At 44.6% G+C, this 57,671-nt stretch carries 53 protein-coding genes and 1 riboswitch (2 of these 54 cut by a window edge); of the genes, 33 read left to right on the top strand and 20 right to left on the bottom strand.

Annotation, left to right across the window (positions count from 1 at the left end; all coding sequences use genetic code 11):
- The 3 genes in view from AC5WJX_RS03700 to AC5WJX_RS03710 are tightly spaced (at most 28 nt apart) and all read left to right on the top strand, a layout consistent with a single transcriptional unit that may run on beyond the window.
- Window positions 1-581, top strand: the 3' portion of a protein-coding gene (locus tag AC5WJX_RS03700) for a phosphoribosylaminoimidazolesuccinocarboxamide synthase (RefSeq protein WP_494483402.1). 367 nt of this gene lie to the left of the window's left edge; the window shows 581 of its 948 coding nt (coding positions 368-948); its start codon lies off the left edge, out of view; its stop codon occupies window positions 579-581.
- A gap of 28 nt (window positions 582-609) precedes the next feature.
- Window positions 610-1,032 carry an STAS domain-containing protein gene (locus tag AC5WJX_RS03705; RefSeq protein WP_494483403.1) on the top strand — a complete coding sequence of 141 codons (423 nt, stop codon included), beginning with the start codon at window positions 610-612 and terminating at the stop codon, window positions 1,030-1,032.
- Window positions 1,033-1,035: 3 nt separating this feature from the next.
- Window positions 1,036-1,947 (top strand): ribonuclease Z, encoded by a 912-nt coding sequence (locus AC5WJX_RS03710; protein ID WP_494483404.1) that lies wholly within the window; start codon window positions 1,036-1,038, stop codon window positions 1,945-1,947.
- Window positions 1,948-1,953: 6 nt separating this feature from the next.
- Here AC5WJX_RS03710 and AC5WJX_RS03715 read toward each other — a convergent pair whose 3' ends face one another.
- From AC5WJX_RS03715 to AC5WJX_RS03725, 3 genes are read right to left on the bottom strand one after another with little or no spacing between them, the layout of a single operon-like run.
- The gene (locus AC5WJX_RS03715; protein ID WP_440429310.1) at window positions 1,954-2,904 is read right to left on the bottom strand and encodes an MlaD family protein; all 951 of its coding nucleotides are present in this window, start codon (window positions 2,902-2,904) and stop codon (window positions 1,954-1,956) included.
- Window positions 2,905-2,921: 17 nt separating this feature from the next.
- Window positions 2,922-3,722, bottom strand: a complete 801-nt coding sequence (locus AC5WJX_RS03720) for an N-acetylmuramoyl-L-alanine amidase family protein (RefSeq protein WP_494483405.1) — start codon at window positions 3,720-3,722, stop codon at window positions 2,922-2,924.
- Window positions 3,722-4,567: an N-acetylmuramoyl-L-alanine amidase family protein gene (locus AC5WJX_RS03725; protein WP_440429312.1), complete on the bottom strand. Its 846-nt coding sequence runs from the start codon at window positions 4,565-4,567 to the stop codon at window positions 3,722-3,724. Before AC5WJX_RS03725 ends, AC5WJX_RS03720 begins: the two co-directional genes overlap by 1 nt.
- Before the next feature lie 92 nt (window positions 4,568-4,659).
- Between AC5WJX_RS03725 and AC5WJX_RS03730 the strand changes: the two genes are divergently transcribed.
- The 3 genes from AC5WJX_RS03730 to AC5WJX_RS03740 are packed head-to-tail and all read left to right on the top strand — an operon-like array spanning window position 4,660 to window position 9,939.
- Window positions 4,660-7,302, top strand: coding sequence for a putative LPS assembly protein LptD (locus AC5WJX_RS03730; RefSeq protein ID WP_494483406.1), 2,643 nt, complete (start codon window positions 4,660-4,662; stop codon window positions 7,300-7,302).
- A 3-nt stretch (window positions 7,303-7,305) separates the two neighbouring features.
- Window positions 7,306-8,550 carry a competence/damage-inducible protein A gene (locus AC5WJX_RS03735; RefSeq protein WP_494483407.1) on the top strand — a complete coding sequence of 415 codons (1,245 nt, stop codon included), beginning with the start codon at window positions 7,306-7,308 and terminating at the stop codon, window positions 8,548-8,550.
- A 60-nt stretch (window positions 8,551-8,610) separates the two neighbouring features.
- The gene (locus AC5WJX_RS03740) at window positions 8,611-9,939 is read left to right on the top strand and encodes a dihydrolipoamide acetyltransferase family protein (protein ID WP_494483408.1); all 1,329 of its coding nucleotides are present in this window, start codon (window positions 8,611-8,613) and stop codon (window positions 9,937-9,939) included.
- 58 nt (window positions 9,940-9,997) lie between these two features.
- On the opposite strand, the gene AC5WJX_RS03745 is transcribed toward AC5WJX_RS03740, so the two are convergent.
- The 4 genes from AC5WJX_RS03745 to AC5WJX_RS03760 form a co-directional block, all read right to left on the bottom strand.
- A complete protein-coding gene (locus tag AC5WJX_RS03745) occupies window positions 9,998-11,242 on the bottom strand; it encodes a homoserine dehydrogenase (protein WP_494483409.1) in 1,245 nt (414 codons plus the stop codon).
- Window positions 11,242-12,300: a homoserine O-acetyltransferase family protein gene (locus AC5WJX_RS03750; RefSeq protein ID WP_494483410.1), complete on the bottom strand. Its 1,059-nt coding sequence runs from the start codon at window positions 12,298-12,300 to the stop codon at window positions 11,242-11,244. Before AC5WJX_RS03750 ends, AC5WJX_RS03745 begins: the two co-directional genes overlap by 1 nt.
- A gap of 6 nt (window positions 12,301-12,306) precedes the next feature.
- Window positions 12,307-13,626, bottom strand: a complete 1,320-nt coding sequence (locus tag AC5WJX_RS03755) for an O-acetylhomoserine aminocarboxypropyltransferase/cysteine synthase family protein (protein ID WP_494483411.1) — start codon at window positions 13,624-13,626, stop codon at window positions 12,307-12,309.
- Window positions 13,627-13,866: 240 nt separating this feature from the next.
- Window positions 13,867-13,978: riboswitch (SAM riboswitch) on the bottom strand.
- 154 nt (window positions 13,979-14,132) lie between these two features.
- Window positions 14,133-15,248 (bottom strand): trans-sulfuration enzyme family protein, encoded by a 1,116-nt coding sequence (locus AC5WJX_RS03760; RefSeq protein WP_494483412.1) that lies wholly within the window; start codon window positions 15,246-15,248, stop codon window positions 14,133-14,135.
- Between the two features lie 108 nt (window positions 15,249-15,356).
- Between AC5WJX_RS03760 and AC5WJX_RS03765 the strand changes: the two genes are divergently transcribed.
- The 11 genes from AC5WJX_RS03765 to AC5WJX_RS03815 all read left to right on the top strand — a co-directional run bounded on the left by AC5WJX_RS03765 (window position 15,357) and on the right by AC5WJX_RS03815 (window position 25,469).
- Complete coding sequence (locus AC5WJX_RS03765; RefSeq protein WP_494483413.1) at window positions 15,357-15,845, top strand: hypothetical protein; 489 nt, start codon at window positions 15,357-15,359, stop codon at window positions 15,843-15,845.
- A gap of 350 nt (window positions 15,846-16,195) precedes the next feature.
- The gene (gene crtID, locus AC5WJX_RS03770) at window positions 16,196-17,692 is read left to right on the top strand and encodes a bifunctional phytoene desaturase/3,4-desaturase (protein WP_494483414.1); all 1,497 of its coding nucleotides are present in this window, start codon (window positions 16,196-16,198) and stop codon (window positions 17,690-17,692) included.
- Window positions 17,676-18,512, top strand: coding sequence for a phytoene/squalene synthase family protein (locus tag AC5WJX_RS03775; RefSeq protein ID WP_494483415.1), 837 nt, complete (start codon window positions 17,676-17,678; stop codon window positions 18,510-18,512). The genes crtID and AC5WJX_RS03775 overlap by 17 nt, the downstream gene beginning before the upstream one ends.
- 8 nt (window positions 18,513-18,520) lie before the next feature.
- Entirely contained in the window at window positions 18,521-19,024 is a 504-nt protein-coding gene (locus AC5WJX_RS03780; protein ID WP_494483416.1) for a hypothetical protein, read from the top strand.
- Entirely contained in the window at window positions 19,024-19,494 is a 471-nt protein-coding gene (locus tag AC5WJX_RS03785; RefSeq protein WP_440429330.1) for a sterol desaturase family protein, read from the top strand. Before AC5WJX_RS03780 ends, AC5WJX_RS03785 begins: the two co-directional genes overlap by 1 nt.
- A gap of 101 nt (window positions 19,495-19,595) precedes the next feature.
- Window positions 19,596-20,789, top strand: a complete 1,194-nt coding sequence (mqnE, locus tag AC5WJX_RS03790) for an aminofutalosine synthase MqnE (RefSeq protein WP_494483417.1) — start codon at window positions 19,596-19,598, stop codon at window positions 20,787-20,789.
- Window positions 20,789-21,400 (top strand): histidine phosphatase family protein, encoded by a 612-nt coding sequence (locus AC5WJX_RS03795; RefSeq protein ID WP_494483418.1) that lies wholly within the window; start codon window positions 20,789-20,791, stop codon window positions 21,398-21,400. The genes mqnE and AC5WJX_RS03795 overlap by 1 nt, the downstream gene beginning before the upstream one ends.
- Window positions 21,401-21,405: 5 nt before the next feature.
- Window positions 21,406-22,131 (top strand): menaquinone biosynthetic enzyme MqnA/MqnD family protein, encoded by a 726-nt coding sequence (locus tag AC5WJX_RS03800; protein ID WP_440429336.1) that lies wholly within the window; start codon window positions 21,406-21,408, stop codon window positions 22,129-22,131.
- Window positions 22,132-22,229: 98 nt separating this feature from the next.
- Complete coding sequence (gene mutS, locus AC5WJX_RS03805; protein WP_494483419.1) at window positions 22,230-24,839, top strand: DNA mismatch repair protein MutS; 2,610 nt, start codon at window positions 22,230-22,232, stop codon at window positions 24,837-24,839.
- Between the two features lie 2 nt (window positions 24,840-24,841).
- Window positions 24,842-25,342, top strand: coding sequence for a C40 family peptidase (locus AC5WJX_RS03810; RefSeq protein ID WP_494483420.1), 501 nt, complete (start codon window positions 24,842-24,844; stop codon window positions 25,340-25,342).
- Between the two features lies 1 nt (window position 25,343).
- Entirely contained in the window at window positions 25,344-25,469 is a 126-nt protein-coding gene (locus tag AC5WJX_RS03815) for a hypothetical protein (protein WP_440429340.1), read from the top strand.
- On the opposite strand, the gene AC5WJX_RS03820 is transcribed toward AC5WJX_RS03815, so the two are convergent.
- The gene (locus AC5WJX_RS03820) at window positions 25,466-27,370 is read right to left on the bottom strand and encodes a DUF3858 domain-containing protein (RefSeq protein WP_494483421.1); all 1,905 of its coding nucleotides are present in this window, start codon (window positions 27,368-27,370) and stop codon (window positions 25,466-25,468) included. The two genes, AC5WJX_RS03815 and AC5WJX_RS03820, sit on opposite strands and share 4 nt — an antisense overlap.
- Window positions 27,370-29,346 (bottom strand): DUF3857 domain-containing protein, encoded by a 1,977-nt coding sequence (locus AC5WJX_RS03825; RefSeq protein ID WP_494483422.1) that lies wholly within the window; start codon window positions 29,344-29,346, stop codon window positions 27,370-27,372. The genes AC5WJX_RS03820 and AC5WJX_RS03825 overlap by 1 nt, the downstream gene beginning before the upstream one ends.
- A 132-nt stretch (window positions 29,347-29,478) precedes the next feature.
- Between AC5WJX_RS03825 and AC5WJX_RS03830 the strand changes: the two genes are divergently transcribed.
- Both AC5WJX_RS03830 and AC5WJX_RS03835 read left to right on the top strand, forming a co-directional pair.
- A complete protein-coding gene (locus AC5WJX_RS03830) occupies window positions 29,479-30,510 on the top strand; it encodes an exonuclease domain-containing protein (protein WP_494483423.1) in 1,032 nt (343 codons plus the stop codon).
- Between the two features lie 12 nt (window positions 30,511-30,522).
- Entirely contained in the window at window positions 30,523-32,382 is a 1,860-nt protein-coding gene (locus AC5WJX_RS03835) for a M1 family metallopeptidase (RefSeq protein WP_494483424.1), read from the top strand.
- Between the two features lie 73 nt (window positions 32,383-32,455).
- Here the strand turns inward: AC5WJX_RS03835 and queG are convergent, their stop codons facing one another.
- On the bottom strand, window positions 32,456-33,391 hold the full coding sequence (queG, locus tag AC5WJX_RS03840; protein ID WP_494483425.1) for a tRNA epoxyqueuosine(34) reductase QueG: 936 nt from the start codon (window positions 33,389-33,391) through the stop codon (window positions 32,456-32,458).
- Between the two features lie 77 nt (window positions 33,392-33,468).
- Between queG and AC5WJX_RS03845 the strand changes: the two genes are divergently transcribed.
- Window positions 33,469-33,678 carry a hypothetical protein gene (locus tag AC5WJX_RS03845; RefSeq protein ID WP_440429346.1) on the top strand — a complete coding sequence of 70 codons (210 nt, stop codon included), beginning with the start codon at window positions 33,469-33,471 and terminating at the stop codon, window positions 33,676-33,678.
- 165 nt (window positions 33,679-33,843) lie between these two features.
- Here the strand turns inward: AC5WJX_RS03845 and ruvB are convergent, their stop codons facing one another.
- The 3 genes from ruvB to pdxH are packed head-to-tail and all read right to left on the bottom strand — an operon-like array spanning window position 33,844 to window position 36,457.
- Window positions 33,844-34,866, bottom strand: coding sequence for a Holliday junction branch migration DNA helicase RuvB (ruvB, locus tag AC5WJX_RS03850; protein ID WP_440429348.1), 1,023 nt, complete (start codon window positions 34,864-34,866; stop codon window positions 33,844-33,846).
- Between the two features lie 40 nt (window positions 34,867-34,906).
- Complete coding sequence (locus AC5WJX_RS03855; RefSeq protein WP_494483426.1) at window positions 34,907-35,797, bottom strand: 3-hydroxyacyl-CoA dehydrogenase family protein; 891 nt, start codon at window positions 35,795-35,797, stop codon at window positions 34,907-34,909.
- A gap of 9 nt (window positions 35,798-35,806) precedes the next feature.
- Entirely contained in the window at window positions 35,807-36,457 is a 651-nt protein-coding gene (pdxH, locus tag AC5WJX_RS03860; protein WP_440429352.1) for a pyridoxamine 5'-phosphate oxidase, read from the bottom strand.
- Between the two features lie 51 nt (window positions 36,458-36,508).
- Between pdxH and AC5WJX_RS03865 the strand changes: the two genes are divergently transcribed.
- Window positions 36,509-37,072, top strand: a complete 564-nt coding sequence (locus AC5WJX_RS03865; protein WP_440429354.1) for a YqgE/AlgH family protein — start codon at window positions 36,509-36,511, stop codon at window positions 37,070-37,072.
- Between the two features lie 28 nt (window positions 37,073-37,100).
- Here AC5WJX_RS03865 and purE read toward each other — a convergent pair whose 3' ends face one another.
- The gene (purE, locus tag AC5WJX_RS03870) at window positions 37,101-37,598 is read right to left on the bottom strand and encodes a 5-(carboxyamino)imidazole ribonucleotide mutase (protein ID WP_494483427.1); all 498 of its coding nucleotides are present in this window, start codon (window positions 37,596-37,598) and stop codon (window positions 37,101-37,103) included.
- The gene (locus AC5WJX_RS03875) at window positions 37,598-38,737 is read right to left on the bottom strand and encodes a 5-(carboxyamino)imidazole ribonucleotide synthase (RefSeq protein ID WP_494483428.1); all 1,140 of its coding nucleotides are present in this window, start codon (window positions 38,735-38,737) and stop codon (window positions 37,598-37,600) included. Before AC5WJX_RS03875 ends, purE begins: the two co-directional genes overlap by 1 nt.
- 56 nt (window positions 38,738-38,793) lie before the next feature.
- Between AC5WJX_RS03875 and AC5WJX_RS03880 the strand changes: the two genes are divergently transcribed.
- The 4 genes from AC5WJX_RS03880 (at window position 38,794) to AC5WJX_RS03895 (ending at window position 44,030) form a co-directional block, all read left to right on the top strand.
- On the top strand, window positions 38,794-39,984 hold the full coding sequence (locus AC5WJX_RS03880) for a BaiN/RdsA family NAD(P)/FAD-dependent oxidoreductase (protein ID WP_494483429.1): 1,191 nt from the start codon (window positions 38,794-38,796) through the stop codon (window positions 39,982-39,984).
- A gap of 83 nt (window positions 39,985-40,067) precedes the next feature.
- Entirely contained in the window at window positions 40,068-41,324 is a 1,257-nt protein-coding gene (locus AC5WJX_RS03885) for a murein hydrolase activator EnvC family protein (RefSeq protein ID WP_494483430.1), read from the top strand.
- 204 nt (window positions 41,325-41,528) lie between these two features.
- Entirely contained in the window at window positions 41,529-41,957 is a 429-nt protein-coding gene (locus AC5WJX_RS03890; protein ID WP_494483431.1) for a DUF1810 domain-containing protein, read from the top strand.
- 75 nt (window positions 41,958-42,032) lie between these two features.
- Window positions 42,033-44,030, top strand: a complete 1,998-nt coding sequence (locus AC5WJX_RS03895) for an ATP-binding protein (RefSeq protein ID WP_494483432.1) — start codon at window positions 42,033-42,035, stop codon at window positions 44,028-44,030.
- A gap of 20 nt (window positions 44,031-44,050) precedes the next feature.
- On the opposite strand, the gene AC5WJX_RS03900 is transcribed toward AC5WJX_RS03895, so the two are convergent.
- Both AC5WJX_RS03900 and AC5WJX_RS03905 read right to left on the bottom strand, forming a co-directional pair.
- Entirely contained in the window at window positions 44,051-45,283 is a 1,233-nt protein-coding gene (locus tag AC5WJX_RS03900; RefSeq protein WP_494483433.1) for an alpha/beta hydrolase family protein, read from the bottom strand.
- A 216-nt stretch (window positions 45,284-45,499) separates the two neighbouring features.
- A complete protein-coding gene (locus AC5WJX_RS03905) occupies window positions 45,500-46,501 on the bottom strand; it encodes an SDR family oxidoreductase (protein ID WP_494483434.1) in 1,002 nt (333 codons plus the stop codon).
- Window positions 46,502-46,660: 159 nt separating this feature from the next.
- Between AC5WJX_RS03905 and AC5WJX_RS03910 the strand changes: the two genes are divergently transcribed.
- Window positions 46,661-47,626, top strand: a complete 966-nt coding sequence (locus AC5WJX_RS03910; protein ID WP_494483435.1) for a TIGR03885 family FMN-dependent LLM class oxidoreductase — start codon at window positions 46,661-46,663, stop codon at window positions 47,624-47,626.
- Window positions 47,627-47,691: 65 nt separating this feature from the next.
- On the opposite strand, the gene AC5WJX_RS03915 is transcribed toward AC5WJX_RS03910, so the two are convergent.
- On the bottom strand, window positions 47,692-48,564 hold the full coding sequence (locus AC5WJX_RS03915) for a sugar phosphate isomerase/epimerase family protein (RefSeq protein ID WP_440429369.1): 873 nt from the start codon (window positions 48,562-48,564) through the stop codon (window positions 47,692-47,694).
- Between the two features lie 89 nt (window positions 48,565-48,653).
- Here AC5WJX_RS03915 and AC5WJX_RS03920 point away from each other — a divergent pair, with 89 nt between their 5' ends.
- Complete coding sequence (locus AC5WJX_RS03920; RefSeq protein WP_494483436.1) at window positions 48,654-50,081, top strand: MATE family efflux transporter; 1,428 nt, start codon at window positions 48,654-48,656, stop codon at window positions 50,079-50,081.
- On the opposite strand, the gene AC5WJX_RS03925 is transcribed toward AC5WJX_RS03920, so the two are convergent.
- Window positions 50,082-50,564 carry a GNAT family N-acetyltransferase gene (locus AC5WJX_RS03925; protein ID WP_494483437.1) on the bottom strand — a complete coding sequence of 161 codons (483 nt, stop codon included), beginning with the start codon at window positions 50,562-50,564 and terminating at the stop codon, window positions 50,082-50,084.
- Window positions 50,565-50,688: 124 nt separating this feature from the next.
- Between AC5WJX_RS03925 and AC5WJX_RS03930 the strand changes: the two genes are divergently transcribed.
- The 3 genes from AC5WJX_RS03930 to AC5WJX_RS03940 all read left to right on the top strand — a co-directional run bounded on the left by AC5WJX_RS03930 (window position 50,689) and on the right by AC5WJX_RS03940 (window position 53,119).
- Window positions 50,689-51,174, top strand: coding sequence for a hypothetical protein (locus AC5WJX_RS03930; protein WP_494483438.1), 486 nt, complete (start codon window positions 50,689-50,691; stop codon window positions 51,172-51,174).
- Between the two features lie 120 nt (window positions 51,175-51,294).
- Window positions 51,295-51,777, top strand: coding sequence for a sensor histidine kinase (locus AC5WJX_RS03935; protein ID WP_494483439.1), 483 nt, complete (start codon window positions 51,295-51,297; stop codon window positions 51,775-51,777).
- A 79-nt stretch (window positions 51,778-51,856) separates the two neighbouring features.
- A complete protein-coding gene (locus AC5WJX_RS03940; protein WP_494483440.1) occupies window positions 51,857-53,119 on the top strand; it encodes a YeiH family protein in 1,263 nt (420 codons plus the stop codon).
- Here the strand turns inward: AC5WJX_RS03940 and AC5WJX_RS03945 are convergent, their stop codons facing one another.
- A complete protein-coding gene (locus AC5WJX_RS03945; protein WP_494483441.1) occupies window positions 53,120-53,890 on the bottom strand; it encodes a DUF5602 domain-containing protein in 771 nt (256 codons plus the stop codon).
- A gap of 191 nt (window positions 53,891-54,081) precedes the next feature.
- Here AC5WJX_RS03945 and AC5WJX_RS03950 point away from each other — a divergent pair, with 191 nt between their 5' ends.
- The 3 genes from AC5WJX_RS03950 to AC5WJX_RS03960 all read left to right on the top strand — a co-directional run.
- A complete protein-coding gene (locus AC5WJX_RS03950; RefSeq protein WP_494483442.1) occupies window positions 54,082-55,587 on the top strand; it encodes a catalase in 1,506 nt (501 codons plus the stop codon).
- A gap of 231 nt (window positions 55,588-55,818) precedes the next feature.
- Entirely contained in the window at window positions 55,819-57,150 is a 1,332-nt protein-coding gene (locus tag AC5WJX_RS03955; protein WP_494483443.1) for a Gfo/Idh/MocA family protein, read from the top strand.
- A gap of 96 nt (window positions 57,151-57,246) precedes the next feature.
- On the top strand, window positions 57,247-57,671 hold the 5' end (the start) of the coding sequence (locus tag AC5WJX_RS03960) for a mechanosensitive ion channel family protein (protein ID WP_440429379.1). It continues 835 nt past the right edge of the window; 425 of the gene's 1,260 nt are visible here — the first part of the coding sequence; it begins with the start codon at window positions 57,247-57,249; the stop codon falls past the right edge of the window.

The raw sequence follows: 57,671 nt of genomic DNA on the forward strand, positions 1-57,671 counted from the left end.
TGTCTTTACCAGAGGGTTTGAAGGAAAACGATAGACTTCCCGAGCCAATCATCACGCCGACCACGAAAGCTGCCGTCGGGCACGATGAAGACATTTCCCGCGAAGATATTCTTGCGCAGGGCATTGTCTCACTTAAGGACTATGAACAGCTGGAAGCTTACACTCGTGCGCTCTACCAACGTGGAACCGAGATTGCAGCTTCACGTGGACTTATCCTGGTGGATACAAAATACGAGTTCGGTAAAGTGGGTGACCAAATCTATCTGATTGATGAGATCCATACCCCGGATTCCTCCCGCTACTTTTATGCTGAAGGATATCAGGAAAGGCAGGACAATGGAACTGCACAAAAGCAGCTTTCTAAAGAATTTGTCAGAAAGTGGTTGATTGAAAATGATTTTCAGGGTAAAGAAGGGCAAGTTGTACCTGTAATGACACCAGAGATCATTGAGTCCATATCCGAACGTTACATTGAATTATACGAACAAATAACCGGTGATCAGTTTGTGAAGAATGAAGCCGAAGACGTTTACACCCGAATAGAATCTAATATTCAGGAATGTCTGAGGTCCCTTTCCTAAACACAAACGCACCTAAATACAAAAACGAATGGCATTAATTGTTGATAAACACGAAAAGTACGTTGTTGTTAAGCTGAATGAGGAAACTTTTACCAACGACAATGCACCACTATTGAAATCTGAATTTATCCTGTTGAACTCTCAGGGATATCGTAACATCATCATGGATCTTTCTATGGTAAAGGATTGTGAGGATAGCCAGGACCTAAGCTGCCTGCTTGTTGGCGACCGCTTGTGCAAGAAGGCAAATGGACACTTCCTGATCACAGGTGTGAACGATTCGCTCGAGAAGATCATCGAAATCTCCGGTCTTGACGAATCCTTAAACTTTGTTGCTAAGCTGCGTGAAGCAGAGGACCTGATCTTCATGGAAGAAGTTGAAAAAGACCTTCTGGGTGGCGGAGCTGGTGACGAAGACGACGAAGATGATTTAGACGAAGAAGTGAAGTAACAAATGAAATTTGAGGTAACCATTTTAGGCAGTAGTTCTGCAACGCCGGTTTATAATAGAAACCCTACGGCGCAACTGCTCAATTGTAATGAAAAGTTCTACTTAATCGACTGCGGTGAAGGTACCCAACAGCAGCTAATTAAATATGGCATAAAATCCAGTAAGATTGACCACGTATTCATCAGTCACTTACATGGAGATCATTACTTTGGACTAGTTGGATTGCTATCAAGTATGCACCTCAACGGCCGGACCAAACCGATGAAGATCTTTGGTCCGGAACCCTTACTTGAAATATTAAACCTTCAGTTTAAACATTCCGACACAAGCCTTAAATTTCCAATCGAGTTTACCGCGGTACAGGCAAATAAACCTACCTGTATTTATGAGAACCAAGACCTAAGCGTGGAGACCATCATTTTAAACCACCGCATTCCCTGTACGGGTTTTAAGTTCAGAGAGAAGAAACGTCTTCGAAAACTGCTGGTCGAAAAACTCGAGGCAGATCAGGTGCCGATAGAATATTATCCCTTGTTAAAGCGTGGGGTAGACCTGGATCTTCCGAATGGCTCAACCATTCTGAACATCGACTATACCGTTGATTCCAACGAACCAAAAACCTATTGCTACTGTTCGGATACGCTTGCCGATGGTACTTACCTGGATAGCATCAAGAACAGTACAGTGCTTTATCATGAAGCAACGTTTTTACATGAACTATTGGACCGGGCAATTTTTACGCATCATACCACTGCTTTGCAGGCCGCTGAGATTGCGCAGCAAACCGGTGCAAGTAAACTTCTGATCGGACATTTCTCGTCCCGTTATAAAACACTGCAGCCGCTCCTTGATGAAGCGGCTGCAGTATTTCCGAATACCGAACTGGCACTCGAAGGTGTAACTTATCTGATTTAGTAATCTTTATTTATCTTTCTTTCCGCCTCCGAATACCGAGAAGTGTACGTAGCGCTTAGGATTTTCTCTCAGGTCAATCAGCAGATTATCCAAACTTTTTGAGGCATTATTCAGGTTATCATACATCTGCCGGTCGTTCACCAGTAAACCTAAACTTCCCTGTCCCTGGTTAATCTTGCCCACGACGCCCTGCAACTCGGCAACCGCCTGATTAGCGTTGTCGATCGTCTGCTTGAAGTTAGCGGCAGCAACCTGATCGGTTACAGTATTCAAGTTATTCAGAATTGAATTGATCTTCTCGTTGTTGTTTTTCAGGTTATTTGAAATCGATACCGCATTATTCATGATCGCTTCAACTTTAGAACTTTCGGTACCAACCATACGATCAACCTTTTTTGAAGTTGCTTCTAAGGAAGCAAGCGTAGAAGCAATGCTGTTAAAGCTTTTGTCAACATTCTTTTGGAAGTTCGGATTCATGATGGAATTGATCGAGGTCAGGATGGAATCTAACTTTCCGACCATCACTTCTGCTTTTTTCTGCACGGGTTCAACCGCTTCCATCAGGTTCTTCTCGACATTGGCATTCAAGGTATCGCCTTCCTGTGCGAACACGGTGCCGGTGCCAAGTCCCATAACGATTGCTTTGCTACCTAAAAGGTCAGTGCTCTCCAGGCGTGCAATGCTGTTTTTAGGAATGTCGTATTTGCCATTGATCTTCAGTGTTGCAACGATTGAACCGTCGGGCTGTAGTTGTAATTTGTCTACGCGACCAATTTGAAATCCATTAATCAGCACTGGCTTGGATACTCCTAAACCGTCAACCCTTGGGTATTTGGCATATAGTACCGTCTCGTTGGAAAAAATGGAATTGCCTTTTAGAAAGTTATACCCGATGATTAATAAGGCTATGGCAAAGGCAGCTAGTATGCCCACTTTGGTTTCGTTTGCTATTTTCACTCGATCCTGGTTTTTATTTATTCGTTTTGTTGTTTGTATTTTTTCACTGCGTTAAAGATGGCATCGACAATCTCATTCTGGCCCTTTTCCGAATTCATATATTTCTCCTCCGCAGGATTGCTGATGAAGCCAATTTCCGTGAGCACAGCCGGCATTCCCGCGCGCTGTAGGATCAATAAACCCTGCTCTTTAACGCCCCTGTTTATCCTGTCGTTCTTTTCATAATTCGACTGGATCAACTTCGCAATTTCAGTGCTCTTAGCCCTGAAGTTATTTCTAAACAAAGAAAGTATTATAAAAGTTTCAGGATCGTTTGGATCATACCCGTCGTATTTTTCCTTATAGTTCTTTTCAAGCTTAATATCCGCATTCTCCCGAATGGCTACATTCTGCTCATCTATGCGGTGTAAACCCGCCACGAAGGTCTCCGTTCCATAGGTTGATCTGGCTCTTGAACTCGCTACGGAGTTACAGTGGATCGATATGAAGAGGTCTGCCTTCGCATTATTGGCAATTGCTGCCCGCTTAAGGAAATCTACATCCACGTCAGTTTTTCTGGTGAATAACACCTTCATCTCAGGCATATCTTCCTCAAATCTTTTTCCCAGTTTTAGCGCTACTTCCAGGGCTACGTTTTTCTCCGTCGAGAAAGAGCCCCTGGCGCCAGGTTTGTTACCGCCATGGCCCGGATCTATTACAATTGTTTTTACCCGGTAGTTCTCACCTTGTGCCTTTACTGCTAAACTACTACCAACCAATAATGTGCAAACAAAAAATCTAAAGTATTTCCGCATTTCCTTCCTACAAATTCCGCTCATTAATTATGTTCTACCGTTTTTCTATATGTTGAAATTGCATTGAATAGTCCTCTGGTGATCTCCGCCTGACCAAGTTCGGAGTTCATATATTCTTCTTCTTCGGGATTGGAGATAAAGCCTATCTCCGTCAAAATCGCCGGCATACCCGCTCTCGCCAACACAGCGAGACTTTTCTCCTGTACGCCGCGGTCTATGCGACCAGCCTTAACATATTCATTCTGCACCATCTTGGCGAAGTTTAAACTAGCCTCGCGGAAGTTATTCTTCATCAACGAAAGTATGATATAATTCTCAGGATTGTTCGGATCAAAGCCCTGATAATTTTCCTGATAGTTCTCTTCGAGTAGAATGGCTGCGTTCTCCCTTTTTATCACCTCATCCTGCTCATTCATCCGGCCCATACCAGAAACAAAGGTTTCCGTTCCGCGGGTGGAAGTACTCTTTCTATAAACTGTCTTCCTGATCGGTACCCGTTTTCCGCTTTTTAGCTTGCGGTAACCTGTTGTTACGGTACTCCGGCGAAGGGGCATATCGTTGCAGTGGATGGAGATAAAAAGATCCGCCTTAGACTCGTTGGCAACGCCGATGCGGTCGTATAATGGCACAAAGACATCTGAAGTACGGGTATAAACCACCCGGACATCAGGCATTTCGGCTTCGATGAGCTTTCCGAGGTTTAGAGCGGTTTTTAAAGCAACTTCTTTTTCAGTAGAAAAGGCACCTCTAGTGGCGCCGTCTTTGCCACCGTGACCCGCATCGATGACGATGGTTTTTATTTTGTATCCCTGGCTAAAGGCTTGATTATCAAAGGAGATGATGGTTAGCAGAGAAATAAATACCATCATTATAGCATTTGGACTTATCAATGGTATATTTTTGATTAATTTTGGACGTTTTGGATTATACATTAATGCAAAAATAACATTCACACACGAATTTGAAACTTTTACGGTCAATCATTTTAGTTACCTCATTCATTTTATTAGCTGTAACAGGTAATAAATCCTATGGCTTTGCGGGCCTGGCGATGATCCAGGTTATACCACAGCAAGATACCCTGAACCAAGATACGGCTAAGCGCCAGACGCCTCCTGCAGGAGGTTTAAGTGATAGGGTAGAAACCTATGCACGCGACTCTACAAAATACAGCAAAGACCGAAGCATCATGTATTTGTATGGAAATGCACGCGTCGTTTACCAAAGCTTTGAGCTTGATGCAGAGTACATTCGATACGATTCCAAAAACAACACCATCTTCGCCAGCGGTTTGAAGGACGAGAAAGGACGTTACTACGGTAAACCAATCTTCAAGATGGAACAGGAAGGCTCATCCGTTGCTGACTCATTGCTTTACAATACCAAATCAGGAAAGGGTACCGTGTACAACACCTTCACCGAACAGGAGGGTGGTTTCTTTTCCGGAGGCCAGAGTAAGAAACAACCCGATGATGAGATCCATGTAAAGGGGATGACCTATAGTACCTGTAACCTGCCACATCCACACTTCGGTATTTATATCACCAAAGGGATCGTTGCAGAACATCAGATCATTACCGGACCTGCTTACCTTAAAATTGAAGATATCCCGATTCCCATAGGTCTTCCCTTTGCATTCTTTCCTAAGCCCAATAAAAAGTCCTCCGGAATCATTCTGCCGAGTGTTGGTGAAGATGCTACACGAGGATTCTTCCTTCGCGATGCCGGTTATTACCTAGGTTTCAATGATTACCTCGATGCCCGCATTATGGGGACCATTTTTACCCGGGGATCCTATGAAGCCAACATCAACTCCAATTACCTGAAGCGGTATAAATACAACGGTAACGTCAATATATCGTATGCAAGCACCAGAAACGGACTTGAAGGTACACCGGAGTACGAACCGCAGAAAAACTTCCATATCAACTGGACCCATAGCCAGAATGCGAATGCAAATCCCGGAACCGTTTTTAGTGCTTATGTGAATGCAGGAACATCTTCTTATAACCGGGCTACGGCTGCTGGAAATACCTATGACGTTCGTGCCATATCGCAAAATACCCTCGCTTCCAGTGTGAGCTACGGAAAAACCATGGGCATCTTCAATCTTACGGCGGCATTAGGGCACAGCCAGGAGATCCAGAGTAAAACCATAAGCTTAACCTTGCCGCAGGTAAACCTAAGTATGAATACCATCAATCCTTTTGATTCCAAGAATAGGGTTGGGGAACAAAAGTGGTATCAGAAGTTAACGCTTGGTTATTCCTTGCAGGCCAATAATACGGTAAGTACAACTGAAGACAAGCTTTTTGATAAAGACGGGTTTAAAAGGTTCCAGAATGGTTTTAACCACAACATTCCAATCAGTTTACCATTCAACGTTGCAAACTATTTCAATTTCAACGTGAATGCGCAGTACAATGAGCAATGGCACTTTCAGTCTGTGCAACAGAAGATGTTGAGACTGGTGAACCGCCCTGACTCATTAACTTACGATACCATACAAGGATTCAAACGTTCCGGAGAATATAACATCGGTATCGGTATGTCTACCAAGATCTACAACCAGGCACAGTTTGGTAGTTCAAGTAAGATCAGCGCCATCAGACATGTCATGACGCCAAACTTTAACCTGAGCTATAAACCGGACTTTTCCGATCCTAGAAAAGGGTATTACAACGAACTTCGCTATCAGGATGGTAGTCCGGTACTTGATCCTTCTTATCCGGGAAGAAATCGCAGGTATTCCATCTTTGAAAGAACCCTTTACACCGGACCTTCGCAAGGGGAGCAGGCGTTGCTGAGCTTTGGATTAGACAACACCGTTGAAGCGAAAGTAAGGTCAGACAAAGACACCACCGGTACAGGGTTCAGGAAGATCCCAATAATCCAGGGTTTGAACTTCTCGGGATCTTATAACTTCCTGGCACCGGCTTTCAAGCTTTCCACCATCTCTTTCAGTGGCCGTTCTCAGTTTACAGATAAACTGGGGATTAACTATAATGGTATCCTGAACCCTTATCAGGTAGGCGACACCATAATCAACAGCCGGATCACGAAAAGGTTGGTCGACCAGTACACCATTCCACGTTTAACCAGCTTTGGTTTTTCATTCGATTACAGTCTCAATCCTGAATCTTTCAAACGGAGAAACGAAAACATCGACCGGGTGAATGAAGAAACCGTTAAAACGGGCCGCACACCTGAACAGGATGCACAACTTCGGGCCATCAGTAGAGATCCTAACGCCTTTGTAGACTTCAATATTCCATGGAACTTTGCCTTTGCGTACAGTTTCCAATATTCTACCAGTCCGGAAGGCACAAACTCCAGAATCACCAATGCATTAACTTTCAATGGCGATTTCAACTTAACCGAAAAACTGAAAGTACAGTTTAACTCTGGTTACGATTTCGAACGAAAGGACATTTCATTAACCAACATCGCGATCTATCGTGATCTACATTGCTGGGACATGAGTATCAACTGGGTACCTTTCGGTTATTACAAGAGCTATTCTATTACCATCAAAGTTAAAGCATCAATTCTTCAGGACCTTAAGTTAAGCAAACAACAAGGTTACTACTCGCGTTATGACTAACATATGCTAGCAGAAATTATTACCATCGGAGATGAAATTCTCATAGGGCAAATCGTTGATACGAACTCTGCCTGGATGGCTCAAACGTTAAACAACATTGGCATCCGGGTAAAACAGATCAGCTCGGTATCGGATGATGAACAGCACATCCTTGATGCGTTGAAACTTGCCGAAAGTCGCGCCGAGGTGATCCTGATCACCGGCGGACTTGGACCCACAAAAGACGATATCACGAAGCGCACCCTGGCCAAGTACTTTAACATGGGCTTCCGTCGGGATGAAGAAACGTTAGAACAGGTGTCAGCCATCTTCCAAAGAGCCAACCGGCCGATGATTGAGCTCAATCGCATGCAGGCGGATGTTCCTGATGGCTGTGTGGTGGTGCCCAACAGGAACGGTACGGCTCCCGGCATGTGGTTCAATGAACACGGAAAGATCTTCGTTTCCATGCCAGGTGTACCCTATGAGATGATGTACATGATGGAAGAAGAAGTGTTGCCACGTTTGAAGGCCGCACTGAACCTTCCATTCATCTACCACAAGACCATACTGACCGCTGGCATCGGTGAGTCTTTCCTAGCCTTGCGGATTGCGGAGATCGAAGCAGCACTACCGGAATATATTAAGCTTGCATACCTGCCTAAACTCGGACAAGTGCGGCTACGTTTAAGCGGAAGTTCGAGAGATGAAGCACAGCTGCATACCGACATTGATCGGTACTCCAGAATGATTGCAGATGAGGTCCGCGAATTTGTGGTGGTTGAAGATGATATCCCATTAGAAAAAGCAGTATTGGATATCATGAAATCCAGGAAACTCAGCCTATCTACTGCAGAAAGCTGCACTGGCGGCTACATTGCACACCTTTTAACCAAACACCCGGGAAGTTCGGCAGTATTCAGCGGCGGTGCCGTCACGTATGCTAACGACCTGAAGATGGCTGTACTTGGTGTACAGGCTTCAACCCTCATGGAATTTGGTGCGGTAAGCGAACAAACCGTAAAAGAGATGGCCTTGGGTGCCTTGCAAAACTTCAAGACAGACTATGCGATATCCGTTAGCGGTATTGCTGGTCCCGATGGTGGTACACCGGACAAACCCGTTGGCACCGTGTGGATTGCAGTAGCAAGCAGGCATGGTGTGGAAGCCAGGAAATTCAATTTCGGCAATAAACGCACACAGAATATTGAACGTGCTGCTGCCTCTGCATTAACCTTGCTTTTAAGCCGCCTTAAACTAGATCAATAATAAGTTCCCGAAAACACTTACTTTTGCTGGGAAAACCAAATAATAATTTACCGAATTAAAATGGCTCAATACGAATTACTGTTACCCAAAATGGGGGAGAGCGTTGCAGAAGCAACCATTATCAAATGGACCAAACAACCTGGTGAGCGCATTGAACTGGATGATACCATACTCGAGATTGCTACCGATAAAGTCGATTCTGAAGTTCCTGCGCCAGTTGCCGGAACCCTTGTCAAGCAGCTCTATAAAGAAGACGAAATTGTACAAGTAGGTGCAGTAATCGGGATCATTGAAACGGCAGAGGGCGAAGCCACAACTCCGCCAGCTGTAGCTACAGAAGAGGTCAGCGAACTTCCGGAAGTTCCACTTCCTGCAGCCCTGACACAAGAGGCGCCAGCTCAACAAGCAACAATGACCGAAAGCAGTACCAGCGGAGATCGTTTTTATTCGCCCTTGGTCAGGAACATTGCTGCGCAGGAAAATATATCCAATGAAGAGCTTGATCAGATTGAGGGCTCAGGCGCCGAAGGCCGCCTGACCAAAGACGATCTATTGAAATATATCGCAGCGCGGGACAACAGTAGTACACCAAGCCCGGCAGCACCTGCTTCACAACAAATACCATCAACACCAGCAGCTGTAGCTAAGCCAGCAGCAGCAGCAGCAGTTAGCGTAAGTGGCGGTGATGAGATTGTCGAAATGGATCGCATGCGTAAACTGATCGCCGATCACATGGTGATGAGTGTACAGACTTCTCCGCATGTAACTTCATTCGTAGAAGCTGACGTAACCAATATGGTGCTCTGGCGCGACCGTGTAAAGAAGAACTTCGAAAAACGTGAAAACGAGAAGATCACCTTTACACCAATCTTTGTAGAAGCCGTTACGAAAGCCATAAAAGATTATCCGATGATCAATGTATCTGTAAACGGTACCCAGATCATCAAAAAGAAAGACATTAATATTGGAATGGCCGCGGCTTTACCAAGCGGAAATCTTATTGTCCCTGTGATCAAAAAGGCCGATCAGCTAAATCTGGTAGGGCTGACCAAATCAGTGAACGATCTGGCAAGCCGTGCAAGGAATTCCAAACTAAAGCCAGATGAAACCCAGGGTGGTACCTTTACCATTACGAATGTGGGATCTTTCGGTAACATCATGGGTACGCCGATCATCAATCAGCCGCAAGTGGCTATCCTGGCTGTTGGCGTGATCAAAAAGAAACCTGCAGTACTCGAGACGGAGTTTGGTGATGTAATCGCCATCCGACATATGATGTATCTGTCCTTGTCTTACGACCACAGGGTAGTAGACGGCGGGCTAGGTGGCTCTTTCGTGAAACGAGTTGCCGAGTACCTTGAAAACTGGGACATCAATCGCGAAATCTAAAATATCTTGTAAATAAAAAGGGCCGGTAAAACCGGCCTTTTTCATTAAACAAACAAAACTAATTAAGTATTAGCGCTTCTTCATCTGCAGCAATCTCCAGCGCTGCTTCCGAAAAGGAGTAATCTCCAGTATGTGCAATAAAGACATCCCCATGTTCCAGAAGATCTTTATTCTTTAACAAATTCTCCAGGCTTACCATCCCGATTACATACTTGTAATCGTTCCGGCTAAACCGCTCAACAATATCACTCACCTGCAGCTTTTCTAAAGTGCTTTCTTCCACATAGCGGATGTAAACCTCTATATTCACCTTATTGGAATGGCTAAGGCTGCCTTGACGGTGATACTTCTTGTACTCGTACCGGTAGCCGTACCTTAAAGCAGTGATGTCAGATAAAACAGCTGATCCTGTCGGATGTCCTCCAGCGCCTTTACCAAAAAAGAACTGCTTGTCTGCAAATGCGGCCTGCACGGTTACACCATTGTATTCATTTTCTACATTGTACAGGAAGTCGTCCGGTTTGATGAATTTTGGCAATACATAGGTGATCAACTCTGAACTGCCAATCTTTTTCGCAGTAGGTACAAGTTTAATCTTGTAGCCCTTTTCCTTTGCGTAGCGGATATCATGGTCTGAGATGTGCTGTATGCCGACGTTGAGGATATCCTCCGGCTTCAGGAACAGGCCATAAGCATGTGCAGCAACAATGGTCAGCTTAAATTTAGGGTCATAGCCACCCACGTCTAAGATCGGATCAGTTTCTGCAAATCCAAGATCCTGTGCCTGTTTTAAAGCGACATGGTAGTTCAGCTTTTCATTGAATATTTTTGAAAGTATGTAGTTTGATGAACCATTGAAGATACCACTGATCCCATGCAGAAGCTCATTATCGTAATATTCTTCCAGGTTTCGGATGATCGGAATACTGCCGCAAACAGAACCTTCATAAAGCAATGAGGTACCATGCTTCAGCTGCAGGTCAACCAACTCGGCCAAATGGATCGCTATCATTTTTTTATTAGCGGAAACAACATGTTTGCCGCTGCTTAGCGCCTTTTTTGCAATTTCAAAGGCGACATCTGCATCGTCTATCAGTTCAACGATGGTATTAATTTCCGGGTGATCGAAGATCTCCTGGTGATTGGTGGTAAATAAGGAAGGGTCAAGACTCCTTTTCTTCTCTGGGTTTTTGATGGCAATCTTGATGATCTCCAGATTTAGGTCTTGTCCAAGAATTACGTCATGTAAACCCTGACCAACAACGCCAAAACCAAAAAGTCCAATCTTTATTTTTTCACTCATTATGCAGTCTGTATTAATTTTACAATTTTCTTATTTGCGTGCTCCTTAAGGAAGTTACTGATCAAGCCCGTAAGTGCCTGTGTCTCGATCAAGAAGCCGTCGTGGCCATACGCAGAGTTAACCAGGTGGTACTTCGCGCCGGGAATATGTTGTGCAATGAATTCTTGCTCGGACACCGGGAACAGTACGTCATTCTGAATCCCGATCACCAGGGTATTCGATTTAATTGCTGCAAGTGCAGCAGTGATGCTTTGTCGGCCGCGGCCAACATTATGGCTATCCATGACTTTGGTAAGATACCAGTAGCTGTAAGCGTTGAAGCGCTTAACCAGCTTTTCCCCTTGATAATTTTGGTAGGAGGAGGCCCGGAAATCACCGGTTTTCTCATTGGAACTTTCCAATTGCGTAGCCCCATAAGCTTCATAGGTGCGATAGGACAGTAAAGCTATGCTACGCGCGGTTTTAAGCCCTTTATTCCCACCGTCCTTTTTCTGTGCATAAAAGCTTCGGTCAGTCGCTATCGCGAGCCGCTGACTTTCATTAAATGCAATGCCCCATGGGGAATGCACAGCATTACATGCCAACAGGACCAGGTTTTCAATTTCCTTATTGGCCATGATGGCCCATTCGAGCGCCTGTTGTCCTCCAAGGGAACCCCCAATTAAAACCTTGATCGTTTCAATCCCAAGATGGGCGGCGAGCAGCTGATGTGCTTTCACCAGGTCACGGATGGTAAACTCAGGAAAGGAAAGATAGTAGGCATTGCCCGTAATTGGATTTACAGACAAAGGATTAGTCGTCCCGTAATGGGAACCAAGTACATTGGCACATATGATATAGTGTTCTTCAGGATTGAACAACTCTTTCTTACCGAAGAGCCCTGTCCACCAGCTAAAGACATCTGAATTCGCCGTCAGTGCGTGACAAACCCAGATCACGTTATCTTTTTTTGCATTCAGCCGGCCATAAGTATGGTAAGCAACTCTGAAGTTCTTCAGTTGCTTACCACTTTCGAGTGTCAGGCCTTCTGCGGCATGAAAATATTGTACTTCGCTCATTTCAAATTAGCTTGCAACATCCGTACCCGAGATCTTTTGAAATGCCTGTTCAAAGTCAGCTTTTATGTCGTCAATATGTTCAATACCAACGGATACTCTCAATTGTGTAGGTGTTACACCTGCCTGGCGTTGTTCTTCAGCGCTCAACTGTTGGTGTGTTGTTGCAGAAGGCTGGATGATCAACGTTTTTGCATCACCCACATTGGCCAAGTGGCTCACCAATTTCAGATTGTCTACCAGCGTAATAGCCTGTTCTTTTTCCCCATGAAGTTCAAAAGACAACACCGCGCCGAATCCATTCTGAAGATATTTCTTCGCTAAAGCGTGATATGGACTGCTTTCTAGTCCAGGGTAACTTACGCTCTTCACCGCAGGATGTTTCTCCAGCCATGTTGCTAAAGCCAAAGCATTTTCAACGTGACGCTGTACACGTAATGATAAGGTTTCAAGACCCTGAATCAGTAAAAAGGAGTTAAAAGGAGAGATGGAAGGACCGAAGTCGCGCAAACCCTCAACTCTTGTACGGATTGCGAATTGAATGTTTCCAAAAGGACCACCAATTCCAAAAACATCATTGAACACCAGACCATGATAACCTTCGGACGGTTCGGTAAACTGCGGGTATTTACCATTGCCCCAGTTATAGTTTCCGCCGTCAACGATTACACCGCCGATGCTGGTACCATGCCCGCCGATCCACTTCGTTGCCGATTCTACAACAACATTCGCCCCATGTTCCAGCGGCCTGAACAGGTATCCACCAGCACCAAAGGTATTATCTACGATCAATGGCAGATCATGTTTCTGCGCTATGGAGGAGATCCTTTCAAAGTCAGGAATGCTGAACGAAGGATTTCCAATGGTTTCTACATAGATCGCCTTTGTTTTCTCATCTATCTTGGCTTCAAAATCCTGAGGATTATCACCTTGTGCAAACTTTACTTCTATACCCAGCTTTTTGAAAGAAACTTTAAACTGGTTGTAACTGCCACCATATAGGTGTGTCGAAGAAACAAAGTTGTCGCCTGCTTGTAGAATGTTTGTCAAGGCAAGGAATTGGGCTGCCTGGCCAGAACTTACCGCCACAGCAGCTACACCGCCCTCCAGTGCAGCGATACGCTTCTCAAAAACATCCGTCGTCGGGTTCATTAAACGGGTGTAAATGTTTCCGAATTCCTTCAATGCAAACAGGTTTGCACCATGTTCTGAGTTCTTGAATCCGTAAGAAGTGGTTTGATAAATTGGTACTGCGCGAGATCCTGTAGTTGGATCAATCTCTTGACCTGCATGTAGTTGCAGCGTTTCAAATTTATATGAAGTTGACATATCTTTAAATTAGTTAAAATTATTCTTGTAAAAAAGCGTACCCCGTTACGAGGCCTTCCTAATTGAATGGCTTAACAAAAAAGGAAGATTTTTGAGTTTAAGATATGCAACAGCACATATCATCTGCAGCAGCTACAATTCTGCAAATGTTAGTTCCCGGTAGGATAAGAAGGTTGGATTGTGGCAAATGATTTTGTCTGACTGCCAACAGACGTTGATGGTTCGTTTTCATTTAGTTTAATATTATTTTTCCAGTGGCTCCATGCCCTCTGGTCAGGAATTGGCACCTTCTCGTGTTAGGAGGGTTGCCAGTGGGTTAATGAGCCTGTCTCTCGCCACTTCTTAATAAATCAAACCATTTACCGGTATTGATTAGTTCAGCATCGCTGATGTCACAAATGTATATTTTAGATCTTCAAGTTCAAAACTTTATTCTGAAAAAATATTATCAGCTGCCTAAAATTCGGATACTTGGAGCTAAAATATACGTTTGCCAAATAAAATAATTAGCCAAGGGCTTGGTTAAAATCTTCAATCAAGTCATCTACGTGCTCCAGCCCAACCGATATGCGCAGTAGGTTACCCGGAGTTTTGGTGTCAGGGCCCTCTACAGAGGCCCGGTGTTCGATCAGACTTTCTATGCCACCAAGACTCGTCGCTTGGGCAAACAACTTCACTTGATTAACCACCTTTTTTGCTTCTTCGAAGCCTCCTTTGATCAATACTGACATCATTCCACCGAAATCAGACATCTGTTCCTTTGCGATCTGATGTTGGGGATGTGAGGCTAGCCCTGGATAATAAACGGCTTCGATCTGCGGATGTTTTTCCAGGTACTGCGCCAAGGCCATACCATTGCTGCAGTGCCCGCGCATGCGGTAGGGCAATGTTTTGATACTTCGCACCAACAGGAAGCTATCGAAAGGTGATGGTACTGCTCCGCCAATTTGCTGGATATTACGGATTCGTTCCCAAAACTCATCCTTTTTCGCAGTAATCAAAGCGCCGCCCAGCACGTCGCTGTGTCCTCCAATATATTTAGTCGTGGAGTGCATCACAATGTCTGCACCTAAGGTAATAGGTTGTTGTAATATCGGTGAAGCAAAGGTGCTGTCGCAAGCCAGGATCAAATTATGCTTTTTGGTAATCGCACTGAGGGCCCTGATGTCTGTGATCTTCAATAGTGGATTAGATGGGGTTTCGATCCAGATCATCACCGTGTTTTCTTTAATGTAATCGGCAATGCCCTCCGTGTTGGTGAGGTCAACAAAATCGATCTCCAGGCTGTCTTTAAAAATAGTCTGCAACTGTTTCTTAAAGCCCCAGTACATATCATCTGGTGCGATGATGTGGCTGCCAGGTTTCAGCGCCTGAAATACTGCCATTCCTGCTGCATTACCTGAGGAAAATGCGCAACATTCGACACCCTTTTCTAGCGTAGCGAGTAAATTTTCAAGCGTGGAGCGGTTTGGATTGCTGACCCTGCTATACATATGTCCGCCTGGGTAGCCACCATTCTCATCCCTGAAAAATGTGGTAGATAAGCTAAGTGGCTGAGTAACATCACCCGTATTACTCTTTACTAAGTTCCCGGCATGTATGGCAATGGTTTCTGTTTTCATTTTAGTGTATTTTAAATAACGTTCTTTTGATGAACAAAATTAAGGTTCGGAATTAATTGATCCACGCTTTGGCAGGATTTGTGTAAGTTATGATGAAAAAACAATTTTATGAAAAGAATATTAGTAATCGCAGCCATTTTGTGTAGTGCTATAATGGTGTTGCAAAGTTGTTCCTCAACAAAGAATGCCAGCACCATAAAGCGCGGTAATGTTACAGGAACATGGGTTTTAAGCAACGTGAGTTACGAAGGCGTACCTGCTATAGCAGTGAGATCTTTTCTGGGAGAGGCTTCTGCAAGCTGTTTCAATGGTAGTACATGGAGTTTAACCAACAGCGGTAACGGAAGTTACATCTTATCTGGTGGTGCAGAGGGCTGTGTGGCTAAAACACAGAGCATTTTCTGGTCAGCAAGCCCGGCGGATCAAACCTTCCAGTTCAAGAAACTTGAGGATGGCGATAAAGCCAAGAATGTAGATCAGGGATACCGCCTGGTGTTATTTTCTGCTACAGGCGACGCTATGGTTTTGAAATCTCCTGTTGAATATGGATCTACAACCGCTTATGTAGTGTTAAATTTCAGCAAGGCAACTAAATAGCATTTAAAGCATCTTAATCAACCAGGCCTGGCACTTTTGTGTTCAGGCCTTTTTGTTTCTACGCATCCTGCTCGCGAATGCGCTATGGATGCGTGTCAGTAATGAACTTGGTAGTAAATTGCCAGGGCGTTGAAACGGGTTTGCTACGTATCCACACGAACGAAGTACGTAGCAACTACCTGGCAAGTACGTCACAAACTCGTATCAAAACCATCGCAGGTATAATGGTGTTATGTACTCGATCAACTACAAAGCTTAATGATACCTTCAAACAATATTGTTCCAGCAACATCAAACAATGGGTACTTATACCTTATCTTGCAAACAAATCCATCTATACAAATAGCTTAATGGCAAAAATTTCTATCATCGGAAGTGGCTTTTCCGGACTTTCCGCGGCATGTTTTGCGGCCCGTGACGGGCATGAGGTCACCGTTTATGAAAAAAATTCTGCGATAGGCGGTAGGGCCAGAACCTACACCGAACAAGGTTTTACTTTCGATATGGGCCCGAGCTGGTACTGGATGCCGGATATTTTTGACAACTTTTTTGCTCAATTCGGAAAGAAAACGGAAGACTACTATAAGCTGAAAAAGCTTGACCCAGGCTTCCAGATAGTTTTTGATCAGGATGAACTTCTTCAAATACCTGCAGAATTAAAGGCACTTTACTTGCGTTTCGACGAAGTTGAACCCGGCAGCTCCGTTGCGCTGCATAAATTTCTGAGAGAAGCCCAGTTTAAATATGAGGTCGGGATGAAGGACCTGGTTTATAAACCTGCTTTCTCCTGGTTGGAATATGCGAATCTGCGTGTTGCCAAAGGTATGCTGCAGTCAAATCTTTTCAGCTCGGTAAGTAGTTATGTCAAAAAGTATTTCAAAGATCCGAAGCTGGTTGCACTGATGGAATTTCCAGTTTTATTCCTTGGGGCCATGGCCAATAAAATTCCCGCCCTTTATACCATGATGAATTATTCTGCATTGGTACAGGGCACCTGGTATCCGGAGGGCGGTATGCACCAGATTATTTCCGGCATGCACAAACTTGCGCTGGAACTTGGCGTTACCTTCCATACCGGGACACCTGTAGAAAAAATTCTGGTGGAAGATGGGGAGGTGAAAGGTCTGCAAACCCCTGGCGGCAGTTTTGAATGCGACGGTATTATTGCCTCTGCGGACTATAATCATGTAGAACAGCAATTACTGGAGGAAAAATATCGTAATTATCCGGCAAGCTATTGGTCAGAAAAAACCTTTGCGCCGTCATGCCTCATTTATTATATTGGTGTAGATAAACGCATCGACAAATTGCTTCATCATAGCTTATTTTTTGATGCGGATTTTGAGAAGCATGCGGGAGACATTTATAAGACGCCACAATGGCCGGAGAAACCATTGTTTTATGTTTGTTGTCCTTCAAAAACTGATGATACTGTTGCGCCCGCCGGCATGGAAAATCTATTTATCCTGGTTCCGGTGGCCACGGCACTTGAAGATACTGAAGAAACACGAAATGGATATTTTGATGGCATCATCAGCAGGATTGAGGCTTTCAGCGGTACGACTTTCAAAGAAAATATCATCTATAAGAAATCCTATTGTATCAATGATTTCGTAGATGACTATAATGCGTATGGCGGCAATGCTTACGGTCTTGCAAATACACTCGGTCAGACGGCGGTCTTAAAACCTTCGCTAAAAAACAAAAAGCTTGGTAATCTCTTTTACACGGGACAGCTTACTGTTCCGGGTCCCGGGGTTCCACCAGCTATAATTTCCGGGCAAGTTGCCGCCCAGGAACTTTTAAAAGCGTTAACGAAAAAACATCCTCATGAAACAACTATTTGACGACATATCCATTGCCTCAAGTAAAATCGTTACCAAGACTTACAGTACGAGCTTCTCGCTAGGTATCAGTTGTCTGCACAAGAAGTTCCATGAAGCGATTTACAGCATTTATGGTTTTGTGCGATTGGGAGATGAGGTTGTTGACTCTTTTCATGAATACGATAAGGAAACATTGCTGAAGGAGTTCCAGGAAAGCACCTACCGTGCGATTGAGCAAAAAATTAGTTTAAACCCCATATTAAACAGCTTTCAGCACGTGGTTAATAGATATGGGATTGACAGGGAACTTATTGAACAGTTTCTAGCCAGTATGGAAATGGATCTGCGGGATAAAAATCACTCCCTTTTTTCATACGAAACATACATTCTTGGTTCTGCGGAGGTTGTCGGCTTGATGTGCCTACGGGTATTCACGGAAAATAACCAGGAGCTCTATGATCATCTCAAACCTTCAGCAATGAAACTCGGCGCTGCTTTTCAGAAGGTCAATTTCCTGCGTGACCTGAAGAATGATTATGAAGGACTTGGGCGGGTTTATTTTCCTGGTGTCGACTTAAGTGTTTTCACCCAAAGGGAGAAAGAACAGATAGAGTGTGAGATCCAAAAGGACTTTGATGCCGCGCTAGCAGGCATCAAACAGCTGCCGCGTTCTTCGCGTTTCGGTGTTTACGTGGCTTACATTTACTACAAGACCTTGTTCAATAAGATTAAGTCGGTCTCCTGCGAAAGCATTTTGGAGAGTCGCATTCGGGTGCCTAATGCCCAGAAGTTGGGTCTTCTGGCTGGTTCATATGTAAAACATAGTTTAAGATTGATATAATGTTCAGAATGTTATTTCTTTTCCTGGGGCTTAATATAGTGCAAACTGGTGGCGGGCTCGTTGAAATGCGTAAGCAACTTGATCTTGCTGCTAATGACAGTAAGGTTGCGGACAAGTTTAGTGATCGTTTTAAGAAATTGGATGAGCAGACTGCTGCACCTGTAACAGTGGGATTTAAAGCAATTTCTGAAATGATTCAGGCAAAACATGCGTTTAACCCGATCAATAAAGTGTCCCATTTTAAAAAGGGTAAACGATTGCTGGAGCTGGCGATTTCAAAAGCACCAAAGAACCCGGAACTTATCTTTTTCCGATACACCACGCAGGCCAATGTGCCTGCCATGCTGAACTATAGCGGCAATGTAAAGGAAGATCGTCAGTTACTGGTCAACTTCCTTAAAGCAGATGCAAGTACTCCCAAAGATCCCGATCTTCATCGCAGAATTAAGAATTACCTGATCACTGACAAGCCTGGTTCTAAGGCTGAAACGGAAATGTTAATGAATTTATAATGATGACTGTATTGTTCAACATTGGGATTGTACTAATTACCTTCTGCTTGATGGAGTGCGTGACCTGGCTTACGCATAAATACATCATGCACGGGCTATTTTGGAACTTACATGAGGATCACCATAACAAAACGCCACATTTCTTCGAGAAGAACGACTACTTCTTCGTCATGTTCGCGGGTGTTTCAATGTTCTTCTTCGCGGTAGGCAACTTTGTAGAGGGTTACCGGTTTATGTTTTTCATCGGAATTGGTATTACACTTTATGGTATCGCATACTTCCTGGTTCATGATGTATTTATTCATCAGCGGTTCAAATGGTTTACCCGTACCAACAACATTTACTTCCGTGCACTCCGGAAAGCGCACAAGGTACACCATAAGCACATGGGAAAACAAGAGGGTGAGTGTTTTGGAATGCTTTTCGTTCCGCTGAAATACTTCAGAGAAGCCATGCGGAGCAAACAGTAACAAGGGTATAGCCTTTCCTTTGACAAATACCTGACAGCAGCACCGTACTGGTCAAGCCAGCAGCTGCCATTTTTTTGTACTTTTGTCTACACGACATGGAAATGGATACCATTACAAAACTGAACTTTCTTATCAATGATGCCGGTTTAACTGAGCCGTTGAGAAAAATTGCTGTTAAAGTACTTAATGCAGAGCGGATCACTTTCGATGAAGGTGTATGCCTGTATGAACATGCGGAGCTGAGCTACTTGGGCGTGCTTTCAAATTTCATCCGCGAACGTAAACATGGTGACAAGACCTATTTCAACCGCAATTTTCATATTGAACCAACCAATTTATGTGTTTATACCTGTAACTTCTGCTCTTACTCGCGTTTAATCAAACAGCGGGAAGATGGCTGGGAGATGAGTGTAGATGCCATGATTGAGGCCTTAAAGAAATACGATGATGAACCCGTTACCGAGGTTCATATCACCGGTGGCGTAGTGCCGAAGCAGAATCTTGATTTTTATGCGGAGTTTTTCCGTCGGACAAAGGCACACCGCCCTGACTTGCACATTAAGGCCCTAACACCGGTTGAATATTACTACATCTTTAAAAAAGCGAAGCTGAGCCACTATGAAGGTATGAAATACCTGAAAGAAGCTGGTTTAGACTCGATGCCCGGTGGCGGTGCAGAGATCTTCCATCCAGAGGTAAGAACCAAAATCGCGAACGATAAGTGTAATGCAGAGCAATGGCTAGACATTCACGAACAAGCTCATAAGCTGGGCATGCGTAGCAATGCCACGATGTTATACGGGCATATAGAACAATTCTGGCACCGTGTGGATCACATGGAAAGGTTACGTCAGCTTCAGGATAAAACCGGAGGTTTCCAGGCTTTCATCCCATTGAAGTTCCGTAACCAGAACAACCAGATGAGTGATGTGCCGGAGGTTTCCGTAATAGAAGATCTGCGCAACTACGCCATTGCACGAATTTATCTGGACAACTTCGATCATATCAAGGCGTACTGGGCAATGATCAGCAGGCAAACCGCACAGCTTTCCTTAAACTTCGGGGTAGATGATATTGATGGAACGCTGGATGACACCACGAAGATCTATTCTATGGCAGGTGCCGAGGAGCAAAGCCCCGGAATGAGCACCAAAGAACTCGTAGAGCTCATCAAGCAGGTAAACCGACAGCCTATTGAGCGTGATACGCTCTATAATGTTGTTACCGATTACACGGATCATGTTTTTGAGGATTCTGCAAAACCGCAGTTTTATAAACTTCCGGTTATTAATTAATGGAAAAGGAAATCTATATCATCAGACATGGTGAAACGGATTTAAATGCTGCTGGCATTGTGCAGGGACGTGGCATCAACAGCGACCTGAACGATGTTGGACGCAGACAAGGCGCAGCATTTTATCAACGCTACAAAGCAGTTCCTTTTGATAAGCTATATACCTCTTCCTTAAAGCGTACACACCAAACAGTTAAAGGTTTCATTGATGCCGGACTGCCATGGGAGCAGCTTTCCGGTTTGGATGAACTTGCATGGGGCGAGTGGGAGGGCAAACCCGCAACTGAACATTCCCGTGCGGTGTTCCGCGAATTGGCGGAACAATGGCAATCGGGCAATTATGACGCGAAGTTTAGCGGAGGTGAAAGCCCTGCGGAAGTCCAGGCGAGACTCCAGCAGGCTATGGATTACATCATCTCCAAACCTGCTGAACACAAGATCCTGATCTGCATGCACGGTCGTGCAATGAGACTGCTTTGTTGCATCCTTACTGGAAAGCCACTTGCTGAAATGGCCGACTTTCCACACCTGAACACCACTTTATATCGCTTCAGGTATGAGGATGGGAAGTTCGAAATACTTGATTTTAACAATACCGATCATCTAAAATAGTTACCTTGAATAAAGTAAAAATTTCCGCTGTATCTTATACAAATTCCAAACCCTTTATATACGGCATTGAACATTCCGATGTCATCAATCAAATTGACCTCAGCTTAGATATTCCTTCAGATTGCGCAGCCCGGCTTATTGATGGTCAGGTAGATGTGGGCTTAATACCCGTGGCTGCTATACCTCATGTGCCAAATGCGAATATCATTGCGAACTACTGCATCGGCTCAGTCGGAGCGGTAAATTCCGTATTCATCTTTTCTAATGTTCCGGTTGAGCAGATCCGTACGGTGAAGCTGGATAAGCATTCCCGCACATCAAACAACCTGGCTAAAGTGTTGCTTAAGTTCTACTGGAAACAGGAAGTTGAATTTACCACCGATCTGGACGCCGAAACAGATGCAATGGTGCTGATTGGAGATCGCACCTTTGGAAAAAAGAACGTATTCCCATTTTGGTATGACATGGGCGAGCAATGGATGAATTTCACCGGTCTACCTTTCGTTTATGCCGCATGGGTGGCGAACAAAGAACTTCCCGCGGATTTTAAACAAGCCTTCGACAAAGCTCTGGAACTTGGACTGGAAAACCGGAAAGCGGTAATAGATGCCTTGCCTGCTGTCGCTCATTTTGATCTGGACGATTACCTGATGAATAAGCTTGATTTCAGCCTCACGGCGGAAAAACGCGAGGCATTACGCCGGTTTTTAGATTACATAACAAAGTTGTAATCTGCGGAATGCTGTTGTTGCAGAAACTTTAATTTAATTCAGGGTTCAAAGACTAAGCTGAAGGTATTATATTTACAGTTTTTGTAAACAGAATCATTTTGGCTAAGGATAAAACGAAGGAAACTCCCTTAATGCAACAATACAATGTCATCAAGGCAAAGTATCCTGGTGCATTATTATTGTTCAGAGTAGGCGACTTTTATGAGACCTTTGGAGAAGATGCGGTGAAAACTGCACAGATCCTGGGTATTGTACTCACCCGCAGGGGCCAGGGGCCGAATGGTCACATCGAGCTTGCAGGATTTCCGCACCATTCATTGGAAAATTATCTTTCTAAGTTGGTGCGTGCCGGACAGCGCGTCGCCATCTGCGACCAGTTGGAGGATCCCAAAGCAACGAAAACCATTGTTAAACGCGGTGTCACTGAACTTGTAACCCCAGGGGTAGCCTATAACGACAACATTCTAAATCAAAAATCGAATAACTACCTTGCTGCCGTCTATTTTGAAAAACAGCAATGTGGCGTTTCCTTTCTGGACATCTCCACCGGCGAATTTCATGTTGCGCAGGGTAGTATTGAATATATGGATAAGTTGTTACAGGGCTTTAAGCCCACGGAAGTAGTGTTCCAGAAGAGCAAACGCAAGGAGTTCATGGAGTACTTTGGTGATAAGTTCTATACTTTTCACCTGGACGATTGGGCTTTTACCGCCGACTATGCCACCGAAACGCTCACGAAACATTTCGAGGTCAGCTCGCTTAAGGGATTCGGGGTGGATAAACTTAGCACCGGCATTATTGCAGCGGGTGTAATCCTCCATTATCTCAATGAAACCGAACACCGGAATTTAAAACATATCACGGCCATATCAAGGCTGGAAGAAGACCAATTCATGTGGCTGGATCGTTTCACGATCCGTAATCTGGAACTTGTCAGCTCGGCGAATGATAACGCTGTAACGCTGTTTGATGTATTGGACCAGACCAGTACACCCATGGGCGCACGTTTGTTGCACAAGTGGATCATTATGCCGCTTAAAGAACTGAAGCCTATTCAGGAACGGTTGGGTATGGTCGAGTACCTTGTACAGCATCCAGGATTGATCGAAGAGCTGTTGAACCACATCAAGCAAATCGGAGATCTGGAACGACTGATCTCCAAGGTTGGCTTACAGAAGGTGGGGCCAAGAGAACTTTCACAGCTTAAAAAAGCATTACAGCATATTGAAGCGGTAAAGCAGATTGCTGCAGAAAGCAATAATCCGTTTTTGGAACAGCTTGCCGAGCAACTCAATCCCTGCCTAAGCATCAGGGCCAGGCTGGAACGTGAACTTCAGGAGGATCCACCTGCCGTATTGCTTAAGGGTAATGTGATTGCTGAAGGGGTCGATGAAGAACTTGACCGGCTGCGTAAGATCGCATTTGGAGGAAAAGGTTTTCTCGTGGAGATACAAAAGCGCGAGGCTGCTGCTACCGGTATCCCATCTTTAAAGATAGCCTTCAACAATGTGTTTGGGTATTATCTGGAAGTCACACATACACACAAAGATAAAGTTCCTTCAGACTGGATACGCAAGCAGACACTTGTGAACGCAGAACGCTACATTACACCTGAATTAAAGGAATATGAAGAGCAGATCCTGGGTGCGGAAGATAAGATCCAGCAGATTGAGATCCGTTTGTATCAGGAGCTGGTATATCAGGTCAGCACCAACATCAAACCTATTCAGCTGAATGCCTTTTTAGTTGCCCAACTGGATGTGCTGTTGTGTTTCGCACAGTTGGCGATTAACAATCATTATGTAAAACCTGTACTGAACACCCGCAAAGTATTGGATATCAAAGGTGGCAGACACCCGGTGATTGAAAAACGGCTGCCTGTAGGTGAGGAGTACATCACCAATGATGTTTTTCTTGATAATGATACGCAGCAGATCATCATCATCACGGGTCCGAATATGTCTGGTAAGTCGGCTATATTGCGACAAACGGGACTGATCGTACTGATGGCCCAGATGGGCTGTTTTGTGCCTGCGAAGGCTGCTGAAATTGGTCTGGTGGACAAGATCTTTACCAGGGTAGGTGCCTCCGACAATTTATCTTCAGGAGAGAGTACTTTCATGGTTGAGATGAATGAAACTGCCAGTATCCTTAACAATATCTCGGACCGGTCCTTGATCCTCCTGGATGAGATTGGGCGTGGAACAAGCACCTATGATGGGATTTCCATAGCCTGGGCCATTGCGGAGTTTCTGCATACCCACCCATCTGCCAAGCCGAAGACCTTATTCGCCACCCATTATCATGAATTGAACGAACTGGCAAGCACCATGAGCCGGATCAAGAACTTCAATGTTTCGATTAAAGAGGCTGGTAACAAGATCATCTTTCTGCGCAAACTTGTGCCTGGTGGCAGCGAGCATAGTTTTGGTATTCACGTGGCGAAGATGGCTGGTATGCCGCCGAAGTTGATTAACCGTGCCAATGAGATACTAAAAAAGCTGGAGATCGATCGTACCGAGGGGCAGAGCATCAAGGACAGCATCAAGAAAGTACAAAATCAGGCTTATCAACTGCATATGTTTGCCATTGATGATCCCGTGCTGGTGAAGATCAGGGATATGCTGAACAATCTTGATGTGAATGTATTAACGCCTGTAGAGGCTTTGCTGAAACTAGATGAAATTCAGCGTTTAATTAAAAATTAAGTATGATAAGGAGAATAAGCTATCCATTTGCGATGCTGCTTTCTATGGCCTTTTTCTTTTCGGCCTGCAGTTCTAAGCGTTATGTGCCTTCGGCAACCAAGGCCGCCAAAGCAGCCGAAGCCATGGCAAATTTGAAGAATAAACAGCTATACCGATATATTAACGAGTGGTCTGGCGTAAAATACCGCTTAGGTGGGCTCGACAAACGTGGGATTGATTGTTCAGGATTTACTTACCTCGTGCAAAAGGATATTTATGGTAAGCAGCTACCGCGTCGTTCTGTAGATCAAGCTTCAGTGATTAAGGAAAAGAACCTCAATCAGCTCAAAGAGGGAGATCTTATTTTCTTTTCCTTTGGTGGAAGAGAAATAGACCACGTAGGTATTTATCTGAACGGCGATTCATTTGTACATGCTTCACCGAGCAGGGGAATCATTGTAGAAGATTTATCATTGCCAGCTTTCCAGCGCGCAATTGTGAAAGCAGGACCAATTAATAACTGATATGGGATTAAAGCCTAAAGAAGAAGACAACTTTTGGACCTCGAAAAAGAAGTTTGCAGCAACCGAGATCCTCATGTATGTGCTTATGATCGTCGCGATTGCCGCTGGAATAATCTTATTGAGTTAGTTGGTCTTAAATATCACTTTCGAACGGTCGGATGTCGCAACCTGGTTCATAAATTCAGCGAAAGCAGTATAATCTGCTGCAGCATGGCTGCCACTGTTTAGAACGAGCTTCCTGTAATAGACGAGTTCCGCACCTTTCTTGCTGATCCTGGACACGAAGCTGCCGAACTGGTTCTTCAGGTCCAGATCTTTCGGTTGGTAGTCTACTTCGTAACCAGCTGGCAACTGGTACACGATTTCGTCTTCATCTGTATACCCCCGGTTGATGTATACCGGTAACTTTCTATTGGCTACTGTTCTGGTACTAGATAACCTGTTGAAAGCATTTGGTAGTAAATAGGCGCTTTGCTGATTCTTCGGCACATAGGAAGCAATTCGAATGTTTAACTCCTCTGTGGTAATGGGCAGCTCACTTTTGTCCTGGCTGAGACGCAGCTGATTGAAATTCATGTTGTCGACATCATAAAAGCTACTCAGCGCTTTGATTTGCTCGTTTAGCGGCTTTCTGATGATATCCTCATGTGTATCATACTGAGCACCTTTGAAGGTGGTCTGGATGGTTCCCGTAATATTGCCGGATTGATCGACTGTTAAAATGGCTTTACGTTTAGTCTCATTCATGGCTGAACTAAGCACAGGTGTTCGAAGCAGCTTACCGCCATTTTCTGTACATGCAAGTACCAGGCGGTCGTCGGTGAAATCACCCAGGAACCCAAAGGGTACATTCTGGTTTGTGCATTCCAGCCATGTGGTATCTTTACCTAGTGGAACTGCAAGGATGACGTGGTTACCCTGATTCATACTTGCAAATGTTGGATCCATGTTTTGTTTGAATCTGCCTGCATAAACCACGCAATAGTAGGATGGAATGTCAACAGCTGCCAGCAAAGTCTGCATGTAGCTCACCAGCGCTTTACAGTCGCCATAACCCAGGCGATCAACATCGCTGGCAAGCATCGGCTGAAAGCCCCCAATACCGATTTGTACACTGATATAGCGGGTTTTGCGCTGCATATATTCGTAGATGCGTTTTGCCTTTTCCCGGTCTGAACTGAGCCCTTGCACCAGGGATTTCATTTCCGCTACTGTACTAGGGTCCAGATTTTGTCTCGTTTTGATCAAATCTGTGAAGATCCATTGACCAAGCTCTTCCCAGTTACTGAACTTCCCTTTTGTACGATAGTAGCTGAATTGTTCAGGCACAATCTTGACGTAAGTCCGGTAATCATCTGCAGAAGGCGCGTAGGGTTCCTGTTTGAAGGCAGCCATATTTTCGACAGACCAGGTCAGGCTATGTAGCTTGTCGGTTTGATTTTCGGCTACTTTCCCGCTGTAGTTATATGCTTTTACACGGACTTTTTCCAGGGGATTGTAGCTGAACGTATATGTACTTTTCTCTACGGCTAGCTCGGGATATGGATTTGCATACCAGTCCTGGATGATCAGGTTCTGCTTGGTTCGTACCTCATACTCATAGACGATGGTGAAGGGATAGGAGGTAATTACCGGCGTATAATACTTGAGCCGATCATCTTCATACAATGAGAAATTACTCACCGCACTCTGGTCGATGAAGTTGTTGAGCGCAAATTTCGCTGTTTGATTCCCTTGTGCGTCCAGGATATAACCACGCGCAGTCTTTATCTGCGTAATCTTGTTGTAGGGTAATACCAGGTCTGCATAGTCAGCACCGCCTTTATTGAGCACCGTGATCGCTTGTGTAACGGTGTAAATGACGTTATCGGAGCTCAACATGGTTACATTGGTTTCTTTATTCCGGATCACAGCACTCGCGCCTGCCTTGAGCGCTTGGGGGATATCGGCCGCCCGGTAAAACGTTTGTGCAATGCAGGCGATTGCAGGTAAGGTGATCAACATCACCAAGATGGCTATTTTGCGCATTATTTGGACTTCTGAAGGATCAAATCAATTTTTTGTTGCTGGATGATCTTACTGTAGAATTCTTTAAGTGAAAGATACTCTTCCGGGCGATATACCGGTTTGTTAAGCTGGAATAAAGCACTAAAACCTAGGACCTTATCCTCCAGTTTGGTTTGTGTCTGGTACCGGCCTCCGTTTTCCGGCAGTCCAAGCCCCATATCTTTAGCCGCTTCTGCAAGGACAAAGTTCTGCGGCAGGTTTAATATCATGCTAACACGCGTTTCCGTTGCGCTGCCCATATCGACAGGATAGCTACGTTCATTTAAGTTGAAAGGGTTGGTGCCAATCCGGTTCAGGAAGTTGGGATTGAAGAAAAGCTTATCGTAATCGGTTCCTTCGAACCGTTCCATGGTTACTTCGTAACGTTCTTCGAGTATTCTGTCCAGGCTGTCGACATTAAAAACCTCATGTTTGGTAATGCTGAAAGAGGGGTTTTGATCGTCTAGCTGTTGTACGAAAGCCTCCACTGATCCTGCTTCAGCGATTCGTTCCCGTTTACGGAAGGCGTTATAGCCACTTGAAAACGTGTAAAGAGTGCCTTTGATTTTACCGTCGACCTCCAGCGTTGCTACAAAGTTATACTTCACAGCATCTTTCTGGCTTGCAGTGACATCATACCAGTACGAGGGTTTCTTGAAGTTCAGCACACGACCCTTGCCGTTCAGACAACGCAGAGGAAGCAGGCCAAAAGGCAGTAGGGGCTCTGAAGCGTCTAAAAGGTATGTTTTTCCAGCGATGTCGAGCTTGGCGATCACGTAGTCGAACTCGGTAATTACTGGATACAAGTTGTTAACGATACCATTTTGACGGGTAGAGAGGATCAGCGCGTCTGGGCTAAAGCCTGCGGCGTTTAGCGCCGCAATAAGCCCCAGGTTAATGTCGCCAATGTTACCAGAATGTGTTTCCAGTGCTTTCTTAACATCCTTGTCGCTATATTTCCCCAGATAGTTGTTCCATTTGATCTGTTCTTTGATGTAGGCGAAAACAGCTTTGGCTTTGCTTAGCGAATCCGTGGTGTTCTTCAGGATCTCTGGCATTTTACTGCTGAACAGGTCTTTTTGTTTCATCTGCCCGCCGAACTTACGTTCTGTTGTGAGCTCATAATCAACATCTTTCCAGGTTTTGGTAATGTTCGATTTGCCACCGCGCAGGTGCTGTACATCAGACAACTCAAAGTTGATGGTTGATTTGAAGTTCGATGCCGCCGTCATGTAGGCTTCTTCTTTGAACGCTGCAACGTCCTTCATGATGTAGGTCATTTTTGAACAATCCATCGCATTGCCTGCTATTCTAAGACATTCTCTTTCCACCACGCCATTCTGTGAACTTAGGCCACGCGGTCCTTTAAGCGAGACGTTGAAGTTGTAGTTTGCAGGAATGAATGCCACAAATTCGCTGTGCTGCTTAGGAATCTCACTTTGAAAGTCCCAGGAGGAGAAGTTGAAAATGCTTTGGCGCCTGATCTTGTAGGCATATTCTATCACGCTGCCCGGCTTGAGGTTAGGCATGGTAAACTTGACAAGCTTCAAAAACCGGGTTTGATTCTCCGTAAACACCTGTTTTGGATCGAGTTCGTTTCCGCGGATCGTCCCGTTGTCATGGTAGTAAGTTGTTGCTTGGATATCCCGGATCTCATCTGCAGCACTGTTGTAGATGCGAAGTGGAATTTCGACGTTCCCTTGTTTAAAGCCTTCTGCATTGAAAATCTTAATTTTGACGTGATAAGTAAAGTCGACATAAAGGTTTCCAGTGGCATCATCAATCTGGATTCGTCCACTGCCGAACTCGCGGATGACTTCTGCATCTGCAGTACTGTCGACGGTTGCTTTAGTAGCTAAAAAATCTGAAGGTTTGTGTTTGCCGTATTCGAAGTTTTGCGCCTGGGCAGCGCTGAAGGTCAATAGTAGAAGTGCTACTATCTTGAAGCGTTTATACATAAATGAGCATTAGATGGCCGAAGATAAATGAAATCCGATGCATATCAAATAAATTGAAATAAGCGGATGATTTTTACGACTTTTGATTTAAACAGCTGCGTAAACCGCGCTGAAAAGATAGAATAGACTATAATGAAATTAAACTTAAAACGCCCACTTGCATTTTTTGACCTTGAGACAACTGGTGTAAATGTAGCCTCTGACAGGATCGTTGAAATCGCCATTCTTAAGGCTATGCCTGATGGTACTGAAATCGTAAAAAGCATGCGCATTAATCCGGAGATGCCAATTCCACTGGCATCATCGCTAATTCATGGTATTTATGATGAACATATAAAGGATGCCCCGACCTTTAGGATGGTGGCTCAGGAGCTTGCAGACTTTATTGGCGACGCTGATCTTGCGGGCTACAATTCCAACCGTTTCGATATTCCGGTACTGCTTGAAGAATTTCTTCGTGTTGGCGTGGATTTCGACATGTCTGACCGTAAGTTCGTTGATGTGCAGAATATCTTTCACCAGATGGAGCAACGTACGCTTAGAGCAGCATACAAATTTTACTGCGATAAAGACATTGTAAATGCACACTCTGCAGAGGCGGATATAACAGCAACATATCATGTTCTTTTGGCGCAATTGGAGCGTTATAAAGACATCGATTTTGAGGATAAACAGGGTAACATCAGTAAGCCTGTGCAGAACGATGTAGATGCGCTTCATCTGTTTACCAATATGAATAAACCGGTCGACTTTGCCGGACGTCTTGTATATAATGAAGACAATCAGGAGACCTTCAACTTCGGTAAACATAAGGGCAAATGCTGTGAGCAGGTGTTCGACATTGAACCGAGTTATTACGCCTGGATGAAACAGGGGGATTTCCCTTTATATACCAAAAAGAAGCTGGATGAGATCTGGTTGCGTTGGAACAAGAAAAAAGACGAAGCTAAAGCGGCTAAACAAGCACAGCAAGCAAGTTTGCAAGCACAAAAGGCAGGCCCGGAAACTGGCATTGAGCAGTCCGCTGCTCCAGTTGAGGTAAAGCCTGTACAAAAGAACCCGGTTCCTGCTAACCGTCCGAGCTTCAAGCAGGCAAATAGCAAGCCTGCTAAAGATATCACGACAGATATGTTAGAGCAGTTGAAGATGAAATTTGGTAAATAGATCCCGTACTTCATGAAGAATGCTTTCCTGGCCCTTGTTTTAGGCCTTTGTTTTAGTGCGGCCACTGCTCAGCAGGGGCTGCCAGTACCTCCTGAAGTTGAAAAGGCCTATCAAAAGGGTACCAGAGCTATTACAGGAAGGCCCGGAAAAAATTACTGGCAGAACCATGCGGACTATGCGCTTAAATTGAAGTTTGAGCCATCCAGTCGCCTGGTTAGTGGACAAGTAGAGATCAAGTACCACAACAACAGTCCGGACACGCTGAAGCAACTCTGGTTTAAGTTATACCCCAATCTATACAAGAAGGGTGTAGTTGGAAAATCCCGCATTGCCGAATCCGATAAACATGAGGGCGTCTCCATCACCGATCTTCGTATTGGCGAGCAAGTGTTGAACAGAGACGCTTACGTCATAGAGGGTACCAATATGCATGCAGCAATTGCTCCACTAAACCCAGGTAAAAGCCTGACCCTTAAACTAACATATAATTACACCTTGAATAAAGGTTCACATATTCGAACCGGTCAGGTAGACGAAGGTGCGTACTTTGTAGCCTACTTTTTCCCGAGAATTGCGGTTTACGATGACCTCGATGGTTGGAACAAATATCCGTATACCGGGGAGGAAGAGTTCTATAATGACTTTGGCGATTTCAATGCAGAGATTACAGTACCTGACAATTACGTCGTATGGGCCACGGGTGATTTGAAGAACGCAGATAAGGTGTTTAGCAAACCTGTTGCTGAAAGATTACGTCTTGCAGAACGTGTGGATTCTGTCGTAAACATTATTTCTAAAGCTGATTTGGAGCGCTTTTCTGTGACGAACAAAGGGCAGAATACCTTTAAATTTGAGGCAAAGTATGTACCCGACTTTGCCTTTGCAGTTAGTAACCATTATCTATGGAAGTCTACCAGCGTGCTCGTGGATTCCAGCACTTTAAGACGCACCAGGGTAGATGCGGTGTTTAATCCTGAACATAAAGACTACTACGAGGTGGTCGATTTTGCCCGCAGTACTGTTCATGCAATGAGCCATGTATTTCCTAAATGGCCTTATCCTTATCCTCATGAGACGATCTTCGATGGTTTAGATCAGATGGAGTTTCCAATGATGGTGAATGATAATCCGGTAAAGGAGCGTGATGATGCCATCACCTTAACGGTACATGAAATTTTTCATACCATGTTTCCTTTTTACATGGGAACAAATGAGACTAAACACGCCTGGATGGATGAAGGCTGGGCGACGATCGGCGAATGGGAGATCGGCCCTATGATCGAGCCAAAGATGGTTGATACCTATGGCGTAGAGCCAACTGCCAATACTTCTGGTAGAAAAGACGATACCCCGATCGTAACCCTTACCACAGAACTAAAAGGCGCAGGAACTTTTACCAATTCCTATCCTAAACCAGCGATGGGGTACCTGTTTATTCGTGACTATCTTGGCGAGCCACTGTTTACAAAAGCTTTACACCATTACATCAGGAACTGGCATGGCAAACACCCAATGCCGCACGATTTCTTTTACAGCATGAACGAAGGTGCCGGTAAGAATTTGGATTGGTTTTGGAAGCGCTGGTTTTTTGAAGAGGGGGTGACTGACCTGGCCATTGCAGGTGCTACAAAAAGCGCCAATGGCTATGAGGTGACCATTGAGAACAAAAGCAATAAGCCGCTTCCTATAGACCTCAACCTGACTTTTGAAGATGGTACCAGGGAAACCGTACACCGGAGCATTGGGGTTTGGGAAACAGGTGCCTCAAAAGTGACCATTGAAGTCAACACCGGTAAAAAATTAAAACGTATTCTGCTTGGGGGGCCACATACGCCTGATAAAAACAAGAGCGACAACATCTTAACCCTTTAGGGTAGTCTGCTTTTTTCGTCTCGTAGTTTGGCTGACCTTAAGTAGGCTTACTTAGGCGGAGAATGTTACTCGCTTAAACTTGCTTCAGGAAATTAATGTTCCTGCTGAGGCCTTTATACTTCGTCCGTTTGACTGCAGAGTTTTTGAATATGGTGCTAAACACATCCTGGGTGATGTCTTCCCAATCCGCTTTAGACATCTGAAGCAGTCCGGGTTTAGGCTTAAATTCTGCTACGGTATGTGGTACAGAGAATCTGTTCCAGGGACAAACATCCTGGCAAATATCGCATCCAAACATCCAATTCTCCATTCTTCCCTGAAACTGTTTGGAGATTTCATCTTTTAGTTCGATCGTTAAGTAGGAGATACATTTATTAGCATCAACTACCGCGGCTGAGATGATGGCCTCTGTAGGGCAAGCATCGATGCATCGGGTACAGGTTCCACAATGATCAGTTTGGATATTCTGATCGTATTCCAGCTCCAGATCAATAATTAATTCCGCAAGGAAAAAGAAAGAGCCTGTCTTTTTAGATATGACATTGCCGTTTTTTCCTACCCAGCCCAGGCCTGACTTCTTCGCCCAGGCGCGGTCCAACACCGGTGCCGAGTCCGTAAAGGCGCGTCCACTGACTTCACCAATCTCCGTTCGTATGTAGTTAAGAAGGTTGCTGAGCTTACTTTTAATCACCTCGTGGTAATCCTGGCCATAAGCATACTTGGAGAGCTTGGGTGCTTCAGGATCAGTTTGCGTTTCTTCGGGATAGTAGTTTAAACTCAGGCTAATGACTGATTTTGCGCCTTCCACCAGCAAACGGGGGTCGAGGCGTTTATCAAAATGATTTTCCATATAGCCCATTGTACCATGCAGTCCTTTTTGTAGCCAGGTTTCCAGCCTAGGTGCCTCTTCTTCAAGGAATTCTGCTTTGGAAATACCACATTGGCCAAAGCCAAGCCTTAAAGCCTCGGCTTTGATCAAATTGCTATAGGTTGTGGCATTTACTTCCATCGCAGCAAAGATAAAGTATTGGCCACAAACCTTTCAATCTTAAAGTTGTTGTTCTAATAAACATAAAAACACTAAAAATGGAAAATATTGAACCACAAAACAATAAGGATGTAAATCCAGATCCAAAGCCAATAGAACACGATTACGACAAACATAAATCGGATCCGGGACCTTCAAAAGAGGCGGTATTTGAAAAGAATGATAAAGGTGCGGGGCCCACATTGAAGTGGATCATCCCAATTATTCTCGTGATCCTGTTTATACTTTGGTTTGTGTATCGCAAGTAGATATAAGAAGTTCCTGTTTCCATTTAGAAAACAGGAACTTCCGTTTTGAATTTCTGAATCTTTTGAGCGGTTAAGCCGCTTTGTTGTTATTTCAAAAGTTAAAAGGATGCGCTTTGCACGTTTGCAATATCCTCAGCATCCAGCTTGTTCAATTCAATTTGATGATCAGAATAATCTTCCAGATTGGTTGTGATAAAGCCTGTTTAAGTGTTTGTAGGCGGCTTCAGTTACTTCACGCCCCCTGGAGGTACGCATAATGTAACCTTCCTGAATTAGAAACGGTTCATAAACCTCCTCGATTGTACCTTCGTCTTCTCCAACCGCGGTTGCAATGGTTTTAAGTCCCACTGGTCCGCCTTTGAACTTGTCTATAATCGTAAGCAGGATTTTATTATCCATTTCATCCAAGCCATGCTCATCGACGTTGAGTGCAGTTAATGCATAGCGGGCGATGTCTGTATCAATCTGGCCGTTTCCCTTTATTTGTGCAAAGTCGCGGGTTCTTCTTAGCAATGCATTTGCGATTCTGGGCGTACCACGACTTCTTCTCGCAATTTCATAGGCACCTTCATCTGTAATTGGGGTCTTTAATATCTCGGAGGAACGTTGTACGATCGTGGTTAATAACTTTGCATCGTAGTAGGCGAGTCTTGAATTAATTCCGAAGCGGGCACGTAGTGGTGCGGTAAGCAAGCCAGACCTGGTCGTAGCACCAACCAGTGTAAAAGGGTTCAGGCTGATTTGTACAGATCTTGCATTGGGACCACTTTCCAGCATGATATCGATCTTGAAGTCTTCCATCGCTGCATACAGGTACTCCTCAACGAGCGGACTCAATCGATGGATCTCATCGATAAAGAGCACATCACCCGTTTCCAGGTTCGTGAGTAGCCCGGCCAAATCACCAGGTTTGTCTAATACCGGCCCGGAGGTAATCTTGATACCCACGTTCATCTCATTCGCTATAATATGCGACAAGGTGGTTTTACCCAAACCGGGTGGGCCGTGCAAGAGCACGTGGTCCAGCGGTTCTCCGCGCAGTTTTGCGGCAGCCACGAAGATTTTCAGGTTTTCCATGATCTTCTCCTGTCCGGTAAAATCATCGAAAGCCTGGGGACGAAGCACTTTCTCGATATCACGCTCCGTTGGGCTCAGGTTGTCGAAAGATGGATCGAGATGTTCATTCATGGTGCAAAGTTAGCATAAATAAATGGGTGTGCTAAAAATGTTAGTTTAAGAATTTAGATGAAACAGGGGCATCTTTGATACCTGCAGCATAGTTGTAAAAGCCCTCGCCGGTTTTTACGCCCAGCTTACCAGCACGTACCATATTCACCAATAGGGGACATGGTGCATATTTCGGATTTCCAAAACCATCATGTAAAACATGGAGAATAGCCAGACAAACGTCCAGACCTATAAAATCTGCGAGCTGCAGCGGGCCCATCGGGTGAGCCATACCCAATTTCATCACGGTATCAATTTCGTGAACGCCTGCTACGCCCTCGAAGAGCGTGTAAACAGCCTCGTTGATCATTGGCATCAAAATTCTGTTCGCTACAAAGCCGGGGTAGTCATTCACTTCCACAGGTGTCTTGCCGAGCTTGGTGGATAGCTCCATCACTTTCGCGGTAGTTTCATCGCTGGTTGCATAACCTCTGATCACTTCAACCAGCTTCATAACCGGCACAGGATTCATGAAATGCATACCGATCACCTGTGCACCACGGGTAGTTACGGAGGCGATGTGCGTAATGGAAATGGAAGATGTATTACTCGCTAGTATAGCGTGCACAGGTGCTGCGGCATCTAAGTCGCGGAATATCTTCAATTTAAGTTCAAGGTTTTCAGTAGCGGCTTCTACAACCAGATCCGCATGCTCCACGCCAGACCGAAGATCACTGTAGGTCGTGATTCTTGTCAGTGTATTATCTTTTTCTTCAGCACTAAGCGTCCCTTTCATTACCTGACGGCCAAGGTTCTTGTTGATGGTTTCTAAAGCCTTATCTAAAGCGGTTTGGTTGATGTCTATGAGGTTAACTTTGTATCCGAACTGGGCAAAAGTATGTGCTATTCCGTTACCCATAGTTCCGGAACCGATTACTGCTATTTGGTTCATATTCTTAAATTAGGGTGCTAATCTATCAATTATCCAGCTGCCATCAACGAACTTATAGCGGATTCTGTCATGAAGCCTACTTGGACGGCCTTGCCAGAACTCCATGCTGGTTGGTTTAACTACGTAGCCGCCCCAATGGTCAGGTCGTGGAACAACCTGATCTGCATACTTTTCTTTCAGAATGACAATATGGTTCTCCAGTTCATCTCTGCTTTTGATTACTTGGCTTTGTGGCGAGACCATTGCGCCGATCTGGCTGCCGTGTGGTCGTGAATGAAAGTATTCCGTAGAAAGTTCTGGCGCGACCTTGCTTACTTCGCCCTCAATTCGAACCTGGCGTTCCAGCTCCGCCCAGAAGAACACCAATGCAGCGCGTGGATTCTCCTGGAGTTCACGGCCTTTATGACTTTCATAATTTGTGTAGAAAACAAAGCCTTGTTCATCAAAACCTTTTAATAGTACAATCCGCGCTGAAGGGATACCGTTTGCCGTCGCTGTAGCGAGTGTCATCACATTAGGTTCGTACAACTGTGCGTCGAGTGCCTGCTGAAACCATATTTTAAACTGCACAACCGGATTTTGGTCTATATCTTGCTCTGACAATACAGCCGACCGATATTCCTGGCGTAAGTTCTGAAGGGATTCTTTTGTCAATTCCATAGTCACAAATTTAGCTTATAGTTTATTGAATTTTACCACTAATCCTGCCAAATGTTAAGTCCTATAATGCCTGAAACTGGTCGCCTCTTGATTTCTGAACCATTTCTAAACGACCCAAACTTCAAACGATCTGTAATTTTGCTTGCAGAACATGCACCGGAAGCCAGCATAGGCTTCGTACTGAACCAACGTAGTAATTTGATGCTAAGTGATCTGATCCCGGAGTTCGAACACGCAGATTTTCCAATCTATGTAGGAGGGCCGGTCGCAAATGATACCATACACTTTATTCATCGTGCTTATGAAAAGATGAACGATGGCGAACTCATCGCACCAGGAATCTATTGGGGAGGTAATTTTGAAACGCTGAAGGTCCTTTTAGCTGGAAATATGCTCAGTCAACACGAGGTGAAGTTCTTTATCGGCTATTCTGGCTGGGCCGAGGCCCAACTGCTGGAAGAAATAAGTCAGAACACCTGGATAGTCTCAGATAAGTACGATGCAGATGTTCTGTTCAGTGGCAATGAAGAGGAAGTCTGGCGTGATGTAATAGTAAACCTGGGCCCCAAATATGCCCATGTCGTTAATTTCCCGCAAAATCCCAATCTTAATTAGGGCTGCCCTCTCAGCAGATGCTATTTTATTAATTGGTGCTGTTTTCCAGTTCGGCCGCCGATGCTTCTACGACTGCGCGAAGTTCATCTTTGTAGGCCTGCATACGTGTTCCAAGTTCTGGATTTCCGGTAGCGAGGATCTGCACCGCCAATAATCCGGCGTTCTTCGCTGCATTAAGCGCAACGGTAGCCACCGGTATACCGTTTGGCATCTGGAGAATGGAGAGAATGGAATCCCAGCCGTCGATAGAATTAGAGGATTTCACGGGTACACCGATCACTGGCAGGGTGGTAATGGATGCCACCATACCTGGCAAGTGCGCCGCACCACCTGCTCCAGCGATAATTACCTTGATGCCGCGGCCAGCAGCTTCTTTAGCATAGTTAAACATCCGTTCCGGAGTACGGTGTGCCGATACAACGGTGATTTCAAATTCCACATCAAATGCTTTCATGATTTCAGCAGCGTCGTTCATGATGTTTAAATCCGACTTACTGCCCATGATAATGCCAACTACTGCGCTCATTAGGATATAACTTTTAAGGTGTTTTTAACGAGGTTTGCTTTTTCAATTGCTTGTTCCCGATTTTGATCTACTATGGTAACGTGCCCCATTTTTCTGAAAGGCTTGGTATATTTTTTTCCGTAAAGGTGGACATAAACACCATCTAGCGCCATAATTTTCTCCAACCCTTCATAAACCGCCACACCATCATGTCCTTTTTCACCAAGCAGGTTAATCATCACGGCATTGCTTCGTGACCGGGTGTCGCCTAGAGGAAGATTATAAATAGCACGCAGATGTTGTTCAAATTGAGAAACAAAGTTGCCTTCAATGCTATGATGACCACTATTATGAGGACGTGGAGCAAGCTCATTGACAAGTATTTCCCCATCTTTAGTGATAAACATCTCGACAGCTAAAATTCCTGTAATGTTTAGTGCTAAGGCCACATTTTTAGCTATGTTTTCAGCCTTCAGCTGCAAATCTTCTGGATAGGTAGAAGGACTGATCAGGAATTCCACCAGATTTGCTTCAGCATTGAACTCCATTTCTACCATTGGGAAAGTCTTCATCTCTCCATCGCTGTTCCGAGCAACAATAATGGCAACCTCTTTTTCAAAGTCCACAAGTTCTTCAATCAAGGAAGGACTATCAAACGCTGCATCTATATCAGCAGGAGATTCCATCTTCATTACGCCTTTACCATCATAGCCATCTTTGCGTTGCTTAAGCATGTAAGGGAATGGGAAATTTGGGTTGATGAGCTCCTTTTTGTTGCTTACCAGCTGAAAAGGTGCAGTTGGAATGTCGTTTTCCTTGAAGAATTGCTTCTGAACACCTTTATCCTGAATTAACCGAATTACCCTCGCTTGTGGGAATACTAATTTACCTTCTTTTTCTAGTTGCTCGAGGGCTTCAATATTTACTTTTTCGATCTCAATGGTTATGATATCGGCCTTTTTACCAAAGTTGTATACGGAATCATAGTCGGATATGGAACCATGGGTAAAGTGGTTACAGATGTGTTTGCAAGGGGCATCTGCATCAGGATCAAGTACAAGCGTGGTGACATTATAGTTTATCGCCTCCTGGATCATCATCCGGCCAAGCTGGCCGCCGCCCAATATGCCTAATTTTAAATCACTAATCTGTTTTGCCATATCGATATGAAAGTAATGCTTAATTTTGAGACAAAAATACAATATAAAACGGATTGATGGAGGTAGATGCTATAATAATTGGTGCCGGAGCTTGTGGATTGATGTGCGCTGTACAGGCTGGATACCTTGGAAAAAAGGTGATTATACTTGAAAAAGGTGCTAAACCAGGCGCTAAAATTTTAATCTCCGGCGGTGGACGCTGTAACTATACCAACCTGTTAAGTTCCACGGAACAGTTTATCTCCGGTAATAAACATTTTGCCAAATCTGCTTTTAATCAATGGACCGTTTACGACACCATTAGCTTCTTTGAGGTAAATGGAATTACTGGAAAGGAGAAAACGCTAGGCCAACTGTTTCCGGATGGAAAGAATGCAAAGGATGTAGTTGCAATGTTTGTAGATTTGTGCCAGGACCTTGGGCAAGAGATTCGCTGCAATGCGGAGGTCGATTCTGTTCGCAAGGTGGAAGATGGTTTTGAAGTCGAATATCATCAGCATTCCGCAACGCATGTGTTACGGGCCTCGAAAGTGGTTATCGCTACAGGGGGGCTGCCCATCCCAAAAATGGGTGCAACCGACTTCGCCCTGCGTCTTGCCAGAAAGCACCAGATCAATGTGGTGGAAACTGCACCCGCGCTCGTGCCACTTACCATCACTGGGAAGGATGAAGAATGGTATGCGCAACTTGCCGGAAATTCGGTTTTTTGTGAGGTTAGCAATGCAGAAATTAGCTTTGAAGAGAACATACTCTTTACCCATTGGGGACTTAGTGGACCATCAATCCTGCAAATTTCCTCCTTCTGGCGACCAGGCCAGACCATCAATATAAATCTCCTGCCACACGAAAATATAACCACCCTGATCGAACAGGAACGCAATCAACAAGGGAAAACCCTGCTTTCTACCTTGCTGAACCGGTTATATACCAAAAAGCTGACGGAGGCCCTTGGTAAGTACCTGCCGCTGAATAAACCTGTTGCTGCTCTTACCAAAGTAGAAATTGCTGAAATACACCGGACTATACATCAGTTTGTTGTTAAACCAGCAGGAGACAAGGGTTATGACAAGGCAGAAGTGATGCGGGGTGGTATAGACACCGCGGAACTTTCATCGAAAAGCCTGGAGTGTAAAAAGGTGCCAGGACTGTACTTCGGAGGTGAGTGTGTAGATGTCACCGGATGGCTGGGCGGATATAATTTCCAATGGGCCTGGGCCAGCGGTTTCGTGATCGCGCAGCACCTATAGTGAAGATTATTGCTTTAAGTGCTTGAAAAATCATTTTGAATTCCAATCTTTAAGAAATAATATAGCTCCACTTTACTCGATAAATGAACATCAACAAACTATTCGCGCTCCTGATATTAATATTTCTATCAACTTCAGTGTTCGCGCAAAGCAGCAGCCAGCTACGAAGCAAGAAAGAAGCGCTTCAAAGGGAAATTGAGTTGTTGCAGCGTAATTTAAATAAAACTGCAACCAGCAGAAAGCTGACATTAGCAGAAATTCGAGCCATCAATGCTAAAATAGCCTTGATGCAAAATAAGATAGGTGTAATTAACACCGAGATCAAGAATCTGGACGGTCAGATCCATGAAAACACAAACCTGGTGCTTTCCCTTCGCGACCAACTTGCACAATTGAAGACAGAATACGCCAGTATGATCCGGTTCGCGCAGCGCAACAGGAATTCCTATGATAAAATGATGTTTATTTTTGCATCCGATGGCTTCAACCAAGCCTACAAACGTGTTAAGTATCTCCAGCAGTTCAGTAAGTACCGGATGAAGCAGGCAAACTACATCATGGGCACGGAGCAGAATCTTAATGTAAAGCTTGCTGACCTGGACAAGAGTTTGAAACAAAAAAGCGAACTGCTTAAAGAGCAGGAAATAGAACGTGAAAAACTCGGGAAGAATAAATCGCAGCAAGCGGCGGTACTGAATCAGTACAAGAAGGAAGAACGGAGATTTGCAGGTGATATCGCAGCGCGGAAGCGCCAGCAAGCTGCGCTTGATCGGGCCATTAGAGCGGCAATTTTGAAAGACATTGAAGACGCAAGGCGTAAGGCAGAAGCTGAAGAGCTGGCTGCAGCAGCCAAAGCGAAGGCCGAGAACCGGGAAGCACCTGCAACAGCTACAAAAACAAATGCCGAATATCTTAATGCTACACCGCGTGCAGCCAAGCTGTCGGCCGATTTCGAGAGCAATCGCGGCTCACTGCCATGGCCATTAGACGTGGGCGCGGTTACCGAGCACTTCGGAATACACACCGTAGGGCAGGCAAAGTACGACCAAACAGGCATCAAGATAGCCACGCAGGAAGGAGCCGCTGTTCAAGCAGTGTTCAATGGTAAGGTTTCCAGAATCATCCCATCAATGGGTACCTATACGCTTTTAATCAGCCATGGAGAGTACCGCACCATCTATCAGAACGTAAGAAATCCTACGGTGAAGGAAGGAGAGACCGTAACCACCAGACAACAGATTGGATCAGTTGCTACTAAAGATGGCGTTTCAGAACTCGATTTCCAGATCTGGAGAGTTGTAACACCATTGAATCCAGAGGCCTGGATTCTCAGACGATAGCCGCAGCCGAAATAGCTTTTCCATGTACTACTTATGAACACTTTTGTACAGCGCCTTACGTTGTACATCTAGAGGTCGAACTATTTTGAAAGAACAAGGCTTCCATTAGTGTCTGGATCATAATGCTCCGCATTAATAATAATGGTTCCTCATATACTTCTCCTAATTGGAGATTATTCTTACTGGTAAACCTAAACTTGATCTATGTCGAACAACGAAGGATTAAAACGCTTTCTAGATGCCCAGGAGCAGGACTACAGCCTTGCGCTTGAAGAGCTCAATGCCGGTCATAAACGAAGCCACTGGATGTGGTACATCTTCCCCCAGATCAGTGGATTGGGGTTCAGTGCTATGTCGAGCTACTACGCAATCAAAGATCTAAAAGAAGCTGAAGCATACTTGCAACATCCTGTACTCGGAATGCGATTAATTGAGATCACAAAAGTGTTACTTAGCTCGGCGGGAAATGATGCCAGTGCAATTTTTGGTAGCCCTGATGATCTTAAATTAAGATCATCAATGACCTTGTTCAGTCAAGTTCCCGGGACTGCCCCTGTGTTTCAGCAGGTTCTGGATAAATTCTTTCTGGGCGTACCTGACTCGAAAACGATTAGTATTTTGAACGGGGCTTAAGCCTATGTGGATCATCATTCCCGGCACAAATTGTCTATTGTTCATTTTTTTTATCTTTGGAATAAAGACTAAAGAATGTTCAGTAATCAAAACGCATACGCGAGTAGCCATGTGCTCCAGATAATTTCGCTTTCAGAAACTGCCACCGCTATTTATAGTTCCGAAGATATGATCATTCAGGCAGCAAACGATGCTATGATCAATCTTTGGGGGAAAGACAAGGATGTTATTGGTAAAACTATGGAAGAAGCGCTGCCGGAACTGCAAGATCAACCCTTTTTGGAGATTTATCGAAACGTACTGCACACCGGAGAAACCTTCAAAACTGTAAATTTCCCCGCCACGCTCGTGGTAGATGGTACCGCTCAGCTTTTCTACTTCGACTTTATGTACAAGGCCATAAAAAACCAGCAGGGTGAAACCTACTGCGTTTTAAATACAGCTACGGACGTAACCGACAGGTACAATACCGAGATGAGCATCCGGGAGTCAGAAGCCCGCGAACAGGCGTTAAATGAAGAACTCGCCGCAGCAAACGAGGAACTCGAAGCAACGGTTGAAGAACTTACCTGTGCGAATGAGGAATTACTGCAATCAACCGAACATGTCATCAAGCTCAATGAAAGCCTTTCAGATAGCAGGGATCAGTTAAACTTTGCCATAGATGCCGCACAGCTAGGAACCTGGGATATAGACCCGCAATCCATGAAGTTCAGTGGAAATGAGCGACTCAGATCCTGGATAGGCCTGCAAAATCTAAATGAGATAGATTTTTCAGACGCTATGCAGGTTATTGTAGAAAAAGATCGTGAACGGGTATTGAAGGCCGTAAATGAAGCGCTAAGCTATGGATCTGATGGGAAGTTTGAAATTCAGTTCTCTATTTTAGGACGCCGGCAAACGCATCCACGGATTGTCCGTGCGAAGGGGAAGGCCATATTCAACGAGTATCAGCAACCTTATCGTTTTAGTGGGATCATCGAGGATGTTACTGCGGAGGTGAGGGACAGGATTGCACTTGCAGAAGCTCAGGAAGGTTTTGAGATCGCACTTCATGCTGCCAAATTGGGCTCCTATGATCTGGATTTAAAAACGATGGAGCTGAGTAGCTCAGATCAATGTAAGCTGAACTATGGCCTTGATATCAATGATCCTTTCACATTCAAAGACCTGCTCGACGCAATATCGCCCGAATTTAAAGATTATGTACAGCGACAATTAACAGAAGCCATTGAGAACCATGCTGTTTATCATGCCGAGTATCCGATTCAATGGCCAGATGGCTCTAAACACTGGGTCAGGGCTGCCGGAAAAGCACGGTACAATTATCTGGGTGAGCCAATAAAGATGGGGGTCGTGAGCTTCGATATTACTGAACAGAAAAAGGACGAAATCAGAAAAAACGACTTTATCGGCATGGTGAGCCATGAGCTAAAGACACCGCTTACGTCCTTTAAAGGTTACATCCAGATTCTACATAGAAATACCATCGTAAATCATGATGCATTTACAATCAAGATTCTGGAGAAGTTAGATCGTCAGCTGGACAAGATGAATGCCCTGGTAAATGGGTTCTTAAATCTATCCAGGCTGGAATCCGGAAAAATATACCTGGAAAAAGAAGTGTTTAATCTAGATGAGTTGGTTATGGAAGTTATTGAAGAACATCATGTACTGATTGCCAACCATGAGATCATTTTGCACCCCTGTGAACAGGTTATGGTAAATGCAGATCGGGAAAAGATTAGTAACGTCATCTGCAACTTTTTAAGCAATGCGGCTAAATACTCACCAGTATATTCAAAAATAGAAGTAATCTGTAAAACTGAAGGAGGGGTAGCCACCATCAAGGTGACGGATCAAGGTTCTGGTATCAGTGTCGAAGACACGAAACGTTTGTTCGAACGCTTCTACCGGGCTGAGAATACCAAGCACATTGCAGGATTCGGAATAGGATTGTACCTGAGCGCAGAAATCGTGGAACGGCACCAAGGCGAAATTGGTGTTAAAAGCGAAATAGGTAAAGGAAGCCAGTTCTGGTTCACTTTACCTATTTACAAAGCGGCTGAATAGCCGCTTTTTCATTTAATTAATTATTTATCCAGAGTGATAAACCATGCAAGTGTGCCTTCGATCATTGGGCGGAAAGCTCCTTGATGAGTTTGATTCGGGATAGGAGTCCAAATAACTTTAGCACCCTTAGACAAGAATCTGTCGTGCGTAATTTTAGACGTCTCTATAAACACAGCCTCATCATTTTCGCCGTGGAATAACTGTATCTGGGTTTTAGGTGACCAATCATTGAAGCTGTTTCTTTCCAAAGCTTCTTTCAACTTAGTCTCCTGACCAGCAACCTTTAGGTTACCATAAAAGGTTGGATTAAATAACTTTGCAGTGCTTTTATCTAAAGCATTGTTGATCTCTCTTCTATTTTTTGTCCCATCGAATAAACCTGGAAGTTTATCTGCATATTGCTTTTGATAAAAATCGCTCAAAGGACGGTTCCACTCGTATAAAGAGTTGTAGGAAATTAATAAAGTAGCAAGAAAACCGGGCTCGTCGTAAGTAGTCCTATTTGCCACCAATCTAAGCATTTCAGTAAGATCATACGCACCTGCACCGGCCGAAACTGCCGTTAAGGTCAAGCCGTGTGCTGGATTTAATTCAATCTCTTTCTGAGCAGCCATCGTGATATAACCACCTTCTGAGTACCCAGTAAGGAACAGTCTATTGCTTGTTGCAATTTTTTCCTTAGCTAAATAGGCTTTTGTTGCCGTTAGCATGTCAACAACTGCACTTGCAGCATATTCCTGATCATAGTAAGGGTGTTGCTCATTTTTAGTGTCACCATAACCAATATAATCAGGTACAGCTGTAATAAAACCCGCAGCGGCTAACATTTCCAGACCTGAAAACGCTTCCATACTATTGGTTATGTTGGTTGGCGCAGCCTGGTCTACAAACAAGGTACCATGTTGTGCACTAATGATGGAAGGCGCAGTAGGCGTGTTTTTAGGTATACCCAAAAGGCCACTTGCATTCACTTCTTTTCCCTTGTACTTTGTTTTATACACCAGTTTAACATATTCTACATCGTACTTGTAGAGTGGTGCATTTTTGGTGAACCCAGCATCAGCCGCCATTTTTTGGATGGCTGCACCTGTAAATTTGGTAAGAGGTGCAGCAGATACGTAGTTGGTTTCTACTGGTGCGGGCTCGGGACCTGGTTGAGGTATTGGATCCGGTGTAGGTTTGTCCTTCTTACAGCTGGCCGAAACGGCAACGAAGAGCAGTAAATAAGCGAAGCGTTTAAAATTTTTTTTCATGGATTAAAGTTTCAAACTACAAAAATAGGCCTTTACAAAAACGTTGTATACACAACATACTGCGCGAAAACTGTGCATTTTCATAGAAATTTCTCACTTTGATCCTGAAAACCTGCTCTATACAAGCCCTGCGCAGCATGATGCTAGCACAGGAGGCTTGTATTTTGTATACCGGTTTAGCAATAAACCGGTATGGAATGATAAACTAATATGCTGCTAAGGTTGTCCCGCACCACCGGTTGCTCCATAAATCTGGCCAGTAGCATAACTTGCATCTTCTGCTGCAAGTTGCACGTATATAGATGCGAGCTCCACTGGTTGGCCGGGCCTGCCAAGTGGCGTGTCACCACCAAAGCTCTTTAGCTTTTCCTGAGTGGCACCACCGCTCACCTGCAGCGGTGTCCAGATCGGACCAGGGGCAACGCCATTCACCCGGATACCTTTCGGGGCAAGTTGTTTTGCCAAAGACCTGACAAAACTTGTGGTTGCTGCTTTGGTTTGTGCATAATCGTACAACTCTGCAGATGGATCTGTAGCCTGTTCTGATGTTGTTCCAATGATTACAGACCCAGGCTTCAGGTTTGGCAATGCAGCCTTAATGATCCAGAAAGGCGCGTAGATGTTTGTCTTCATCGTCCAGTCAAACTGTTCCGTGGAAATATCCAGAATGGACTCATGCGTCTGTTGTCTTGCGGCGTTGCTGACCAGAATATCCAAGCCACCGAGTGCACGCACCGCTTCGTTAACTAACCTGCTGCAGAAGGACTCATCACGTATATCACCTGGAATGGCAATGCCTTTGCGGCCTGCGGCGGTGATCAACTTAATTACTTCCCTTGCATCAGGCTCTTCATCAGGCAAATAGTTGATGACTACATCTGCACCTTCACGCGCATAAGCGATAGCCGCAGCGCGTCCCATGCCCGAATCACCACCGGTGATCAAAGCTTTACGCCCTTTTAACCGGCCTGAGCCTTTGTAACTGTTTTCACCGTGGTCAGGTTTAGGATCCATTTGGCCGGCGAGTCCAGGCCAAGGCTGTGACTGCCCTTTGAAAGGCGGCTTAGGATACTTGTTTCTTGGGTCCTGGATCTGTTGGCTTGTGTCGGAACCATTGTTCGTGGCCGCGCCAAACACCGGCGATACGGCTACTGCAGCCAGTCCGGCTCCGATGCCGCCGACAACCTGGCGGCGGCTAATTTTATGCTCATTATTCATAGGATAGATTTTAGATGTTTCCTTATAACAGTTCGAATCACGCCTTGTTTGCAAGATCCACCTCAATATCCTACTGGTTATTCAACGTCATTTCGATGCTAAATCCCTAAACATTATCACCTTATCCGGGTTTTAATGTGGCAATTAGCAAACATCCTTATGAACAACTTCAAGATCGCATATCATGCTTCGCATGAGCAATTCCCACCATCGCTACTTTTAGAACTTGCTGTGCTGGCAGAAAAGGCAGGATTCAGCGCCCTGCACAGCTCTGATCACTTCCAGCCCTGGAATTCTGCACAGGGTGAAAGTGGCTTCACCTTTTCCTGGATTGGTGCAGCAATGCAAGCAACAACACTACCTATAGGGATGGTGTGTGCCCCTGGTCAACGATATCATCCGGTAATGGTTGCACAGGCAGCAGCAACTTTAGCGGAGATGTTTCCCGACCGCCTTTCGATTTCCCTGGGAAGCGGTGAGGCCATAAACGAGTACTTCAGTGCTGAACCCTGGCCGGCAAAAGCACAACGCAATGAACGTCTTAAAGAATGCCATGATGTAATAGTAAAATTGCTCAATGGTGAGCTTGTTGATTATTCTGGTCACATAAAGGTGCAAAAGGCAAAACTATACACCCTGCCCAAAGTGAAACCAAAATTTATCGGTGCCGCAGTCACGCCTGAAACCGCCGCATGGTTGGGTAGCTGGGCTGATGGCTTGGTGACCATTAATAAACCTATTGAAAAATTAAAGGAGATTGTCGCTGCCTTTCGTTCCGGTGGAGGAGCAGGCAAGCCGATCTCGATAAAAGTGCAGCTTTCCTATGACACCGATAGCGATCTAGCTTTGCAAGGGGCTTTTGAACAATGGAAGACCAATATTTTTGAGAGTTCCTTATTGTCAGATCTGACAACTGTTGAGCAGTTTGAAGCTGCAGCGAAATATGTGAGACCTGAGGACATGCATGAAGCTGTACATATTTCTGCCAACTTGGAAGAGCACCTTGAAATCTTGACAAGCTACAAGAGTATGGGATTTGAAACTTTGATTCTGCATAACGTTAATAAGAATCAAAGAACTTTTATAGAAGACTTCGGGAAACATGTCATTCCCAAACTGCAGTAGTATATCCCTAAGAAAAAGCGAGGCTGCCTGATTCGGCAGCCTCGCTTGATGAATGTTGTAAAAGTTTATATCAGATTTTTTTTAAGGTAAGAGATACTTTGTGAAATTGAATCAAAAGGATCTCCGGGGCAAATGTCCTGTTCCACAAAAAAGTAGTCTAAACCGGCCTTCTTAGACTGTGCGAAAATTCTCTTGAAATCGATCGATCCGTTACCTACTTCAGTGATGTTTTTAGCAGTAGATTTATCCATGTCTTTTACATGCCATAACGGGAAACGTCCTGGATAACGGTTAAACAACTTAATAGGATCCTGATTTGCTCTACTTGCCCAATAAAGGTCAAGCTCAAATTTTACGAGATCTTTGTCTGTATTTTCAAGTAACACATCAAAGGGATATTTCCCATTCTGGGCCTCAAATTCGAAATCATGGTTATGGTAACAAAACTGGATGCCTGCTTTCTTACATACTTCTGCAGCTTTATTGAATTTCTCAGCGGTCGCTTTATAATGGTCCAGATTACCACGCTCCGGATCTAGCAGATATGCACATACCATGTATTTTGTCCCAATCGCCGCGGCATCATCAACAGCTTTCTCCCAGCCGTTCGTAATCGTACCTTTTGCATCCATGGACTCCCCAAGCATGTAATGACTGCTCGGAGAAATAAGGCCATTATCTTTTAAAGTCTTTGCATATTCCACGCCCGACATGTTGTAAAACAACTGTGTGCCCGTATATGTTGCGCCTTCTACTGCATTATAGCCGAGGCTTGCTACCTTTGCCAATGCAGCTTTCGGATCCTTCGCCATTGCCTCGCGAATGGTGAAGAGTTGCAGGCCAACGTACTTTTTGTCAAAGGCATAAAGATTAGGTGCGGCGAGTATTCCTGCGGTCAGGAGCGCCGAAGTTTTGAGAAACGAACGTCTGTTTGTCATGGTTTATATTTCAGGTTAGTTTTTTAAATATAGATAATATCCTATAAAACCTCCAAAAAACAATATTATATTCCAGCGGGATTAAAGCAATGACCAGAACAAATACCAACATAAATCAGGAGCAAAGCTCATTATTAAAACTTATCAAGCAGTCCATTAAAGGCGAAGAATTTGATTACACCCAAGGGAGCATCAGGAAAGCGGTTATTCTGCTTGCCATCCCGATGATCCTGGAAATGGTACTCGAATCTGTTTTCGCACTGGTGGACCTATATTTTGTTGGACATCTTCCAAATAGCAGCGTGGCCATTCAAGTTGTCGGGCTAACAGAATCGGTCTTGAGCATTATCTATGCCCTGGCTATAGGACTGAGCATGGCCGCGACCGCGGTTGTGGCCCGGCGCATCGGCGAAAAGAACCCCCAACTTGCAGCAAAGGCAGGGATGCAGGCCATCATTGTGGCTTTCCTGATTAATATGTTCATCAGTATTTTTGGCTTCCTTTATGGCAAGGATATCCTGATATTGATGGGTGCTTCAACCAGTACTGCTGAAGCAGGAGAGCCTTTCATCCAGATTATGATGGCTGGAAGCCTGATCATTGTCTTGCTATTTCTGATCAACGGAATTTTCAGAGGGGCGGGGAATGCTGCAATAGCCATGCGGAGTCTATGGATTGCTAACATCTCAAATATAATATTGTGTCCGATCTTTATCAACGGATTCGGCCCGGTTCCAGCGTTTGGCCTAACCGGCGCCGCTATTGCAACAACCATCGGGCGCAGCCTCGGCGTAGTCTACCAAATTTACAGCCTTATGCAAGGAAATGGTGTGCTTAAGATGAAGCTCGCTTACCTCAAGCCTGATCTGCAACAGATTGTCACCCTCGTGAAAATCGCTGCACCGGCAATCCTGCAATTTGTGATTGCTTCCTGCAGCTGGATCTTTCTTGCACAGCTAGTTGCAACAACAGGAGGAGATCATGGTTCTGCGGGTTATCAAACGGCTTTGCGTATCATGATGTTTTTTATGTTGCCGGCATGGGGCCTGAGTAATGCAGCTTCGACACTGGTGGGACAGAATCTTGGTGCCAAGAACATTGACCGAGCCGAACAATCGGTACGACAAACGGCAATCTTCAGTATCTGTTTTATGGCTTCCGTAATGTTTATTACCTATGTCTTCGGCCCTGCAATTATTGGGTTTTTTACGGAAGATGCGCTGATACAGGAGATTGCAGTTGAAGCTACCTACATCATGAGTCTGGGCTATGTTTTCTATGGGATTGGCATGGTGCTGGTTAATGCGTTTAACGGTGCCGGCGACACCTGGACACCTACATGGATCAACTTCTTTGGATTCTGGTTATTTCAAATTCCACTAGCCTATTTACTTGCAAAGCTCTTTGAACTCGGGCCGACAGGTGTATTCATTGCAGTCCCAGTTGCTGAAACAGCGATCTGTATTGCAGGTTACTTTTTGTTTAAACGAGGTCGTTGGAAAACGATAAAGGTCTGATCAAAGATCTTTCAGCATCCAGACATTGCAGGCATAATGTCCGGAGTTTCCGAGTGCAGCATCAATGTGCTTAAAACCATATCGTTCATACAATGCAATAGCTGTTGTGAATTCAGGGAAACTTTCCAGGTACAGTTGCGTGAAACCCGCAGCCTTAGCCGCTTCAAAGCTCTTTTCAAGCAAAAGCTTACCTAATCCAAGTCCCCGGGCTGCAGGGTCAAGATAAAATTTCACCAGCTCTGCACAACCTTCCGGAAGTCCTGCTGTGGGATAAATACCGCATCCACCAAGAACCTGCTCATCATTGCAGGCAATCCAGTATGAAGAACCCGCGGTAGTAAACAAATGATGAAGTTGATCTGTTGTTGGGTCAGTGAATACCGTGCCAGGTTGATTTCGCTTGAATTCTGTAAGTACCTTTCTGATAAGGGCTGCAATCTGCTGGTCGTCCTTCGGTTCAATTGGTCTGATTAGTGTGGTCATTGTTTGACGCGTTTTTTAGATTTGCTTAATGCTGTTGGATGCCAAATTTATTCAAAAAAGCATTATGCAGGTTATCTACAGCCAACTGAAAGGTGTTTTTTGTCGAACATAAAATTTAGTGACCATGGAGGTTAATGAAAACAACGTTATCAGCATAGAACAGATTGCTGAACTTTCAGAAGATTTGTACCTGATCTATAATGCGAAGGCAGATAAACTGGAATACATAGGTGCTGCTTTTCAGAAGATCTGGAGCAAGCCGGCATCAGCATATTATGACAAGCCCTCCTTATTGTTAGACAGCATACACCCGGAAGATAAAGCTTATGTGCTCGAGTTTCTATCGCAAATTTATTCAACTAGAAAAACCGGAAGTATCGAGTTTAGGATTTTGCTGGACGAACAAACTAAAAAATATATTTTGCTAAAAGTCCTGCCGCTAAGCAACCCTGCGCAGCAACAGCTTTTTGTTGGCATTGCCACGGACATTACCATAATCAAATCGAATATCCTCTACGCAGAGAAAATCAATGCGCGGAAGAATTCAACACTTGAAGTATTGGCCCATGACTTGAAAACACCATTGGGCATGATTAACATGATGGCCTAGGCGATTCAGCAGCATGCCAAGAATACACCAGAAGATGCTATAGAAAATTATCTGCAGGTCATACAAAAGCTTTGCGAGAGAAACATTAGTCTGATCAGAGACCTCGTAAATCAGGAGTTTTTGGAATCGACCCAGGTGGACCTGCGAAAGGAGCGCGCAGACATTGTGTTTTGCATCACCGATGTCATTGAAAATTATAGAAAGTCTTCCGATATTATTTTGAAGCAATTCAAGATCAGCAGCAGCGCAAAAAAGATATACCTGCAGTTTGATACCCTCAAGCTTATGCAAGTGTTCAACAACCTGATCTCCAACGCCATTAAATTCACCTACGACAATGGAATGATTGAGGTTGATATTACCGAAAAGGAGAAGAGTGTGTTGGTCACCGTTCGAGATAACGGCATTGGAATCCCTCCGGAGTTTCACGACGTATTGTTTGAAAAGTTTACACCTGCACGTCGTACGGGCCTTAAAGGAGAAAAGCCGGTAGGCTTGGGTATGTCTATCATAAAAACCATTGTTGAGCTGCATGGTGGCAAGATTTCGTTCGAAAGTCAGGTTGATGCCGGCAGTACCTTTTATATTACAATTCCCAAATAAGGCATGATTTACAATTTTTCCCTTTATTTTTAAAAGCCGCGCCAAGTTCAATGTGCTTGGCGGCTTAAAATTTGAATCTATGCCTGAAAGCTCTACTAAACGTTTATCCTTACACGAGGACTGGGTTGTTGTTATCCTCGGATTTCTTGTGATCCTTTGCTCCTTATTCCTTTACATCATTCCGGTACCCGCGTTCAAGTGGGAAAATGCTGCTTCTTTAACCGACAATGTTCTTTCAGCGGCCAACCTCGGCATCATCGGAATACAATTTGTTTTTCTACTGCTGGTTGGGATCATTGGGGCCATGCTGCTCGGCAAATCTATAAGTCGCTTTACCATGGGATTCCCTTTGGTATTCATCATCACCATTGTAGCGCTGATCTTTACTGGCAATGCTTTTGTAAAAACCCTCAATCTGGAAGCTGTAATCTTTAGTCTTGCTATTGGGCTTGCCATTGGAAACCTGTTTAAACTGCCACAATGGTTCAAAGACACGCTATCTACGGAGCTATTCGTAAAAATTGGTCTGGTACTATTAGGTACCGGCGTCATCTTTTCTGATATCTTGAAGGCGGGTTCATTGGGGCTCATTCAAGCGTTGGTTGTTGTCCTCTCCGTTTGGTATTTCGCTTTTTGGCTATGTAAAAAGCTAAAGGTAGATGAAGAACTGACCATGATGATATCCAGTGCAGTATCGATTTGCGGTGTCTCCGCTGCGATCGCCACATCCGGAGCCATAAAAGGCGATCCAAAGAAATTATCCTACGTGATCTCAATGGTGCTTATCACCGCAATCCCCATGATGATCTTCATGCCCTATATTGCTTCTTATCTGTCGCTTTCCCAGCAAGTAACAGGTGCCTGGCTGGGCGGTAGTATAGATACGACCGGGGCCGTAGTGGCATCGGGCACCCTGGTAGGTGAAGAAGCGTTGAAGATCAGCACAATTGTGAAGTTTTCTCAAAACGTGCTGCTCGGAATCGCTGCTTTCGCGATCAGCATCTATTGGACCTACAACAGCAGTTCCCAATCCTCGGGTACAGTCGAAAAGCCAACTCTAAAAGTCATTTGGGAACGCTTTCCAAAGTTTGTATTGGGCTTCGTTGCAGCTTCACTGCTTTTTTCCTTTGCCTTGTCGCCGGACGTCATCAAGCCTGCGAAAGACAGCTTGAAAAACCTTCAAAATACCTGGTTCACCTTGGCTTTTACAAGCATCGGACTGGAGACGAACTTCAAAGACCTGTTTAAACATGACAATAAGAAACCACTATATGCATTTCTGCTTGCGCAGTTATTCAACATTCTGGTAACCTTATTACTTGCTTATCTGCTGTTCGGCTAACTACTGTGCAATCCTGCGCTGCAGGTTGTCCATTGAAATCGTGTAAAGCTGCTTCGCCTCGTCGAATGTGATGGAAAAAGCGGCTGGATAGTAGCCACCTACCTGCACCTTTGCTTGTTGCTTAACAGGCATGGTGACATTCTGTTTGGTTTGCAGATAGCTAAGGGCAACCATGGCTTCATGAAAGATGAACATACCGTTATAGCTACCATAGATGAAGGTCTTGTCAAACGGTTTACCATGAAACTCGCTGCCTGTAGTATCGGTCCAATGTTTTCCCATGTTGACGTCACCACCTGGAATAGGCGCATAGTCTTTCGGGATATATTCTGCTGAAGGCAAGAGGTCCATTGCAGCCGTATTGGGTTGTATAACCGCACGTTCAGCCTTGCTGATGTTGTAAAAATGAATGTCAAAATGCGGAACGTCGTACACCCCAGGAGGCTCATGCCCGTGTGCATTGAAATCAAAGGAGATATGATCGACCATGGTGTTGTTTCCTTTGGGAACGGGTATTTCGAACATGGCACTGTGCATTGGTAGATTTTCCAGGGTCGAGGCCGTAAAGGTAAAGCCAATTTGTTCTGGATCACCTTGGCTATCTAAAGAAATAAAGGAGCGGGCTGTGCCTTCGCCAACCGTTACCTCGTCGCCCAGCAACATTCGGGCCTGGTCATTCGTGTTTTCATCTTTACTACAGCCATAAAGTGCTATAACAAAGAATGAACAAAGGAGCGTTCTACGTAAAAACGTTTGATGGTGTTTTTTCATGGAGGTTGGTGGTAATGTTATGGTAAATCAAAACTATAGAAATATTCGAACATTCAAGTGAAAATCAGGCATTCTGATGCGCAATAATCTGCGTTTTACTCGTATCAAATAGATATTGTCTATTCTCTTATAGATATTAATGCTTTTCTTTGCTCGGGTGTTCTCTATACTTTTAGAAAAAATTTATAAGTATGGAAAATGAAAATATAACACACAGAAAACTCACTACCGCATCCGGCAGACCTTATGTTGAACATGAAAATACACAATCCGTAGGTAGCCGCGGGCCTTTGCTCCTTCAAGATTTTATTCTGCATGAGAAAATGGCCCACTTCAACAGAGAGCGAATTCCAGAACGCGTGGTACATGCAAAAGGTTCCGGTGCTTACGGCACCTTGAAGATCACCCACGATATCACCAAATACACACGGGCGAAGATCTTCTCTAAAATCGGGAACACCTGCCGCATTTTCCTTCGCTTCTCCACGGTAGGTGGTGAAAAAGGAAGTTCTGATGCAGAACGTGATCCACGTGGATTTGCCATTAAATTCTACACAGAGGATGGAAACTGGGACCTTGTAGGTAACAATACTCCAGTCTTCTTTGTAAAGGACCCAAAGAAATTCAGTGATTTTATCCATACTCAAAAACGCGATCCAAGAACTAATCTTAAAAGCCCTACCATGATGTGGGATTTCTGGTCTTTAAATCCGGAAAGCCTGCACCAGGTGATGATCCTGATGACTGACCGGGGTACGCCGTTGACCTACAGACACATGGATGGTTTTGGTAGCCATACTTATTCGATGATCAATGCGGATAATGAAAGGGTATGGGTGAAGTTCCATTTCAAGACACAGCAAGGCATCAAAAATCTGGATGCTTCACAAGCCAATCAGATGCATGCCGTAGATATGGACCATGCACAAAGAGATTTGGTCCACGCAATTGATAACAAGGAATTTCCAAAGTGGACCTTGAAAATACAGGTGATGACTGAAGCAGAGGCGAAGACCTTCCGCTGGAATCCTTTTGATCTTACCAAGATCTGGCCACACGCTGAGTTCCCGCTTATCGATGTGGGGGAGATCGAATTAAATCAGCTTCCAAACAATTACTTCGCACATGTGGAGCAAGCAGCCTTTGCACCTTCAAACCTGGTTGACGGAATTGGTTTCTCGCCGGACAGAATGCTGCAAGGTAGAATCCTTTCCTATGCAGATGCACAACGCTACCGCCTGGGGATCAACTACGAACAAATACCGGTAAATCGTTGTCCTTTCATGGTGAACAACTTCCACCGCGATGGGCAGATGCGAATTGACGAAAACGGCGGCGATGATCCAAACTACTTCCCGAATAGTTTCGGTGATGTTATGCCGGATCCAAGCTATAAAGAGCCAGCATGGGAACTTGATTCTAATGTGGCCGACTGGTACGACCGCAATGCTGGTGAAGGCGACAATGATCACTATACGCAACCTGGCGATCTTTATAGAAAAGTGTTAAGTCCTGAGGACAAAAAGAATTTGGTAAATAACATAGTAGGTTCCATGATGGGCATCAGCGGACCAAAACGTATGCAGATCATTAATCTTCAGCTTTGCCACTTCTTCCGGGCGGATATTCAGCTGGGTATGGCAATCGCCAAGGGCTTGAATATAGATATCGAACAAGCAATGGCATCAAGGCACTAGTTTAGACTTTCAGAGACCTCTATCAGGCGTTCAAGGGCTTTTATCCGCTTCTTGAACGCCTTTTCTTCGGTTGGAGCCGAAGCATAGGCGAACAATAGGCGATGAAGAGGCGGCGAAAGGGCGGCCAGGAGCGAACACGAATGCGTAGCTGGATCGACAATGATTCATTCTGTTTGCGGTATTAAAGGGATTTCGTATTTTACAAGCTGTATGAACCTATAATAAAACCAAATGCTAAACAGAAGAAATTTCCTACGTACAGGTAGTGCTGCGCTTGGCAGTACCATTTTGCTATCAACGCTCGACAATCCGGCCTATGCTTTGTATGAAAAGACAATCGGCGCAAATGATCAGATCAATATCGGCGTGATCGGCATCAATGGAATGGGCTGGGCAAACCTGAAAGCCGCCCTGTTGGTGCCAGGCGTGACCCTGGTTGCCCTTTGCGACTCCGATCAAAATGTGCTGGATAAGCGCATGGCTGAACTAAAAGACCTTAAAGTAAATCCGGCCAAGGTTAAAACCTACAAAGATTATCGCAGCTTGCTCGATCGAAAAGATATAGATGCTGTTATCATTGGCAGTCCAGATCATTGGCATGCATTGATGATGATTCATGCGGTGCAGGCTGGAAAAGATGTTTATGTAGAGAAACCCGTCGGAAACTCCATTCTGGAATGCAGAACTATGGTCGCTGCGCAGGAGAGATACAACAAAGTAGTACAGGCAGGTCAATGGCAACGCAGTCAGCAACACTTCAAGGATGCAGTAGACTTTGTGCAAAGCGGGAAGCTTGGAAATATCCGTACCGTAAAGGTCTGGTGTTATCAGGGTTGGATGAAACCTGGACCCGTGGTTCCGGACTCCGCGCCTCCAAAAGGTGCTGACTACGACCTTTGGCTTGGTCCTGCAAAAAAGCGCCCCTTTAATGCCAGCCGGTACCACTTTAACTTTCGTTGGTTTTGGGATTATGCGGGCGGTTTGATGACCGACTGGGGGGTTCACCTCTTGGATTATGGCTTGCTCGGAATGGGGTCGCCAGTACCAAAGACGATATCGGCACTTGGTGGACGCTTTGCTTATCCTGACCTTTATGAAGAAACGCCAGATACCTTAACCACACTGTATGAGTTCGATAAATTCAATTTAGTGTGGGATTCTGCCATGGGCATCGACAACGGATCTTACAACCGAGATCATGGTATTGCTTATGTTGGTAATAACGGAACACTGATTCTGAACCGTGGTGGCTGGGAAGTTATCGAAGAAAAACAAAGTGAACAAAAGGTTTCCATGCCATTTGTAAAAGCCTCAGATAATGGATTGAATAACCATATGGTCAACTTCTTCAGCTGCTTACGCTCCCGAAAAAAAGAAGAGTTGGCATGCTCCATCCAGGCAGGTGCACACGTTGCTACTGTCGCCCAGATGGGTAATATTGCATTTAGAAGCGGGGAGAAGCTCACCTGGGATGAGAGCAGCAAATTATTCACAAATAAAGCCATCAATGAGAAATATTTGATGTCTGAATATCATAATGGCTATACGTTGCCGAAAGTATAACGAAGCGATGAAAACCTATTCTAAAAACCAGCCTGATCCTGATCAGGTTGGTTTTTTAGTTTATTATTAGTATCCTGCAGCCATAACACGCAATACATGAATAAAGACAATGACTTAAATTTTATAGGACGCTGGACATACGATCTATTGATGCATTCTGGTATTCACCATTCTATCGTTAAATTCCTGAATGCATTTCTATTAGCGGTAATCACAATCATCCTGGTCTATGTGGTTCACCAATTGATCCGGCGTCTACTTCGTATCGCACTAATTAGAATCGTTAAAACCTCAAGGTTGGAATTTTTTCACTTCCTTCTTGAAAATCGCTTTGCCTATTATCTTGCCCTGATCATCCCAATCGTAATCATCAACGTCGCGCTGCCAGTTGTTTTCATCGATTTTCCGAAGTTCAGCCGCTTATTCGGTGCCCTGTCTGATGTTTATCTTGTTCTAGTGATGATTTGGATGATCATGTCCGTCATTAAATCCGGCGCTGATACGCTCCGTAAAAAACAAGC

The organism is Pedobacter sp. NEAU-ZC8, from assembly GCF_059278965.1.

What these genes read in the sequence shown, in the direction of transcription:
- AC5WJX_RS03705 (WP_494483403.1), top strand. Translation starts at nt 610, where the DNA reads ATGGCATTAATTGTTGATAAACACGAAAAGTACGTTGTTGTTAAGCTG.
- AC5WJX_RS03710 (WP_494483404.1), top strand. Translation starts at nt 1,036, where the DNA reads ATGAAATTTGAGGTAACCATTTTAGGCAGTAGTTCTGCAACGCCGGTT.
- AC5WJX_RS03720 (WP_494483405.1), bottom strand. Translation starts at nt 3,722, where the DNA reads ATGAGCGGAATTTGTAGGAAGGAAATGCGGAAATACTTTAGATTTTTT.
- AC5WJX_RS03725 (WP_440429312.1), bottom strand. Translation starts at nt 4,567, where the DNA reads ATGATGGTATTTATTTCTCTGCTAACCATCATCTCCTTTGATAATCAA.
- AC5WJX_RS03735 (WP_494483407.1), top strand. Translation starts at nt 7,306, where the DNA reads ATGCTAGCAGAAATTATTACCATCGGAGATGAAATTCTCATAGGGCAA.
- AC5WJX_RS03740 (WP_494483408.1), top strand. Translation starts at nt 8,611, where the DNA reads ATGGCTCAATACGAATTACTGTTACCCAAAATGGGGGAGAGCGTTGCA.
- AC5WJX_RS03745 (WP_494483409.1), bottom strand. Translation starts at nt 11,242, where the DNA reads ATGAGTGAAAAAATAAAGATTGGACTTTTTGGTTTTGGCGTTGTTGGT.
- AC5WJX_RS03750 (WP_494483410.1), bottom strand. Translation starts at nt 12,300, where the DNA reads ATGAGCGAAGTACAATATTTTCATGCCGCAGAAGGCCTGACACTCGAA.
- AC5WJX_RS03755 (WP_494483411.1), bottom strand. Translation starts at nt 13,626, where the DNA reads ATGTCAACTTCATATAAATTTGAAACGCTGCAACTACATGCAGGTCAA.
- AC5WJX_RS03760 (WP_494483412.1), bottom strand. Translation starts at nt 15,248, where the DNA reads ATGAAAACAGAAACCATTGCCATACATGCCGGGAACTTAGTAAAGAGT.
- AC5WJX_RS03765 (WP_494483413.1), top strand. Translation starts at nt 15,357, where the DNA reads ATGAAAAGAATATTAGTAATCGCAGCCATTTTGTGTAGTGCTATAATG.
- crtID (WP_494483414.1), top strand. Translation starts at nt 16,196, where the DNA reads ATGGCAAAAATTTCTATCATCGGAAGTGGCTTTTCCGGACTTTCCGCG.
- AC5WJX_RS03775 (WP_494483415.1), top strand. Translation starts at nt 17,676, where the DNA reads ATGAAACAACTATTTGACGACATATCCATTGCCTCAAGTAAAATCGTT.
- AC5WJX_RS03780 (WP_494483416.1), top strand. Translation starts at nt 18,521, where the DNA reads ATGTTATTTCTTTTCCTGGGGCTTAATATAGTGCAAACTGGTGGCGGG.
- AC5WJX_RS03785 (WP_440429330.1), top strand. Translation starts at nt 19,024, where the DNA reads ATGATGACTGTATTGTTCAACATTGGGATTGTACTAATTACCTTCTGC.
- mqnE (WP_494483417.1), top strand. Translation starts at nt 19,596, where the DNA reads ATGGATACCATTACAAAACTGAACTTTCTTATCAATGATGCCGGTTTA.
- AC5WJX_RS03795 (WP_494483418.1), top strand. Translation starts at nt 20,789, where the DNA reads ATGGAAAAGGAAATCTATATCATCAGACATGGTGAAACGGATTTAAAT.
- AC5WJX_RS03810 (WP_494483420.1), top strand. Translation starts at nt 24,842, where the DNA reads ATGATAAGGAGAATAAGCTATCCATTTGCGATGCTGCTTTCTATGGCC.
- AC5WJX_RS03815 (WP_440429340.1), top strand. Translation starts at nt 25,344, where the DNA reads ATGGGATTAAAGCCTAAAGAAGAAGACAACTTTTGGACCTCGAAAAAG.
- AC5WJX_RS03820 (WP_494483421.1), bottom strand. Translation starts at nt 27,370, where the DNA reads ATGCGCAAAATAGCCATCTTGGTGATGTTGATCACCTTACCTGCAATC.
- AC5WJX_RS03825 (WP_494483422.1), bottom strand. Translation starts at nt 29,346, where the DNA reads ATGTATAAACGCTTCAAGATAGTAGCACTTCTACTATTGACCTTCAGC.
- AC5WJX_RS03830 (WP_494483423.1), top strand. Translation starts at nt 29,479, where the DNA reads ATGAAATTAAACTTAAAACGCCCACTTGCATTTTTTGACCTTGAGACA.
- AC5WJX_RS03835 (WP_494483424.1), top strand. Translation starts at nt 30,523, where the DNA reads ATGAAGAATGCTTTCCTGGCCCTTGTTTTAGGCCTTTGTTTTAGTGCG.
- queG (WP_494483425.1), bottom strand. Translation starts at nt 33,391, where the DNA reads ATGGAAGTAAATGCCACAACCTATAGCAATTTGATCAAAGCCGAGGCT.
- AC5WJX_RS03845 (WP_440429346.1), top strand. Translation starts at nt 33,469, where the DNA reads ATGGAAAATATTGAACCACAAAACAATAAGGATGTAAATCCAGATCCA.
- ruvB (WP_440429348.1), bottom strand. Translation starts at nt 34,866, where the DNA reads ATGAATGAACATCTCGATCCATCTTTCGACAACCTGAGCCCAACGGAG.
- AC5WJX_RS03855 (WP_494483426.1), bottom strand. Translation starts at nt 35,797, where the DNA reads ATGAACCAAATAGCAGTAATCGGTTCCGGAACTATGGGTAACGGAATA.
- pdxH (WP_440429352.1), bottom strand. Translation starts at nt 36,457, where the DNA reads ATGGAATTGACAAAAGAATCCCTTCAGAACTTACGCCAGGAATATCGG.
- AC5WJX_RS03865 (WP_440429354.1), top strand. Translation starts at nt 36,509, where the DNA reads ATGTTAAGTCCTATAATGCCTGAAACTGGTCGCCTCTTGATTTCTGAA.
- purE (WP_494483427.1), bottom strand. Translation starts at nt 37,598, where the DNA reads ATGAGCGCAGTAGTTGGCATTATCATGGGCAGTAAGTCGGATTTAAAC.
- AC5WJX_RS03875 (WP_494483428.1), bottom strand. Translation starts at nt 38,737, where the DNA reads ATGGCAAAACAGATTAGTGATTTAAAATTAGGCATATTGGGCGGCGGC.
- AC5WJX_RS03880 (WP_494483429.1), top strand. Translation starts at nt 38,794, where the DNA reads ATGGAGGTAGATGCTATAATAATTGGTGCCGGAGCTTGTGGATTGATG.
- AC5WJX_RS03885 (WP_494483430.1), top strand. Translation starts at nt 40,068, where the DNA reads ATGAACATCAACAAACTATTCGCGCTCCTGATATTAATATTTCTATCA.
- AC5WJX_RS03890 (WP_494483431.1), top strand. Translation starts at nt 41,529, where the DNA reads ATGTCGAACAACGAAGGATTAAAACGCTTTCTAGATGCCCAGGAGCAG.
- AC5WJX_RS03895 (WP_494483432.1), top strand. Translation starts at nt 42,033, where the DNA reads ATGTTCAGTAATCAAAACGCATACGCGAGTAGCCATGTGCTCCAGATA.
- AC5WJX_RS03900 (WP_494483433.1), bottom strand. Translation starts at nt 45,283, where the DNA reads ATGAAAAAAAATTTTAAACGCTTCGCTTATTTACTGCTCTTCGTTGCC.
- AC5WJX_RS03905 (WP_494483434.1), bottom strand. Translation starts at nt 46,501, where the DNA reads ATGAATAATGAGCATAAAATTAGCCGCCGCCAGGTTGTCGGCGGCATC.
- AC5WJX_RS03910 (WP_494483435.1), top strand. Translation starts at nt 46,661, where the DNA reads ATGAACAACTTCAAGATCGCATATCATGCTTCGCATGAGCAATTCCCA.
- AC5WJX_RS03915 (WP_440429369.1), bottom strand. Translation starts at nt 48,564, where the DNA reads ATGACAAACAGACGTTCGTTTCTCAAAACTTCGGCGCTCCTGACCGCA.
- AC5WJX_RS03920 (WP_494483436.1), top strand. Translation starts at nt 48,654, where the DNA reads ATGACCAGAACAAATACCAACATAAATCAGGAGCAAAGCTCATTATTA.
- AC5WJX_RS03925 (WP_494483437.1), bottom strand. Translation starts at nt 50,564, where the DNA reads ATGACCACACTAATCAGACCAATTGAACCGAAGGACGACCAGCAGATT.
- AC5WJX_RS03930 (WP_494483438.1), top strand. Translation starts at nt 50,689, where the DNA reads ATGGAGGTTAATGAAAACAACGTTATCAGCATAGAACAGATTGCTGAA.
- AC5WJX_RS03940 (WP_494483440.1), top strand. Translation starts at nt 51,857, where the DNA reads ATGCCTGAAAGCTCTACTAAACGTTTATCCTTACACGAGGACTGGGTT.
- AC5WJX_RS03945 (WP_494483441.1), bottom strand. Translation starts at nt 53,890, where the DNA reads ATGAAAAAACACCATCAAACGTTTTTACGTAGAACGCTCCTTTGTTCA.
- AC5WJX_RS03950 (WP_494483442.1), top strand. Translation starts at nt 54,082, where the DNA reads ATGGAAAATGAAAATATAACACACAGAAAACTCACTACCGCATCCGGC.
- AC5WJX_RS03955 (WP_494483443.1), top strand. Translation starts at nt 55,819, where the DNA reads ATGCTAAACAGAAGAAATTTCCTACGTACAGGTAGTGCTGCGCTTGGC.